Here is a 57,671-nt window from a genome sequence, read left to right on the forward strand (position 1 = left end):
ACCATGTGCACCATGAATTTCAAGACAGTCGAAACCAAGATCTTTCGCTGCTTTTGCTGAAGCAGCAAACTGTGCAATTGTATCCTGAATATCTTCAATCGTCATTGTGGAAGCTTTTTCCATCGGTTTATTTTAAAATCTCATAATGTAAAGCCGGATGACTTTGTTGAAAGTTTTAAGTATTATGTGATTAAAGAAGAAATGGCAGAATGGGTGATTCCGCAGTAGCTAATTCTGAACCGGCACCGGCAACACCGGATACTTCAAAAGCCAAAACCGACAGTTCAAAGGTGAAATAAAATCGCAAATCCACAGAATATCTGTGGACTTGCACTTAAAAAAACTTGACTGAAAAAAAACCGGGCAATCAACCCCGATTATACTGTATAATCATATTCTAATCAGAATATTTTTTGTAAATGAAAATAGGAACCGTGGTTATTTCATGAAAAACGAAATATACACGTGTTCCATATCTAAAGTTTCATGGTTTGTTTTTTGTGGAAGAGTATTATTTTATTTCAAGAAAAAAACAATTCCTTCTAAAATAAAATAGATAAGATGTAATATTGTAGTCATTCCCTTAACACTGTTGCAAAGATAGGATTGCAGCAGTCTTACAAAAAACAATAGGTTATCCATTTTCATGAAAATAGCAAGACAGAATATTAAAAGCTATTTATTTTTAATCGTTTTCACGAAAATGAACATCTTTATCTAACTGGTTTTCAGCATCAAGATGTTTAATATAAGCTGAAGGTGAGAAATCTGTAACGGCTTTAAATACAGCAGCAAATTTACTGTGTGAAGAAAAGCCACACTCGTCAGCAAGAATACTGATTTTGTATTGTCTGTACTTCTCATCATTGATAAGTTTATCTACAATATAGTTGATTCTTAACCTGTTAATATAAGTCTTAAAATCTGCAGTCTTGTGCTGATTAATTACATAAGAAAGATATTTCGTATTGGTATTGAGTTCCCCTGCTAAAAATGAAAGTGACATTCCTTTATTGTTATAGAGATCACCTTTCTCAAACACATCAAGAAGTTCAAGCAGCTTAGTCTCAGTTTCGGAAGTCATTAAAGAGTCATTTCTCTTTCGGGCGGATTCAGAATCTTTCTCGTCTATTTCTTCTACGGATATATTAGAAAATTCAGAATTTATGGGCTGCCTTAATAAAGATGATTTGTAACCGTTGCCCACACTCATTTGAGTCCTAATAATATTTCTCAGCTTTGTAACCTGTCTTTTCTGTCTTGTTCTAAAAAAGATAATTAACCCTACCAAAGAAACCAACAATATAATAATAGCTACATTTTTAGCTACATTCATCGATCCATTTCCTTTGTTCATTTTAGGAACCGCTGAATCTTTAGTTTTTACAGTAAATCCTTGATTCCGGGCTGCAATACTGTCATAGGCTCTCACATATTTAACAGCATATAGAGATGCTTTAAAATTATCTCCTATTCCTTCATAATAATCATTGATATTGGAGTAAACCGCTTTTTTAAGCTTTAGACTTCGGGAGGTATCCGCAATTTTTTCAGCCTTTTTCAGGTATAGCTCTGCATCTTTCCAGTTCTTTTGCTTTACACGAATTCCCCCTAGACCGTTATAAACCAGTCCAAGGGTGCAGCTTCCAGCTTTAAGCAAATCTTCAGCTTTCCTGTAATAATCTTCGGAAACCGCATAGTCATTAAGCTTAAAATAGATATCTCCCAGCAACTGATAAGAAGCGGCCTGAGTTCTGTCTTCACCCTCACCGTCTATTTTTTCAAAATTTTTCAGAGAAAACTCAATGTATTGTATTGCATTTACATAGTTACCTGCTTCCATTTCATAGAAAGCCATCTCCTGATTCAGATGTCCCTCAGCTTCATTACTATTTTGAAAACCGGAAATTTGTCTGGAGGCTCCCAGTCCTTTAATAATGTATTTTTTAGATCTTTCGTATAACCCTACCTGTCTATACTGTCTCGCTAACAATCGGCATACGCGGGCCATCCATTCCGTATCATGAGACTGTTCAATTAAAGAATGGGCATTTTCACTGTAGCATATTGCTTTTTTAAGATCTCCACCATGATGGTAAAGCTCTGAGGACAGCATGAGACTTTTCACTTTCTCTAATGGTTGATGAGCCACCATATAAAGGGAATCGGCTGTTTTGATGGCCTTGGGTAAATCTTTATAGGCTGTGATAGAGGAAGTCCTTTCGCACACCTGATCGAAGTCGTTTTTTTTCTGGGCAGATATAGAGATTGCTGTAGCCAGCAAGAACAAAAGTTTCAATAGATTATTAGACATAAAAAACAAATTATTATTCTTATAATAATTCATCATTTTCTCACGGGTGTCTTTTTGTTTTTTACAAAATTAGTAATATTTTGCTTTTATTAAAATATTCTACTGAAATTTAATCATTTAACTAAAATAATCATTTACATTAATTTTAATAATAAGCTTGAAACAATAGATGTTTTTCTTTCATATAGGGCTATCCCTGTATTAAAAATAAATTTCTTCAATAATTATTTTCAATGTGAATAACTTAAATGTCATCATATTTATTACATTTGCAGGAAACAAAACGTTTTTTATGAAAAAAATAGTGATACTTTCTACTCTATTTATAGGTGCTTTTGCATGGGCGCAGGGCATCAAATTTGAAGATGGCAACTTTGCCTCTATCCTTGCCAAAGCTAAAAAAGAAAACAAACTGATTTTTGTAGACGCTTACGCATCATGGTGCGGCCCCTGTAAACTGATGGTCAAAAATATCTTCCCTTTGAAGAATGTTGGGGATTATTATAACGCTCATTTCATCAATGTTAAAATTGATATGGAAAAAGGAGAAGGAATAGCGTTGGCAAAAAAATACAACGTAAAAGCATTCCCTACCTATTTATTTATTGACGGAAACGGTGAAGCTGTACACAGAACTTTAGGATATGTAGAAGAAAAAGACTTCATCCAATTTGCTACGGATGCTGGAGACCCCAATAAAAGACTTACTTCTTTAAAACAACAATTTGAAAAAGGAGAAAAGGAACCTGGATTTTTAAAAAACCTTGCAGAACTTACCATTTATAATGATGGAGAGTTTGCTGAAAAAGTATTGAATCGTTATTTTCAGGTGAAACCTACAATGGATGAAGAGGATGCCCAACTTCTTATTTCGGGTATACAAACAACAGAAAGTCCTTTATACAAAATCTTTCAGGATAAAAAAGCAGAGATCGTGAAGCTTTTCCCTGACGACAGGTATGAAAGATTTAATCAGAACTTCCAAATGAGTACGATTACTAAAAAGGCTTATAATCCTGATACTAAAACCTGGGATGACCAATACTTTATTACAGAAGTTCAGAAATTCGTAAGCAAAGAAAATGCAGAAAAATTACTAAAGAAACTAAAAGCCAGCAGAGCTTTAAAAAACAAAGATATTGCCCTTTTTGAAAAGCTGACTTTAGAGGTATATCAGGACTATTCTAAGGCAAACGGTTCAGAATTAAATTCTGCAGCCTGGAATTTCTTTGAGAATGTAAGCAATAAAACCTCTTTGGAACAGGCTATTGCATGGGGTCAGGAATCTATAAAAAAAGGACAGAGCTATGCCAATACAGATACACTAGCTAATCTTTACAATAAGATTGGTGATAAAAAAAATGCGAAGATGTGGGCTGAAAAATCCATCGAACTTGCAAAAAGTGAAGGACAGGATTCTTCTGATACCGAGAAACTATTGAAAAGCCTTTAATTTACAGGCAAAAACATAAAAAAACCGCAGAATATTCTGCGGTTTTTATTTTCTATAGGCTTTAATTCCAACAAATTTTCGATTTGTTATAGCCTTTCATTTGATTAATATTCAAAAATAACACTTCCCCAGGTAAACCCACTACCGAAAGCTGAAAGAAGTACTAAATCTCCTCTTTTTATTTTCCCTTGTTCAATGGCTTCACTTAATGCAATAGGAATAGAAGCTGCCGTTGTATTTCCGTATTTCTGAATGTTGTTAAAGATTTTCTCATCCGGTAATCCAAACTTTTGCTGAACAAACTGAGCAATTCTAAGGTTAGCCTGATGAGGGATAAACATATCAAGGTCTTCGATTGTTTTTCCGGCTTTATTCAAGGCCTCCATCATGGTTTCCGGGAATCTTGTTACCGCATGTTTGAATACAAAGTTTCCGTTCATGATAGGATATACTTCCTTATCTGTTACATTTTCCGGTTCTTTTCTCATTCTATCGCTCCATCCGAACTTAGAACCTGGAAACTGCGTACATAATTCATCTGCATATTTCCCTTCAGAATGCATATTTACGGCTAAAATATCTCCTGCATTTTCATCTTCTGTTGCCGAAAGCACAACAGCTCCTGCCCCGTCTCCAAAAATAACAGAAACACCTCTTCCTTCATCAGAAAAATCCAATCCAAAAGAATGAACTTCTGCTCCTACAACAAGGATATTTTTATAAGTACCTGATTTAATAAATGCGTTAGCCACACTCATAGAATATACAAATCCTGAGCACTGATTTCTTACATCTAATGCTCCGATGGTATCACATCCCAGCATATCCTGAAGCAAAACTCCACATCCCGGAAAATAATAATCCGGTGAAAGGGTTGCAAAAACAATATAGTCAATATCTTTAGCTGTTAAACCCGCTTTTTCTATGGCTTTTTCTGATGCTTTGAAGCCCAGATAAGCAGCAGTTTCCTGAGAATCATTTCTGTTTTTTCTGTGTCTTCGTTCCTTGATGCCTGTTCTCTCCGTAATCCATTCATCATTGGTAGTCATTAGTTTGGCTAGATCATCATTGGTAACAACGTTATCTGGAACATAAAATCCCACACCTTTTATTGTACTTTTAATCATATAGTTTTATAATTTTGGCAAAGATAAACTTATTTAAAACATAGTATTTCAAAATATTAGTATTTTTACTTTATGCCAATTGATACAATATACAGAAGTACCCACTGCGAATGGGTAGATGTAGAGGCTCCTACTGCGGAAGACCTGAAATTCCTTCATGAACGATACGAAATCAATAATCTCCTTCTGGAAGATACCATAGACCCCAATCACCTTCCCAAATATGAAGAAGACGGGAATGTAAAGTTCTTTCTTCTCCGTGAAAGTACAGAACTGGAAAGGAAAAACCTGAACACCATCAGCGATATCAGTACAAAAATTGCGATTTTCATTCTGGATAAAACCATTATCACCATCCACAGAATGAAAACAAGAAGTATTTCTGAAACGAAAAAAAAACTTACCCTCACGCAGGAAGAAGTAACTCCGCAGAAAGTAGCTTTAATGATCGCGATATTGATTATGAAAAGCTTCGATGATGAATCCATAAGCTTATTGGAAACGATGGATAATATTGAGAATGAAATTTTCCTTAAAAATACCAACCACACCAGCCAGATCCGAAGACTCTACAAACTGAAAAGAAAATCCGGACTGAATTCACGGGTTTTAGTCATTTCCACAGATGCTATTGATAAGTTTAAGCTGCTGAACCTTCAGGATTCTGAAATTGTGGATTTAAAGGATAAACACAAGGACGTGGTTGCCGATTTTGACCATCTGAACATCCAGATTACCAACCTTATTTCAATGTTCCTGGCCCTTTCGGATCAGAAAGCCAACCAGGTGATGAAGGTTTTGGCTATTTATTCAGTGTATTTCTTACCTATCACCTTTATTGCAGGAGTTTATGGGATGAATTTTGATAATATGCCTGAGCTTCACCATAAATATGGCTATTATTTCACCTTGGGAGGCATGGCATTGGTTGTCATCAGTACGTTCATCTATGTGAGGCGTAGACAGTGGTAATGCTAAGGATGAATTTATGTTTCTCACAGATCATGCAGATGATTATGGAAATCAACTTGAACTGTAAGCATCTCATCTGGTGGAATATCTGATTTTTGTTCTTGCAATACATCTAATATATTATCCATCTTTACTATAAAACAGTCTTATGATTTCCAAATAAATAGTAATTTAGAGATTGCTTCACCGGCGGTTCGTAATGACAGCATATTACGAACCGAAAACCATAGCCTATGAAAACTGAAACCCTTAATAAAATTCTGGAAGATCCTTCTCTATCACAGGCGTCTAAAGATAAGCTTATGGCTCTGCAAGGGAATATTTCTACAAAGGAGTTTTCTGATCTGTTGGATGCAGAAGGAAATCAGTATATAGAATTTGTGCAGGAAGGCGGCGGTGTCTGGGGAAGTGCATTGGTGGGCTATCTTTATGGATTAGAGGTGTTCGGAATCCGCTTTTTGAAAGTTGCAGGAACCAGTGCCGGAGCTATCAATACAATGCTTATTGCAGCCTGTAAAACAAAGGAAGAACCTAAAAGTGAGCTTATCAAAGAAATCCTTTTCAGTTGGGATTTTGCTGATTTCATGGATGGAAAAACGTATGTAAAGACAACCCTTCATGCAATGCTGAACAATAAGAATTTCTTTAAGATTAATGCTATTATTGCAGCTATTTTGTTCATTATTCTTGTCAGTATTCCTTTTGCTGCACCTTCAGAAAGCATTCTAAGTGCCAAACTGATGTTTTTAATTCCTTTGATTCCTGCAGTTATTCTTTTTTTCTGCATCAAAAAATTATACAACAACTTCAGAAAGGAAAACAGCGGGCTTAATCCAGGAAATGTTTTCCTGAACACCATGAAAACTGCTCTGGATAATTTTGGAATAAAAACGGTGGCTAATCTCAATGAGAAGTTTATACAAAAGGAGCACGACCTCAACCTCAACTACCGCTATGGAAACGGACAGGAATATTATAACATTACCTTAGCAAGTATTGATAAAATCAAGGCTAAAAACCTGGAACATATCGATCAGACAAGATATAAGATTTTCTATGACAGTGCTTTTAATAATGATTATTATAAAAACAACCCGTTCTACCTGCTTCGCTCCGAATATGTTGTGATTACTACAGACATCAATGCCAAAATAAAAGTAGAACTGCCTACTATGGCTAATTTATATTGGTCTGAAGAAGAACTGAAACACATTAGTCCGGCAGAGTTTGTAAGAGCATCCATGTCCGTCCCTTTTTTCTTTGAGCCTTTTCAGAAGAGAATTAATAAGGACGAAGATTCTGTGAAATATGCATGGAAATTCTGGATGAATACCAAAAAGGAAGATATTAATCCGGTAGGAGTTTTCATTGATGGAGGCAGTATTTCCAATTTCCCTATTGATCTGTTTCATGCGGATGAAGTGTTTTATCCTAGAATGCCTCTTTTTGCAGTACAACTCACCAGTGACTCTGATCTTCTTTCTGAAAAAGGAAAAACAAGTGAAGAAATCCTGAAAACACCTTTCAGCTATGCCGGAAACATCATCAGTACTTTAAAAGGTTTTAATGACAAGATGTTTCTTACCAAACATAGTTTCTATCGTTTATACAGTATACAATCCGTCAACTGTGGAACCAGCAGCTGGTTGAATTTCTTCATGAAACAGGAAGAAAAGGAGGATCTTTTCAACCGGGGTTTTCAGGCTGCTCTTGATTTTCTGAATCAGTTTGATTGGGAGAAATACAAATATGAACGGATGATGCTCACCATGAAGGAAAAAAAAATACTAAAAGAAGAAGACACCCCAACGGTAGGGTAAGAATTTTTAAGTATTTTAGTTTAAAATTACATCCATGAAATATATCTGTGATTGTTGTGGTGAAGAAAAAGAAGACTGGCCTGCATTAGCTTATAATGCTCCCCATTTTTACTCTTGCCTTTCTGAGGAAGAAATGAAAAACGCAAAGCTCACTTCAGACCTTTGCTTTGTTGAGAGTCCTGAAGAGACCAATAGATTCATTCGGGCTGTTTTGATACAGGAAGTCACTGATGACTGCAGGGATCTTGATTATGGAGTATGGGTTTCATTAAGTGAAAAAAGCTATACTGAATATGTTGAAAATTATGACCATAAAGAATTCAAAGCTGAATATTTCGGATGGCTTAATACCTATCTTCCCGACTATGATTTTTCTGAAAGTATTCCTACAACAGTCGTAGTGGATAATACCATCGGACGCCCGTTTGTTTTTCCACATCAAAGCTATGACCATCCTTTCGTTCATGATTTTTATAATGGAATTACGAAAGAAGAGGCTGAAAAAAGAATTAACAGGGTTTTAAATAGTTAAATATGAACAGGTTTAATAAATACATTTTCCTGATAGGACTTTCAATGATTTTCCTTTCCATCATTATGTTTTTACTATCTGTAGGAATGTTTACTGCAAGAGGAAGCTATCCGGTATTTATAATCAAACTCAGTGAGATCTCTTTTGTGCTATGGCTTCCCTTTTTAATTATAGGAGTATTTTTAACTGTATTAGGAATAGGAATCTATTTAAAGAAGAGCACTAAATAGATTCCCATTATGTTTTTATAGATTATCCAAAAAATTAAGATACATCGGGACACTTCTCTCAATCCACTCATCCGAAGAGTCACGCTCTATGCCATAATAAACAAAAGGTTCTTCATAGTGTCCTTTAACATAATCAAAAGTCAGTTCATAAGGACGAAACAGTTCCTTCATAGTATATTTGTACTCTCCGGTTATACTATAGCCTTCTTCATCAATCCCCGCAGTAACGGCCAATGACATCTTCTTTCCTGCTAACTTGTAGCCACTGTTACTTCCGTAAGCCCAACCGTACAAAACAACTTCATCTAACCATTGTTTTAAAAGTGGTGGACTACTAAACCAGTAAAAAGGGAACTGAAATACAATTTTATCATAAGATTCCATAAGCTCCTGTTCTCTGGCTACATTAATTTTTCCATCAGGATAAGCTTCATATAATTGATGAACGGTATATTTTTCAGGATATTTTTTTAATTCTTCAATCCATCTTTTATTGATGACAGATTTTTCAATTTCAGGATGAGTAACGATTACTAAAGTCTTCATTATGTTTAAATTTCTATTGCAAAATTACAACACACCACTTACATTTCGTACATTAGCAACCTATTGTAGGGTACTATAAAAAATGTAAGTAATGACTAAAATAAAGGAAACCTCAACCAATTTTGCCAATAAAAAAGCTCTTGCAGACGAATGCCCGGAAGTGTACGCATCCAATATCATCGGCGGACAATGGGCATTAGCTATCTGCTGCTACCTCATCAATGGTAAAATGAGATTTGGTGAATTAAAGAAAAAACTTCACAACATTACAGAACGTATGCTTACTCTTCAACTTCGCAGATTGGAGGAAGATAAAATCATCACAAGAACTGTTTATGCTGAAGTTCCGCCAAGAGTAGAATATGAATTAACCGAGATTGGTTATAAGCTAAAACCTATTATTCTGGAATTCGAAAAATGGGGAATAGAACATAAAGAATTAATAAAAAAAGAAATCTACCACAAGGAATGATATTTTAAACCACAAAAGTCACAAAAGCTTTATGCTTAAACACTTCAGTTCACTTAAGAAAGTTTATAATAATACTGCATAAAAGTTCACTTAAGTTTTTGAAAATCTTTGATTTTCGTCTTATATGAACTTATTATACGCGAAACTTCTCCCTTCAAATTACTTAAGTGGTTAGTTCTTTTGTGACTTTTGGAGTTAAATTTTATAGTCCAGAATCATTTAATTCTTTTCCGTTTCTTTCCACAAAGGTTTTTGTACCAACACTTTTGCATGAATCGGGCAGGTTTCATGATGGGCTCCTTTCAGATATCCGGTGCTCATCAGAAATTCATTTACAATTTCTCCGCCTGTAAATTTGAAGGTTTTTTTGAAAAGTTTCATCCATTCCGGTAATGTTTTGGGATGATGATGTTCTATCCATTTTTCAAAGGAACCAAAGTCTTTTTGCAGTTCCATAATGGTCTTTGCATTTTCAATGGCTGCATTTACCTTCAGCTTATTTCTGATAATCCCACTATCATTCAAAAGCCTTTCACGGTCTTCTTCTGTGTAGGCTGCTATTTTCTGGATGTTGAAATTATCATATGCCTTTCTGAAACTGTCTTCTTTCTTTAAAACTGTTTCCCAGCTTAAGCCTGCCTGATTGATCTCCAAAATCAATCGTCCAAACAATTCATTATCATCATGAATAGGAAATCCATAATAGTTGTCGTGATAGTTTTTATGCAGTTCTTTTCTGCTCTCAGGCTGCATTCCCTCTATGGCTAAGCAATAACTCATTGAAGTATATGTTTTAGTTAACGAGATAAAGATAAGACAGGATCGTGACAACTGTTAGTCAGTAGAGAGTTTTTTTTTGAGGAAATGAAGATGGAGACTGGAAAATAGAAGTTCCTTGATTCCAAAAGAACAGGGCTGGCGAAAATTCAGGAAATTTTTGAAGGAATCATTTTATAACATACCTAAAAAACGACCTCAATCAATAACTTTCCACTCTACACCTCAAAAATATTAGCTAGATTCGTAATCTCAAAGTATCAGCCATGAAATCATTATTCTCACTTCTTCTTTGCTTATTCTTAATTTCCACAAATGCTCAAACTATCTATTCAAAAGCTTATGGAAATGCGCGGAATCCTGCTGTTATTTTCATTCACGGCGGTCCTAGTGGTAATGCTACTTTATTTGAAGGAACTACAGCTCAGAAGCTGGCTGGTAAAGGATTTTATGTTATTGTCTATGACAGACGTGGTGAAGGACGTTCTAAAGATGAAAGTGCAACCATGACCTTCAAAGAAAGTTTTGAAGATCTGAATCAGCTTTACCAAACTTATCATATCAAAAAAGCTCATATTCTTGCCCACAGCTTTGGAGGAATCATTGGTACACTATTCACCAATCAGTTTCCTGAAAAAGTAAGAACATTAACCCTGGCAGGTGCACTATTTACCCAACAGCAAACCTACGATCATATTTTAAAACAGGCCAAAGAACGCTTTAAAAATGATTCCGCTCAGTTGCAGGAAATTTCTGAAATAGAAAACCTGGACAAAAGCTCCGCTGCTTACAGAAAAAGATGCTATGAAATTGCCAGTAAACTTGATTTCTTCAATATGCCCAACCCTACTCCGGAAAGTAAAAATCTGAGAAAGGAATATGAAGCTGGTGAATTCTATAAAAATAACATCAGAAACCACAATTCTCCAACTAAATTTTATCAGAATGAGCCTTTAAATAACCTTGACAATACAGCAATTTTAAAAGAGATCAAAAGAAAAAGCATTCCTCTTTTTGCGGTGTATGGAAAGAATGACGGAATATTCTCTGAAAAGCAGCTGAACAGTCTTAAAAATATTGTCGGAAAGAAGAATTTTAAACTTATCGATAACTGTTCACACTATTTATTTGTAGATCAGCAGGATGAATTTTTAAAATTTATTGAGCTGAAATTAAAATAAAGTGTAGTTTTGTAGGAATGTCAGACACCAGAATCCATATGAAGACTTATAAGGCCATCATTACGATGCTTATACTGGTGTTTTCATTATCACCATGTGCTGTCAAAAGAAATGTTCTTGATATTTTTGACATTCAATACATCAGCGGTTTAAACAAAGTAAAGATAACATCCGGGCTTTCTTTACACTGTGATACTTCTACTACTTCATCAAAAATTTCCATTTCAAAAGCTGAAGCAAAATCTAAATACAAAGAAACTTTCTCAGATTTTAATGCCAGTATCAGAATTACAGGGGAACATCTTAGCTTTTTTAATGAATATTCCGGGCATACTACAGGAAACAGCCCACCGAAGTATATTTTATTTAAAAGACTGAAATTGAATCTGGCTTAAAACTTCATTTAAGCCTGAAAACCAGTTTTTTACAATACAATATCAATTTTAATGAAACATACTACCAACAGCCAGTCTTATGACCTGGCCGGATTATACACTTTATCTCTCCGAATGGTCATCGGATGGACTTATTTTTCAGCCTTCTGGCGCAGACTTATCCTCGAAAACAAGCTCATTCCTGATGAAAAGGGATATATCGGGGAGAAATTCAATCATTTTTTACCGAATGCTCTGGGAATTAAACCCATTATAGAGTACCTGGTTACCCATCCGGATGCTTTGCAAAACTCTATGATGATTTTTACAATTATTGAAGCCATCGTAGGATTATTTATCATTTTAGGTCTTTTTACCCGACTGATGAGTATAGGAATTTTCAGCCTTGCTCTTGGAATCTTATTGGGTTCAGGATGGCTGGGAACTACCTGTGTGGATGAATGGCAGATTGGAGTTTTGGGAGTTGCGGGTGGTTTCGTTCTGTTCCTTACAGGGAGTGGTTCTTATTCCATCGATAATTATTTTATAAAGAGAAACAAAAGCTTTACCCTATCCAAATGGTTCCAATGGCTAGGTTCGGGAATTCTTCCTATAGCTCAGCCAAAGGTGTTTGTACTAACGGGTTCACTACTGATTTTCGGACTTACCCTTTATACCAATCAATATTTTCATGGGGGCGTTTGGGGAACTTTACACAATAAATCTGTCAAACCAAAGCTTCAAATTTCCAATATTTCCCGTCGTGATTCAGATTTAACATTTGAAGTTTACAGAACTGAAGGCGCCGATGTATATGGTTCTTTCCTTATAGGAATCCATATTCTGGATAAAAACGGAAATATTTTAAAGGAAATCGATCATAAAGAGCTTTCAGAATTTTCTAAAGACAATATCAAAAATCATTATGTAGCCAAAGTAAAACCGGGAAAACACAGTCTTGTTATTCCATTAGGTGCTAAGGCAGATGTCAATATCGGAATTGATGATATTCTTCAGAAAGATGCTATTCATACCTTGAAACTGATTGATATTAGTGGGATTGAATGGATGGAAATTATAAGATAAAATATTATACCTCATCTGTATTTGCCAGGGAAACATGATTCGGGAGGTGTGTTTTGGCTAAAGCCAAATGAATGGGATTTTAATAATGAGAGCGGGCTAAAGCCCGCTCCTATTAATGTTGATATCCGAATGGATAAAATGAAAAGTCATCTCTTCTCCACAATTACTTCATATATACATGAGCTGTCAAGATTGAGTTTCAGCACTTTCATTTCAAATAAAACATCCAGTCCCATAGTATCGCATACTCCCTGTATAAAAGGTTCTATAACCGGCCACTTCAGCAGTCCTGCGATCTGGAGACTTTGTGTGATTTTGTGGTAACGGTCTACTCCTTTAATCAGTAGTTCAACTCTGTGGTCATTTAATTCTTTGAAATCAAAATTATATTCGGGACTGGATGTAAAAACTGCTCCAATTACGATTTTGGCGACTGCCGGAATTCCTGGCTGCAGATCAGGTTTTGCTTCCAGATTTCTCAAAGCCATTTTTGATCCGAGATCGTACATAAAAGCAGTAGAAAGCTCATTAATGGTCTTTGCACCATAAAGCTTACCTGCCTGCTTCAGTAATCCGCCATAAAATGCTCCTGTAATATCTGAGAGACGTTGGGTAAGTTCTGTAAACGTCCCGGGAAAGAAATCTGAAATAATCAGGTTCTGATCCATTTCTGGCAAATAGACATCATGTTTCCTGAAATCTGATAATGCCGTAAAAGTTTCCGGAAGCTGTATTGGATTCATAGTTAAATTTTATAAAGTAGGTTATTAGCAAATACAAATATTTTTAAATCATAAAAACACGGTATTGATTTAAAAATATCCAGAATGAATAAAATATCTGTTCCTCTATTTCTTTATTCAATTTCAGAAATCAGGAATACCACCCTTTACTTTAGCATCAAAAAATACATGAAAGTAATGGAAAACTATAACACTAAATATTGGATTACAGATAAGCATGTAATATTATACTCCAATCTGGGCCTTTTGAAAAGGTTTTATAGGGATGAGGGAATCTATTCATATTTTTTCATTTGGTAGCGTAAAGCTAAAAAAAATAAATAAATTCTCCAATAAGTGATATTATTTTTATAATAAAAGATTGATATATAATTAGAACGGAAGGAGGAAGATGGAAATCATAATAATTAATGTAATGAATCTTAAGTCATTATCATTTTAAACAAAAAACCTCCGGAATATCCGAAGGTTTTAGTTAAAATTTAGTGCATGGCTTCACTCAAATCTATCTTTTCTTTACTCTTTCTTTCTTTAATAAATAAGATAAACGGAATACATATTAAAAATATTACCCCGAGGTAAAGAAATACATCCATATAAGACAATACTGTTGCCTGCTTGGTGACAGAGAGGTCTAGCATTTTATAAGCAGCATTCATTGCGGCATCAGGAGTCATCCCTTTTGCAATGAAACTGGCTTTCAAAGCTGCCAGCCTTTGCTGGACATCAAAACTGTTTACATCGAGGTGAGAAATCAGATTATTCCTGTAGGTCTGGCCTGCATTGGCAATGAAAGTCGTAATCGCGGCAATCCCGAAAGATCCTCCCAACTGTCTCATCATTCCTGTAAAGGCTGCTCCCTGACCAATTTCTTGTCCTTTAAGAGTACTTAATGACAAGGATGTTATCGGAATAAATAGTAATCCTAATCCTGCACCTCTTACAATCAGCATCCAAAAGAAAGCATCTTTACTGGTGTCCGGAGTCAGAATTTTATATCCCCAGAAACTATAGATAAAGAAGATAAACAATCCGAGAGAGACCAATATCTGTTGTTTTGCACCTTTCGCCAATAATCTACCAATGATAGGCATCATAAAGGCTGTTGTTAATGCAGCCGGAATCATCAATGCTCCTGACTGAAGTGCCGTCCAACCCAAAATACTCTGCGTGTACAGTGGAACAATAAATGTGGACCCATAAAGCCCAAATCCAAGTACAAATGACATCATTGTTCCGATTCTTAAATTACTGTTTTTAAGTACCCTAAGCTCTACAATCGGATATTTAAAGGTAAGTTCCCGCCAAAGAAATAATATAAATCCTAAAACAGCTGCTACTGTAAACGCTACAATCATTCCACTGGCAAACCAGTCTTCCTCATGTCCCCTTTCCAGAATGAATTGTAATGAACCTACTGTTACTGCCAGCAAACCAATACCTATCCAGTCAACATCTGAAATTTTACGTTTTTCAGCATATTTCGGACTTCTCACAAACTGCAGTGTCATCAAAGTTGCTGCAATCCCAATTGGAATATTAATATAAAAAATATAGGGCCAGCTGAAATTATCAACGATATATCCTCCCAATGGTGGGCCTAATGTAGGACCAATAATTACCCCAAGACCATAAATGGCTTGAGCCATACTTCTTTTTTCTATCGGATAAGATTCCGTAATGATCGTTTGTGAAGTTACCAATAAGGCTCCCCCACCGATTCCCTGCATCAATCTGAAGAATACCAGCTCCCAAATATTGGTCGCATTTCCACATAAGAATGAAAATATGGTGAATATAATGATGGATGCCGCAAAGTAATTTCTACGTCCAAACTGCTGGGAAAGCCAACTGGTCATCGGTACGATAATTACGTTTCCGATGGCATAGGCAGTAATTACCCAGCCCACTTCTGAAAGCGTAGCTCCAAGATTCCCCTTCATTTCATTCAAGGCAACATTGACAATCGTGGAGTCTACAATTTCAAGAAGGGCACAAAGAATAGCTGTGATTGTAATAATCACTCTTCGGGCTCCATATTCTACTAATGAGTCTTGCATAATTTTATTTGAATATTTGTATTAATGTAAAATGTTAGGATGTATTAATGATTTTCAATTCATCATGAATACATTTTACGTAAATACATGAATACTATTTCAAAGAAACCTCAGCCTTCACATTCATCCCTGTTCTTAATCTTTTTGCAATATTCTTATCTATATTTACAAAATCAATTTTTACGGGAAGTCTCTGAACTACTTTTACGAAGTTTCCACTTGCATTATCCGGAGGAAGGATAGAGAACGTAGCACCAGTGGCCGGAGAGAATGAGCTTACTACTCCCTCAAATTCCTTATCAGGGAAAGCATCAATCTCAATTTTCACTTTCTGGCCTTCTACCATTTTATCTACCTGCGTTTCTTTAAAGTTCGCCACTACCCATTTCTGGTCATTTTTAACCAAAGCAAATAGCTGAGCTCCTGCCTGAAGATACTGACCTGCCTGAGTGGATACTTTTCCAACATATCCGTCTTCAGGAGCTAAAATTACCGTGTATGATAAGTTTAATTTAGCATTTTCTACATCTACTTCTCTTTGTTTTGCTACTGAATTCGCAACACTGATCTGTTGAGAGCTCGCTGCAGTCTGAGAAGAAGCAATGGTAGTCTGCTGCGCAATTTGGTTTCTTTGCTCTACCAACACCTGAAGTTGTTTATCTGCAGATTGTTTGGCAGCCAAAGCCTGCTCATATTGCTGTTCTGTAATAGAGTGATCCTTTACAAGATTCGCATATCTTTTTAAATCCTGAGAAGTCTTCCAAACATTTACTTTAGCCGCTTCAATCTGTGCATTGGCTGTTGCTACAGCAGCTTCAGAGCTATTGATATTCTTAGAAGTAGCGGTAGTAGTAGCTTCTGCAGTAGAAATATTACTTTTTGCTGTTGTTAAAGCAGCTTGTGACTGTTCAAGAGCCATTTTTTGGTCTCTGTTGTCCAAAATCACAAGAGTGTCCCCTTTTTTTACAAATTGGTTATCTTTTACTTTTACTTCAGCTACATATCCTGATATTTTGGAAATTACCGGTGCCATATTGGAAGCAATCTGAGCATCGTCAGTCTCTTCATGATACTGCCCGTAGCTATATGCTCTGTAACCGTAGATTCCTCCTCCGATTACTACAGCTGCTAAAATGATAGGAAAAACTAAACTTTTTTTCTTTTTAGGTTCAGCTGCCTGTGTATTATTATTTTCCATTTTGGTTTCGATCTGATTATTTAATTGTTAAAGTTCCTGTTGTTTGCAATAGTTTTCTGTAAGCTAGAGCAGCGTCTGCTTTTGCATTGATTACGCCAACGTTAGCAGCAATCTGAGCGGCGTCTGCATCCAATAATTCTGTCATGGTTGCAAGACCGTTGTCATATTTGTTTTTTGTAATTCTGTAGTTTTCATTAGCCTGTTCAGCAGATTTTTCAAAAACAGAAATTCTTTTTTTAGAATAATCTGTATTCTGATATTCTCTGTTTACATCAAGCTTAATGTTATCATTCAGCAATTCGTCAGTAGCTGCCAATTGCTTTTCTCTCGCCTGAGATTGTCTTAATGATGAGTTTTCTTTCCAAATATTGGATAAGTTGTAAGAAATTCCGATTCCTACATTCAATGCATTATATACGGTAAGAAACTTAGGAATATCTGCTGCTATGTAGCCTCCGGTAAATGCTAATGAAGGAAGATTTTCTGCCTTGGCTGCTTTCGTTCCCAATTCTGCTGCTTTTCTCTGTTGAACTAAAGCCTGAAGATCCTTACGGTTTTCTCTTGCTTCGTTCACATAAAAATCAACAGGTTTTACTTCTGAGCCTTCTTCAATATAATTCTGATCTACCTCAAGTGTTGTATTTTCAGGAAGTCCTAATAACAAATCCATATTGATATTGGCAATATTGTAATTATTTTTAGCTTCAAGCAGCTGAAGTTCAATATTAGAAGTCTGAAGATTGGCTTTTAACCTGTCGTTTCTAGCGATCAGTCCATTGTTTTCCATTTTAAGGAAAGTTTCGTCTCTCTTTTGGGATGCCGCCAGATTTTCTTCAAAAACTTTGATAGACTGATTAGCCTTAAACAGATTATTATAGGCCTGAGCCACATTATAAGCAATAGCAGTCTTGTCATTTTCCGTGCTTAGCTTTGATGCCTCTACCAAATATTTTGCTGACTGAATACCATATTTAATTCTTCCGCCACTGTAAATAGGAACACTAAGATTAGCCGAACCGTATAATACCTGATGAATCTCCGGGCCGCCTGCTGCACCTGAAGCTCCTCCAAATTTCATATCTACAGTCGGTTTCATCGGAAGGTACATATAACTTCCTGAAATCTTCAGCTCCGGAAGCTGTCTGTTTTTAGCTTCCAAAAGATCAGCAGTAGCCTCCTCGATCTTGGCTGCATCGATCTTGAGATTCTTGCTGTTCTGGATTCCCAGCTGCACAGCTTCGTCAAGAGAAAGGGTCTTTTTCTCCTGAGCATTTGCATTTGCTATTCCTACGAATAGTGATAATGCAATCACTGAGTTATTTATTCTCTTCATAACCTAAAAGGTCTTTTAGTAAATGTTTTATATGTTTGTTAAGTTCTGTATAGTATTTTTCATCAAAAACACTCTCATCTTCTGTATTATTAAGGAACTCCTTATACATTAGTTTAGCATTAAGTGCATAGAACAAGGTTCCGCTCACCGTGGAATGAAGTAGATAAATAGGAGGATTCTTTGTGAAAATTCCATTTTTCAGACCACGCTCCAGCAATTGAGAGTACATGGAGATGAAGCCTATCTTTGTCTCTTTCAAAAACTCTAAAATCTGAGGATTTTCCGCATGCAACTGCTCTCTCTGCATAATCCTGTAAAAACATTTTTGATTTTTGATTCTGTCTGAGAATTGATCTATTATTTTTACAATTTTCTCCCACTCATTCATGTCAGTTCGCTCCAGGATATCCTTTGAAAAAAATTGTCCTTCCCTCATCCTATATTCCACCAGTTTCTCATAAAGCTTCTCCTTAGAACCAAAATAATATGAGATCATAGAGATATTTACATTAGCCGCTTTTGCAATTTCCCGGGTTGAAGTTCCTTCAAAACCCTTTTCTGCAAAGAGTTTTTCTGCTGCGAATAATATATTTTCTTCTTTTGAAATCATGTTAGTGTTCATTTTCAGGGTGCAAATTTACACAAGTTTTGAAACAAATCAAACGATTGATTGATTTTTTAATATAGATTTAATTTATATTTACAAAAAACAAACTCTATGGGCTTATTCGATTTCTTTTTAAAGATATTTAAGAGAGAGAAAAAAAAACAGACAAATGAAGTAACTTTTAAGAATGATACTCCGCAGGAAGTGCCAATTGCTCCAATCAATGAAGAGATATCCGCTCCATTAGAAGAAACAATTACTCCGTTAACGCAAGAGACGAATACCACATCCATTGAAAACACCCCTACTGTATCAGAAGAAACGGTTGTTCCATTCAATGAAGATGGAAACCGCTTCGACCTTGAAATCATTGAAGCCTTCAAAAGATATCATTCTAATCCTACTCTTGATGTCAATCTTCCGCTTGAAGATGACAGAGGTAATACCTACCTCGCTCATGAAGCTTATGGAACCCTTTTCAAAGAATGGAAAGATATTCAATCAAAATGGGACCGCATGTCTTTATTTTACCGTTTCTGGGACCCATCTCAATTTGAAAAGCTTGAAGACTGGCAGGTGATTGAAAGGTTCGTAAAAGATCGATATTCTAAAAAAGCACTTCAATATTTTGAAGAAAATATGTCGGATAAAAGGCATTTTACTAAGGAAGAGCTTGTTTCTCTTTCAAAACTTCATCGGGTATTATTGAATAACCCTGCAGCAAAGGACTATATTGAAACAGCCTATGAAGATCATCCTGATGATAATGCTGTAAAAGTGGAATATGCAACGGTGCTCCATATTATAGGAAATCACTCTGAAAAAGAACTTTCCCATCAGTTATTTCATGAAGTACTGGATAACAAAATACAACAAAATGATACGGAATCAGTTTTTGATTGTTTCAGGTTCTCCGAAGGCTATACGGATTCTTCTATTTTTGCCATGCTTTATCTGATGAATACGGAAGCTGATAATGATACATGGGATTATGTTGCTGAAGAATATTATTATTGCCCTGTATTCAGATATGAACATGCTGTACAATTGGCTCAGACCGGTAATTCTTTGAGAGCATTGGCAAAACTTACCTCCTTAAGTCAGGAGTTTCCATGGTTCAGGACTGCTCTTGAGAGTACCATTGGTAATATTAAATCGATGCGAAAACAGCTCGATAATCCTGATTTTATGGAAAAAGAGCTTCAGGAATTTCAGACTTCATTAAAAAATATATAGAGTAAACAAAAAAGCATTACATTTAGCCACTTAAAAATTTTAGATCATGAAAAAAATAATCTCAGTTCTTGCCATCGGTTTATTTACATTCAGCTTTGCCCAGGAAAAGCCTAAAGAAGGAGGATGTTGTGCTGGAAAAGACAAAAAAGAATGTTCTGTAAAGGATAAAAAGGCATGTTCAGATGCTCATCACAAAGGTTGTGATAGCAAGGTAAAAACTGCAGAAAACACGGCAAAAGATAAAAAAACTCCTACAAAAGAAAAGAAAACAGCTTAAAAAACAAACTCCGGAAATTGTCCGGAGTTTTATATTATGTACTTTTATGAATATATCTTGATAATTTTATTCCAAGATCTGTCCAGACTATTTTAGGGTTTCCGTTTCGGGTAAGATGCAGATCTGCTGTATTGATTTCCTCCAGAATACTTTCAATATTGGCTCCACTGATGAATTTTGAAAAACCTGCCCAGTTAAAACCATTGGCATCAATTTTTTTATACACCAGATTTTCCGATTGATAATTCTGAAGAAGTGCTAATCTGAAAATCTCAGAACAGTAATTTAAAAAGTTCTTCTGCTTTTCTCTGTTCCAGCCCGCTATTTCTCTTGCCCATAGAATAATGCTTCTCAGATATTCCGGTTTCTTCTTTACCATAAAAGCATCACGAACCCACTGCACAAAAAGTCTTTCAAATTCATTAGTCTTATCTCCTGAATTCAGCAATTTTATCGCTTCATTAAGGTTTCCTTGGGCTTCATGAACAATTTCTCTTACTTTTTCTTCAGTAACAGAGAAATTTTTCTTTAAATAACCTTCAATATCTTCATCATGAATCCTTGGAATTTCCACCACCTGAGTACGGGAAAGTATCGTAGGAAGAATATCGTTGGTACTTTCTGCGGTAAGAAGGATAATAGTTTTGGCCGGTGGTTCTTCAAGAAACTTCAGAAACTTATTTGAAGCAGCAATATTCATTTTATCAGCTCTCCACACGATCAGTATTTTGGTTCCGCCTTCGAAACTTTTTAATGAAAACTTCTGGTTCTGATCATCAACTTCATCTGCAGAAATAAAAAGCTGCTTGTTTTCTGATTCTAAAAAGGCAGTCCAGTCATCATAGCTTGCATACGGAGAAGCCAGAATCATTTCTCTAAACTCTTCAAATTTATTTTTACTTAAAGAATTTTTGTTATCTGTAAACACAGGGAAACTGAAGTGCAGGTCTAAGTGATTAAGATGTTCTACTTTTGAAGCAGCATGCTCATTTTCCTGGCTTAAAATCTCTTTTGCATAGGCCAACACCATCGGTAAAGTCCCATATCCCTCCTTTCCTACGAAAAGCTGGGCATGGCTCACTCTGTTTTCGGCAATGCTTTCTCTAAGAAGTTTTTTCAAATTTTCCTGTCCGGCGATGTTCTCCCAATTCATGTTTCAAAGATAAAAAATCTGAAGAAGATATCAGAGTTAAATTTGTGAATGGTTCATTTTTGCTTTGCAAAGTCAAGAGTGAATGGATGGTAAAAGAAATTACAGTGTAAAACAGATTCCCATTTTATCATTCACATGATACAAATAGTGAATTATGGCAATAAATTATACAATTAGATAAATAAAGTAAAGTCATGATTCACAATTGACAGCAATAATCTCTAAAGATTAAAAATTCCCCATTATACAGCCCTTAACAAACTTTAACCACATATAATTTTTACAATTCATTAATATTTAAGATATTTGCGCATTATTTTAAAAATAAAGAATGAAAAAAATCTTTGTAGTATCATTCATATCAGTTGGATATTTTCTAAATGCACAGAGTCTAAGTAACTCTCCGTATGCAAAGTATGGAATTGGAGATGTAAAATATGATAATACGATCGAAACTGTTTCCATGGGAGGTATCTCTACTGCTTTTATAAGTGATTTTACCAGTAATTTCAACTTTGCCAACCCTGCAAACAATGCTAATTTCGAACTTACAAGTATAAAACTTGAAGCTACTAACGAAAACAACTATTTCAAATCGAATTTTAACGATATGAAATCTACAAAGCATTCTACGTATCTTTCTAATATTTCATTAGCATTTCCTATTTCCTCAAAGGTGAAAATGGGAATCAGCTACCAGCCGTACAGTTCAAAAAGCTATGATATCCTTAGTCAGCGTAAGGCAGATAATGGGACTATTATTGACCAAAACCAATTTAGAGGTAGTGGTACTTTAAACACAGCTGCTGTGGCTTTATCTTACAAGATCAACCAGGAATTCTCTGTGGGAGCAAGGGCTAATTTATATTTTGGGGATCTGTCTGATCTTACTGAGTTCAGCTCTGCAGGTTCAGAATATATTGCCGGGTATGAAACGAAAAACAGAATCAGAAACTTCAACTTTACCTTAGGAACAAGCTATCAGAAGCTGAATAGTCGTACTGATAAGAAATTAACGATCGGAGCTACCGCAACTTTCGGAAATATTGGTAATATGACTACTGAGTTTACCAACAGTACTTACAGATATGCTGATGCAGCTGGTACAAAAACAGATATCAATCCGATTGATTACAAAGAAGATAAATCTAAAAACCTTCTTCCGCTTCAGGCATCCGTAGGGGTTGGATATGGAAGTGAGAACCATTGGTTCCTTTCCGGACAGGTTGATTATAAAAAAGGGGAAGATATTGCTTATTTCGGACAGTCTTTCAACTTACAGGATACTTACAGGATTTCTGCCGGTGGATGGTACTTACCTAATTATAACAACTTCAGAAGCTACTTCTCAAGAGTAATCTATAGATATGGAGCTTTCTATGAAAGAGGAAACCTTAAGCTGGAAGGTAACAGCATCAATAAATTCGGTATTTCTGCCGGAGTAATGCTTCCATTCAAAAACAGCAGTATAACAAGAATGAGTGGTTTAGAGATTGGTGTAGAACTAGGTAAGAGAGGTACTCTTCAAAATAATCTTATCAACCAGAACTTTATTAACCTGAAAGTCGGCTTCAATTTTGCTGATAAATGGTTCAGAAAGTCTCTTTATAACTAGAATGAATTTTTCAAAAAAAATAGTATATAAAAATATAGCATACCTTTTTAGTTGTGCTATATTTTTTATATTGACATCCTGTGAAGAGGATCTTACTAAAAAGAACGGAAATAACAGCAAAAATTTTCCTTCACAGATCATTAATAATGCGAATATCATACAGCGTGATTCCGGATTTGTAATTCTGAAAGCCAAAGCTCCTATTATTGAAAAATATGAACTGATTGACAGTCCTTATACGGTAGCCAGAAAAGGAATTGATATAGAATTTTTCGATAAGAAAAAGCCCAAAATGCCGGGAACAATCAAAGCCAAATATGCCAAGTTTTTTGATTACAAAAAGTTTTACGAAGCGAAAGGCAATGTAAGAATTACAACCAACGAGGGCCAAAAATTTGCCATGCAGAGTGTGTATTGGGATCAGATCAAAAAAAGGATCTATACCAAGGATACCGTGTATGTAACGATGGAAGACGGTTCTACATTGGTAGGTGCCAACGGGATGACTGCTAAGGATGACTTTTCGGAATATACTTTCTATAATAATTCAGGAGACTTTAATTCTAAAAGACTTTCTGAGAATAAAAAATAGCTTCTGTTATTATGAAAACGCTTGCCATTGGACTGATGTCCGGAACAAGTTTAGACGGTTTGGATATCTGTCTTGCTGAATTTGAAAAAAAAGACAAATGGCATTTTCAGATCCTGAAAGCTGAAACGCTCCCCTATCCTGCTGATTGGGAAAATAAACTCAGAAATTCCATCCATCTTTCGGTAACAGACCTGCTGGAACTACATTCTGATTACGGATTCTATCTGGGGCAAAAAACTAAAGAATTTATTGAAAAGCATCAACTTGAGCATATTGATCTGATAGCCTCTCACGGACATACGGTTTTCCATCAACCCCAAAAAAAATTTACGCTTCAGATTGGAGACGGCAGAGCTGTTAAAATAGAAACAGGAATACCGGTACTTTATGATTTCAGAAGTCAGGATGTTCTGATGAAAGGAAATGGAGCTCCGCTGGTTCCTATAGGTGATGAGCTTCTTTTTTCACAATATGACGCCTGCCTTAACCTGGGTGGGTTCTCAAATATCTCTCTGACATCACTAGGTAAAAGAATCGCCTTTGATATTGCTCCTGTCAATATTGTCCTTAATCATCTGGCTCAACAGTTGAATGAAAGCTTTGATAAAAATGGAGACATGGCGAGAAAAGGACAAATAAATGAAACGTTACTTGCTGAACTTAATTCTCTAGACTTCTATCAGCAGCTTCATCCCAAATCATTAGGGATAGAATGGTGCCATCAATATATATTTCCAAAACTTGAAGGTATAGTTCCTCTGGAGGCCCTGGCTACGTTTACTGAACATATTGCCCAACAAGTTTCTACGGTCATCAACGAAAATGACATAAAGAATATACTGATAACCGGAGGAGGTGCTTATAATACCTTTTTAATAGAGAAAATAAAAGCAAAAACAGAATCCAAGATCATTATTCCGGAAAAGGAAATTATAGAATATAAGGAAGCTTTAATCTTTGCGTTCATGGGCGTATTAAAAATGAACAATGAGGTTAATATCCTGTCGTCTGCTACAGGAAGTATAGCTGACCATTGTTCGGGGATAATCGCTTAATCTACCACCTTTTTTCATAGCACTAAGGTATTTCTTCTTCATAACAGCATTGATATTCTGCTAAACAAATCAATTGGTACCATCAATATCATAGGTTGGTTGAAAATTAGTATTTTTAACACATTTCTAAAGCAAAAAGAAATTGTAAAAAGAAATGGCATCAGTCACAAAAATTAAAACTTATCATTTTCTCCCCTGCAAGTATGGACTGGAGCTGCTATTGGATATCGGACGCATCGAAAGTCTGAATCATTATGTATTAGACAGCACATTACATCAGCTTAGCTTCTACGAAATCATCTTTATTGAAGAAGGAAGGGGAACATTTACATTGGATGAAAATAAGATGCCAGTAGCTCCAAAAACTGTTATTTTCACAAGTCCGGGACAGATACGTTGTTGGGAAATTGAAGAACAAGTTAAGGGCTATACATTACTCTTTGAAAAAGACTTTCTTCATCTTTTCTTCTCGGATGAATTATTTCTGTATCGTTTTCAATACTTCCATCAATACTCAAGCCCTACACAAATGCAGGTGTCAGAGGTCTCATTTGGGAAATGCCTTGATCTTTTATATGGAATAGAACAGGAATTCGGGCAGCTTCAGAATGACAGCAATCATTTGATCAGATCACTTCTCTATCAATTATTGGTGATTCTCAATCGATATTACGCAAGTGTTTACAACGTTCAGAGGGACACTTCTGTTCATTCTGATTTTTATAGATTCCGATCTTTATTGGAAAAGAAATTTGTGGATGACCGAAGTGTTGAAGTTTATTCAAGAATGCTGAATATCAGCCCTGGATTCCTTAATAAAATCTGCAAACAGTTTAGTGGGTTATCAGCTCAGCAAATGATCCATTACAAGGTAATTTCAGAAATAAAAAAACAGCTTTATCAAAATAAATCCGCCAAAGAGATTTCCTATGAATTTGGGTTCTCAGATCCATCTAATTTCAACCGCTTCTTTAAAAAACTTACTGGTATTACCCCACAACAATACAGAAAGAATATATAAATGACCTTTTTAAGGATAAAATGACCTTGTTATAAAGTAAGAGTGTTCCTATTTTTACAAAAAAAAGGAATATGATAAAATATACATTTAGTTTTCTGCTGTTCGTAATCAGTATATCCTTATTACAGGCAGAGCAATTATACGTTAATCCTCTAATCGGCAATGATGCCAATGCAGGAACAAAGATACAACCCTTAAAAACTATTCTGGAGGCTGCAAAACGAGTCAACTTGAACAAAGAACAGGAAGCTACTACAATTATTCTTTCAGAAGGGATACACTTATTAACTCAACCCGTTCTATTCACCAATGATAAATATACCCTTAAAAACCGGCTTGTCATTCGTGCCGATGTCATGCCTGATGATGCAGGCTGGTCTCCTCAAAAAATGCCGGTTATAGTAACGGCCACTCCATTGGAACCAGGTGTAGGCGGACAAGAAGCAAGAGGTATACAGCCAGAGGTTAGCCATGTAACTATTGAAGGACTTCGTTTTAGTGGCAGCCCGGATTACTCTTATATGGATGGCACCAATCTGCGCCGTTCTTATCCTATATGGCGTGACGGGAAAAACCTGGATGATCTGCTCGTAACACAATGCCTGTTTGCCGGAAATGCAGATGTATTACCTTTGCATGTGGGAATTATAGCCAATGGTTATGGCCTGGTAATCGATCATTGTGTCTTCTTCAACTGTAAAATTCCTGTTGTTTTTTGGAAAAACGATGGTGGAACAGGAAGCCGCAGTGCTATGCGTTATTCGCTGGTATATGGTGGCTATTTCTGTGGCGTTTGGACTACACAAGGAACCAATGGGGACGAATTCGACTTTCATCATAATATTATAGCCAATACGAATACGATATGGATCAGAGAAAAAGGTAGTAAACGCCGATACAAAGCTTCTGATAGTATTTTTGCCGATTATACCCAACTGGCAGGATATGGAAGCGGTCCGTTAAGCGACAGTGATGCAACATCAACAGACTTTCTGGAAATGAAAAATGTACTGACTACCGGAAGCGTAATCATTGAAAAGGATCAAAGTAAACGTAATTATCTACAATTGGCAGAAGGCTCAATAGGGTTAAATTTAAAGACCGGACTTTTTAAAAGGAATCAGTAACAAAAAAACCTTCAAAAATGAAGGTTTTTATTTATTATTTGTAGGCTTCGATCTTATCTGTCAATGTATTGATAAAGTTCTGTAACGGCTTTTCTACCATCATTTTGATGAACGGGTTGAATTTACCTTCAAACAACATCTGAACTTCTGTCTGGTTCTCGCTGATTGGGTTTAAAGTAGCAGTTAATGAAAAATCTAAACTTGAACTTGCAGATTTAAGCACTGCTTTCTGATCGTCTACCTCATCAATTTTAAGCGCAATTTCCGGCATTCCCTGTAATCCGAATTTAAAACCATTATCTCTGGTTTCAAATTTCTGAAGACCATCCGGCATGAAATCTTTGTAATTTTCAGGAGTTTTCAACAGCTCAGATAACTCTTTAGATGATTTATTGACAATAATTTTTCGTCCTTCTAAATTCATTTTTTTATTTTGTATTTAAATTCTTATAAAGATAAGGTTCTTTACATTTACGATAACAACAAAATTATAAAAAAAATCTACAAAGACGTTATCCAAAGCATACTTTTGAAGGCAGAAGATTAAACTAGAAAAAAAAACTTACGGTGCATGAAGCTTATATAAATATAATATTTTGAAACAAGAACAAAAACAATTTCTAAAAGAGCATCATCCTATTGGTACTTATTTTTATAAAATCTATAAGCAAAGTCCTGATACACTATTTCATCGGCGCCTTCTTTTATATTATAAGGAGAATTCTTGGGAAAATAATCTTCATATATAATACTGTCTTTTTTAAAAAGAATACCCTGAACACCATTCTTACCTTGCATAATAATCGTTTTATCTACAGCAATATCAGGATAAGAAAAAGATAGAACCTTTCCATCTCTTTTCAAAAAATAACAAGGGGGCTTAATCTTTATTTTCCCTGAAACCTTATATTGGTCTGAATAAATTTTTAATACTCCTACATCCACACTATCTGCTAGTTCTAATAAAATATTGTTGACTAAAGTAGTATCTGTAAGTATGATCCTGCTATCAGATTTTGTTAATGATTTTTTTTTGACTCCTTTGAACAAGAAAATACAAACATCCATACAATTATGACATATACTATTTTTTTCATAATACAATCATTTTAAATAAGAACCCAAAACCATATTTTTTTCCTTTTTCAAAATAATCAGGTACTTCTATCTCATCAAGCCATTTGCCCATAATAAATACAACATCTTCATGTCTAAAGCTTTTTGTACCATATCGAAATAATTTCTCATTTAAATTAATAAATATTTTTTTAATCTCTATCACGGGAATATTTGATTAGTAAAATCTATATTAATGAGGACATGTCCACTCAGGATAACTCTCCCTAAGAAAGAATACCATTTTAAACCAAACAATTGTTCACACTGAGAAAATAAAGCGTATCAAATGGTTTATTTTGTTGCTATAATTTGATATATTTGCGTATCAATTGTGGTAAAAAGCGGGATAAAAACAACCTGTTTTCCCGTCTTTTAAAATCGCTAGCCTCTAAGGATCAATACTAACTATAACTATCTGAGATGTATAAAGTTTTTGTGAACGAAAAAAAATTATTGATATCTAAGCATCCCGAAGAACTTGAAAAAAAACTTGGGTATGAAAGTTTCACGACTTTAGAGATTGCATTGGATCTTTTAGAAAATACCTCTGTGAACGAACTGAATGTTTACGGTGAGAATATTGATGAAATCTGGCAGGAGTTTCAAAAGCTATTCAGAATTATAGAAGCAGCCGGAGGACTTGTTATTAAACCTGAAGGTGAAATGCTTTTTATCAGGAGATTAGGGAAATGGGATCTTCCAAAAGGGAAAATGGAAAAAGGAGAATCCAGGGAAGAGTCTGCGGTAAGAGAAATTGAAGAAGAAACCGGTTTAAGAGATGTAGAACTGGTACAATTTATCAATACTACTTATCATATTTATATTGAAAGAAACGGCGAAAAAATCCTGAAATGCACCCATTGGTTTGAAATGAACTTCAATGGTGAAGATACTTCAAAACCGCAGATAGAGGAAGGAATTACTGAAGTTGCCTGGAAAAACGTTCCTCAGATTGAAGATGAAGTTTTCCCAAGCACATTCAAGAATATTAAGCTTATTGTAAAAGAATACTGGGCTTTAAAGGCTAAATAAAATCAATTACCTTTTCCAGCGCTATTCCTCTTGATCCTTTCAAGAGTATATTTTCTGTCTGAATTTTATGATGTTGTAAATATTCAATCAGTTCAATAGTGTTTTCAAAAGCAAGATTTGATGAATTCACTCCTTTAAAGTGTTTTCCAACAGTAATGATGGTATCAAATCCAAGTGTATGGGCTAATTCTAAGATGTTTTGATGCTCTTTTTCACTTTCTGCCCCCAATTCCAGCATATCACCAATGATGATGGTTTTACTGCCTTCAAAAGTGATAAAGTTATTTAATGAAGCGGTCATTGAACTTGGGTTGGCATTATAAGTATCCAGTACCAATGTTCTGTCTTCTTTTTTCACGACCTGTGAACGCATATTGGTCGGAGTATATTGCTCCACTGCATATTTTATTTTGTCAAAGCTGATTCCAAAGTGCAGTCCAAGGCTTGCAGCAGCACAAAGATTGGTAAAATTATATTCTCCAGTCAGTTTAGATACGGTCTTTTCTCCCTGATACATTAATCCTACAAAATGATCTTCTGAGAAAGCCTCGAAATTATAATCCGACCCTACTGTTCCAAAAGTAATCTTAGGTGAATAATTTTCCGTTTTTTCAACCTGAATGGGATCATTTTCGTTAACAATGATTGTCTGGTGATTTTCTTTAAGATAATCGTACAACTCAGACTTTCCTTTAATCACTCCTTCAAAGCCTCCGAACCCTTCCAGGTGTGCTTTTCCAAAATTGGTAATATATCCGAAATCCGGCTGTGAAAGGGTACAAAGAAGTTCTATTTCTTTCTGATGATTGGCTCCCATTTCTATCACGGCCATTTCATGCTCAGGTTTGATAGAAAGAATTGTCAACGGAACCCCGATGTGATTATTAAGGTTTCCATAGGTATACTGAACGTTAAACTTTTCTGAAAGCACAGCATGAATCAGCTCCTTCGTTGTTGTTTTCCCATTACTTCCTGTAAGGCCTATAAAAGGAATGGTAAGTTGGCTTCTATGATAAACGGCCAATTGCTGCAGGAATTCCAGAGTAGATGGAACATAGAAAATATTCTTATCCTTATTTTCAAATTCAGGCTGTTCAACAATCACAGCCAAAGCCCCTTCTTCTATGGCTTTTTCGGCCAGTGTTGCTGCATTAAAATTATCACCGGAAAAGGCAAAAAAGATATCATTTCTGGCTATTTTTCGGCTATCGATCGTTACTTTATCAGCCTGTAAAAATAAAGGATAAAATTGTTCTATATTCATGTGGAAATATATATTTTTTCAAATAGAAATCGCTACATCTGCATCAATATTTTTGAGTTTTTTAAGTTCAGCGATTTCATCATTCAAAAATAAAAAACCTTCCGAAAATCCGGAAGGTTTTTTAAAAGTATTTTTTGATAAATATTATCTTCTAGTTCTGCTCTTATCATTAGTTCTGGCATCCTGTGCAACACGGAAACCAATCCAACCATAAGCTTTACCTTGATTTTTATATCTTCTTTGTCCCGGATCAAGCCAGTACGCAGTATCTTGCCAAGAACCTCCTTTTACCACTCTAACATCATTAGAAATTGCGGATGTTCTATCCTTAGAATCTTTCTGCATTTTAACTCTACCGTTTGCATCTACAATAAAGTTCTTTCTAGGTGCATTGTACATATCGAATCCTGCAGCTGAATCTGATTCTCTTCTGTATTCTAGAGAAGACATTTTATCACCGTCTCTATAGTTTCTGTAATCAGCAATCGTTTCTCTTTCGAATTGTCCAGGAAGTCCTTTGTATACTAATCTACCATCAGCTAGAGTATCATACTTGATATTTCCCTCATCAACCATTTTATAAGTTCCGTCACCGTTTCTTACAATGGCCTGAGGCATATTTCCTCTGTAGTAGTTAAAGTCGTTGTAATCTTCATCAATGATAGGTCTGTAAACATCAGCCGTCCATTCTGCAACGTTACCATACATACCATAGATTCCAAGATCGTTAGATGGATATTGTCTTACATCTGAAGTTTGTGCAGATCCATCATTTTTCCATCCTGCGATACCAGAATAATCTCCTTTACCCATTTTAAAGTTTTCAAGGAACATTCCTCTTTCTTTTCCTTTGGTACCTCTTAATCTTTCGATCTCAGGTTTTTTACCTAGGTATTGGTTATATTCTCTGTTTTTCGCCATTCCTAAAGCTGCATATTCCCATTCAACTTCTGTAGGAAGTCTGAATTTCTGAACCATTGCACCATTAGGAGCTCTGTTTGCTGCCAGCAATCTTTGGTTGGTAGTTTTCATACCAGCTTTCTGCTGCATTCTTTTTTCGTTGATATATCCTTGCATTTCAGGATCATTCGCTTTGAATTTATCCATGTTAAATGCTGTTCCACCCTGGTTATTGGATTCGTTGATATACATATCCTTAGCAATAATACCTGCCTGCATCAAAGCTTTTTCATTCGCTCTGTCTGTCAACCATTCACAGTATCTGTTTGCCTGTGTCCAGGAAACCCCTACTACCGGATAGTAATCGAATTCCGGAGAACGCAGATAGGTTTCATTATAATCGTTTCTAGATAATTTGTTGTCCCATAATAAGGTATCCGGCAAAGCACCGTTATAGATTTCCTTAAAACTAGGGTCACTTGGAGGGAATACATACTTCAACCATGTCAGGTATTCGCGGTATTCGTAGTTAGTAATTTCTGTTTCTCCGATAAAGAATGAACTCACCTGCATTCTGCGTGGTGTATTATTCCAATCGTGCATAACATCATCTTTCACTAATCCCATTGTAAAAGTTCCACCTTCTACATATACCATTCCCGGCCAACCCTTCTGCTTCTGTTGCTTTCCTGCAAAAAACCAACCCTGTTTTTCGTTTGGTTTCCAACCTGTTTTACTGACAAATTTTTTGGTACCGCCACCTTTGCTGGTCCCTGATCCGCCACAGCTGGTTAATGCAAGTGTAGAACTTAATGCTATTAATGAAAACAACTTTAGTTTTTTCATAGTCGATATAAATATTTTCAAGAGTACAAAGAAAAAATAAATTATTCAATAAATCAAATAAAGATTTGATTTTTTTGAACAACGATAACAAATTAATTTTATTGTATTACAATTTAATTCTAAAATTTTCATTTATTTTGTAATTTAGCAATTTCAATAATAAACATGAAACGAAAAGTCACGCTTTTATCTTTAATCGCTTTTGCATCAACACTTTACGCACAAAGAAACACTATAGAATGGAATGGATCTAAAATTCAGGACTTTGGTGACACAAAAATAAATCTTCCAAATTTTAAAAATGAAGGTTTTTCTTTTAACCAAAATAACGTTTTTATAGTAACAAAGCAAAAAATCGGAGAAAAGGAGCTAAAAGTTTCTGACCTTGCCTGGGATGGTGTTTCCAACCAGGATTTATTCGAATTAGACAAAGGAGGACTTCCTGAACGTGATATTGCAGAAGTTACTTATTATACATTAGATGGGGAGAGATATGCCAGCATCAGTGTAGCTTTGTTCAAAAAAACAAAAGGAGGTGTTCAAAGATTATCTTCGTTTAATGTTTCTGAAGCCTCTACTCCAATTAACACTTTTGGAAGTGTCAATAAAATAGGAACTACCGGCAACCCTCTTGCCAGTGGTAACTTTTACAAAATAAAGGTTGACAAATCCGGAGTATTTAAAATTACAGCACAATTTTTAAGAGATAATGGCATCAACCCTGCTTCTGTAAATCCAAAAAATATGAGAATTTATGGAAACGGAGGTATTATGCTGCCTGAGTTCAATCAGGACCCACGATATAATTCCTTACAGGAAAATGCCATTCAGGTAGTGGGTGAAGATGATGGAGTATGGAATGATAATGACTATGCCTTATTCTATGCACAAGGCCCCAATGGATACAACCTTTATGATACCAATAATGGGCAGGGGTTCAAAAGAAAAGAGACAAGATCAGATTCTAGTAATAACCTCAAAAATATATATGATGACTTTTCCTATTATTATATCAATTTTGATAAAGGAGCAGGAAAAAGAGTGGCTACTATAGACGGGAACTTACCCGCTCAAATGATTACCCGGTATGATAACTACCAGGTCATCAACAATGATCAGAATAATTTATTGAAAGTAGGAAGAATATGGGTAGAAGACCCTCCTTTCACGACAGAAAAGACGATCACTCTTACTACTAATTCTCCTATTCAGTCTACAGATGTTATAAAATACAGATCACAGATAATAGGATACAGATCTCAACAGAATTCTATTGACATTAAAATTAACGGTCAGAATCCATATCAGAATAGTGTTCCTACTGATGAACCAACGTATTCGTATATTTTCTATCCTATGAGATATAACGGAAGTATTACCAATCAGACAGGAAATCAGATTACCTTGAAATACACTCCGGATATCTCTAAAAACCCAAATGGCACCTTCTACTTTGACTACCTTGAAGTTCAGTACAAAGAGAATCTTGCCTTCAATGGTTCTCAGATGAATTTCAGAGACTACTCTATTGTAAGTGGAAGCAATACGGATTATGGATTCAGTATTTCTAATACGTCCGGCCTGGAACAGGTATGGGATGTTACCGATATTACGAATGCAAACAGAAGAGTGAATAAGGCAGGAGCTGGTTCTTTCAATTTTGCTTATACTGCTTCCGATCAGAATTTCAACAATGAATTTGTAGCATTCCGTGCTGATGCCGCTTTTACACCACAGTTTGTAGGAAGAATTGCCAATCAGAATCTTTCTGCGATCAGCAATATCGATTACCTGATCCTTACTGTACCTGAACTGATGGGACAGGCACAAAGACTGGCGAACTATCATCAGACAAAAAATAATTACAAAGTAGAAATTGTAGATGTTAATAAGGTCTATGAAGAATTTGGAAACGGAAGTAAGGACCTTACCGCAGTAAGAGATTTTGTTACCAAATTAAACACTCCGGAAGGAAGGCTTAAATATGTATTTATTCTTGGAGATGCTTCTTATGATTATAAAAACAGAATTTCCAATAATAACAATATTGTCTCGGCTTATCAAAGTGAACATTCTTCAGATTACGTACAGTCCTTCGTTACAGATGACTATATCGTAATGACCCAGCCTCAGACAGCAAATAACATAATATACAATCTCCCTAACCTTCCTGTAGGAAGAATTCCGGCAGCCAATAATACTGAGGCAGCTAACATGATTGATAAAACGCTGGCTTATTACAATGCCCTTCCAGGGCAATCCAGTCCTTTTGGTGATTGGAGAATGAGACTTGATTTTGTGGTGGATGATAACGAGGAAGGCGGAGGTCCTTTCCATAATGTGATGAACAGTGCATTGGTGAATGTATTTGAACAACCAGGAGTACAGCCACTAAAAGAATATAATGTAAAAAAACTATATCAGGATGCTTTTACAGTACAAAGTACTGCGGGAGGACCGAGATATCCACAGGTGAACCAGGCCATCTCCAACAGTATAGGAAACAGTTTATACCTGTTCTATTTTGGCCACGGAGGAATTAATGGCTGGGCTCAGGAAAGAGTTTTAACAAGTACTGAGATTCAAAATTCTAATAACTTCTCTAATGTATACAGCAGATTTCCTTTCGTATCTACTATAACCTGCGAATTTACATTATGGGATGAGCCTGCTACCAATTCTGCAGGAGAGCAGTTTATAAAACTTAAACAGGGAGGTCCTGCTACAATGATTACTTCCAGCCGTGCTATCGGAATTGATTATGGACGTGACTTCACAGATATTTTCACCAGAAATATATTTAAATTAACAAATGACGACTTTAATACGTTAGGTTACGCTCATTTAAATGCAAAAAAAGAAAAAGGGGTCAACGCTAATCATTTAAGAGTAAATCTACTGGGCGATCCGGCTATGAAACTGAGCAGACCTCAAAGGTTATTAGCCATTGATGATATTGAAACTCCGGTTCCCGGATTGATCAGAGGGCTTGACTTCGTTAAAATAAAAGGCCATATCAACAATCCTAACGGAACTTTAAACAATACCTTCAACGGAAGAGTTTCTATTAATATTTTTGATAAAAGACTGAATAAAAAAACCCTGAATAACAATAACTGGCCATACCCTGTATTAAATTATACAGAAGAAGGAAGTGCTATTGTAAAGGCTTCCGGAATAGCTGTAAACGGTGTTTTCACTGCAGAATTTTATGTTCCTAAAGATATCAACTATACTGTTGGTGAAGGAAGAATATTAGGATATGCTGATAATAAGGTAACCGATGTATTCAATAATCAGGCTGTTCAGGTTGGAGATATCAATCCTAACGGAATTAATGACAATCAGCCGCCAAAAGTAAAACTGTATATGAATAACTCCAACTTTGCAGATGGTGGAATTACCAATCAGAATCCAATGCTTCTGGCTTGTCTTACTGATGATACGGGAATTAATTCTACAGGATCAGGTGTAGGTCATGATATTACGGTATATTTAGACGGTCAGGTTATCAATACCGTTATTCTTAATGATTTCTACTCACCGGGAGAAGGAAACGGATGCTTAAATCCAAGCCTTGCAGAATACCAAAAAGGAAATGTAAGCTACCCATTCAGAAATCTGCCAGTCGGACAACACCAATTAACATTTAAAGTTTGGGATATAAACAATAATTCGACAACAACCACGTTAAATTTTGAGGTTAAAGATGAAGCTGACCAGCATCTGACGATCAACCGTCCACTGAACTGGCCAAATCCATTCACCAATAAAACGTATATTCAGTTTGAACACAATTGTGATGATATTCTGGATGTGAATGTACAGATTTATACCATAACGGGTAGATTGGTAAAAACTTTATCTCAGCCGGTAGTTGCAGAACCTTTCCTACAGGGCTTTAGAACCCCTCGTCAGGCCATAGAATGGGATGGAAAAGATGATTTTGGGGCTACCGTTGCAAAAGGTACATATATTTTTAAGATATTTGCAAAAAGTCAAAACCAAGAAAAATGCAAAGGAAGTGCCACAGCTGTAGAAAAAATGGTACTTTTGAAATAATTAAGTAATACATAGACAATAAAAATTATAAAAAACTGATAATATATAAAAGACAACATATGAATTTAACTACTAAACTGCTTTTAGGACTTGGGTTAAGTGCTGGTTTTCTAGGCTATTCACAGATAAACCCCGTACTTACCGGAGCTCCCTTCCTGAGAATTGCGCCAGATGCAAGAGCGGGAGGTATGGGAGATCAAGGGGTAGTAACCTCTCCTGATGCATTCTCACAATTCTGGAATGCAGCTAAATATCCTTTCAGCAGAACAAGTTCTTCCGTAGGTCTTAGCTATACACCTTATATGGGAAAGCTAACCAATGATGTATTCTTATTATACGGAGCATTCCATAAATTCCTTGGGCAGGATGAAAGATCTACCATTTCCGCGAGTATCTATTATTTCAATATGGGGGAAGTAGACCTTACTCAATTAGTAGGTAATGATGTTACTTCAAACGGGGTATCAAAGCCTAATGAATTTTCCATTGATGTAGCTTATGGTTTGAAACTTTCTGACTCCTACTCCATGGCTGTAACGGGTAGATTTATCCGTTCAGACTTAGCCGGAGGATTCAATACAGATAATACACTTAAAGCAGCAAACTCTTTTGCCGTAGATATTTCAGCATACTATACTTCTGAAAGATTTTCAAGTTTCGGAGGATATGACGGTAAATTTAATGCAGGTTTGGCCATCCAAAACCTGGGTCCAAAGCTTGACTATACCGGAAATGAAGAATCAAGATCTTATCTTCCAACAATGGCAAGATTAGGGATTGGGTATGATATGTATATGGATGACCTGAACAGACTCGGGATTTCCTTTGAAGGTTCAAAACTTTTGGTACCGGGATCCGAATATGTAGGAGTAGATGCCTACAGAAGGCCTAAATATGAAATTCCAAATGTAGGTCCAATAGCCGGTATCGGAAAATCATTCAAAAACCCAAACAGTATCATGTATAGTGGTGCTTTAGAATATTCCTATGACAATGCTTTCTCAGTAAGAGGAGGTTACTTCCATGAAAGTGAAGAACAGGGAGCAAGACAGTTCGCTACTGCAGGTATCGGATTGAAATACCGTTCTTTCGGATTGGATCTTTCTTATCTGATCAATATGTCTAAAGTGAATACAGCATTGGATAACACTCTTCGTTTCGGGCTTACCTGGAACATTGGTGAAGAAACGTCCAACAACGATCGCTAATATATTCCACAATTATACAAAGCCTCATCCATATGGTATGAGGCTTTTTTTATTCCCTTGACTCTGCTCATCAATCCGCTACATCCGGTAAATTCTATTCCCTGCTGGTCACTTGGCGAACCAAAAATTCATTATTGACAAGAACCTAGTTTTCTTTATTAAAAAAATATAACATTTAAGTTTATAAAAGTCTATCCTTTATGGCGATTTTTCTAAATTCAATAGCTATTTTTGTAATATGAACTATTCGGCGGAGCTAAAAAAATTTGTAACCAGTCAATATCTGTATTCTGCTATCAGAATTACACTGGCTACTGTTCTCCCATGTTTAGTTCTTGCTCACTTTGGAATTTTAAAAGAATACTTTCTCTTTCCTCTCGGAACCAGTTTTGTAGCCCTTACGGATCAGCCCGGACCTTTTATCAGAAGAAGAAATGCATTGGCATTTGCCATTTGCTGTTTTGTCTTTGTAGCTTTGATTGCCAGTCTGGTGATGAATTTTAAGATCTTGGTATTATTCGAGATCATAGTCTTCGGGATGTTTTTCTCCTTAATTGGAGTCTATGGCCAGCGCCTCGCTGCGGTGGGTTCATTATCATTGGTAGTACTGGCCATCTTTATCGATGGGCATCTTACAGGAGCGGATATTTTTAAAAGCCTCCTTATTTTTGCCTGTGGATGTATCTGGTTTTTGTTGATATTTCTTGTCGTAACGACAATTCGTCCTTATAAATTGGCGGGTCAGATGATTGGTGAAAACTATCTTCAATTGGCCGAATTTTTAAAAATCAAAGCCAGTTATTATCAGAAGAATCCTGATTTTGACAAACTTACCACTCAGGTGATTGCCAAACAGATTGAAATAAAAAACCTTCAGGAAGATACCAGGGAAACTGTTTTTAAAACAAGAACCATCGTTAACGAATCTACCACGACCAGTCGTTTATTGATGCTGATGTTCCTGAATTCAATGGACCTTCATGAAAAGCTGATGACTTCTGAAAGTGACTATCAGAAGCTGCAGCAAAGCTTTGAAGACAGCATGATCCTGGTCAATATTCATGATTATCTTAATCTGCTGGCTGAAGAGATTACCAATATCGGAATTGCTCTCCAAAGCGGAACACGGGCAAAACCAATGTTTAACCTTGAACTGGAATTAAAAAACCTCAACTATAATTATTTCGAACTTAGAAACAAACAACTCTCTCCTGACAGTCTGGAAAACTTCATGGTTCTGCGTCAGATCCTGATGCGTATCAACGAAATTACCAAGGAGATCAATGAGATTTACAAAGTGTTTTCACAGGACGTAAAGTTGGCAAAAAGTCTATCCACAGGGTTAGACTTAAAGAAGTTCATGCCTAATGAACCCAAACTGAACTCTAAGGTTTTAAGGAATAATATTTCATTATCCTCTTCCCATTTCCGCCATGCCATAAGAATTACAACAGCCCTGCTGGTTGGATATCTTTTTTCCATGTTTGATTTTCTGGGATTGGGACATACCTATTGGATATTAATTACCATTACAGCCATTCTAAAGCCGGCCTACTCCATCACCAAGCAAAGAAACCTACTGCGTCTCTACGGAACGGTTACCGGAGCCACCATTGCTTATATCATCTTGCATTTCATACATATCAATAGTGTTTTGTTTGCGATTCTGCTGATCAGCATGATTATGTGCTTCAGCTTTTTGAAGGGACGATATTTTTGGGCAGTACTTTTCATGACCATCTATGTTTTTCTGAGTTTTAATTTTTTAAATCCCGGAAAAGTAAATATTATTTTCAAAGACAGAGTTGTAGATACGGCCATTGCAGGAATTATAGCATTTGCAGTATCTTATATTGTATTGCCTGTTTGGGAGCATACCCAAAATCTGGATCTGATGAAAAAATCTGCAGCTGATAACCTCATCTATTTCCAAAGCGTAATGTCTAAATTCTTACAGGGAAATTTTGATATTGAAGACTATAAAGTAAAGCGAAAAAATGCCATCATTTCATTAGCCAATCTTTCTGATAATTTCCAGAGAATGATTTCGGATCCTAAAAATCAGCAGAAAAAGTTGGAAGTGGTTCACCAGTTTGTAGCTACCTCGCATCTTGTCACCGCTTATACTGCTTCTTTGTCTCAATACTCTAAAAGCAATGAGCAATATCCAGAAATAGACGCAGAAAGCTGGAGCCGAAAAATAGAGGCTGAAATGCAGCAAACCTCAACTTTATTAAATGGAGATGATATTACTGAGACTCTTAGAATGGAAAGCCGCCTGGAACCGGAAGACTCTTCCATTGAAGATATGCTGCTGAAAAGAAAGACAGAGATTGAGGAAAATGAGATTGTTGACCGAAGAGATCCTGATAAAATATCCCACTTAACAGAACTTAAGAATATCCATGATATTCTGGAATTGATTTATGATGTGGCTAAAGAGCAACGAAAAGTAATCGAAAAATACAGAGCTGAAAAAGTGGAAGAATCCTAACATTACATCTTTGAGGTTTCTTGTCTTACGGCAACCAGATTTTTAACGAATTGTAATATCTTAGTTAAAAATCAACCATGGAAAATTTGCCACTTCCTATTTCATTCCTGTTTGGAATCATCACCCTTGTCACCCTCCTCCTATTTTGTTGGACAGTCAAAAATTCTGATTCAAAGGTTGTAAAATCCAGGACCGGAATGATCTTCCTTATCCTGATTTCTTGGCTGATGATTCAAGCTGCTTTATCTCTGAATGGTATCTATAATAGCAATTTAAATTCACTGCCACCAAAAATTGTACTGTTTGGAATCCTTCCGCCGATTTTAGGTATTCTACTTATTTTTAACCTTGAAAAGGGAAAACTCTTTATCGACAGCCTGTCACTGTTACATATTACTTACCTTAATATAATAAGGATCTTTGTTGAAATAACCCTGCATAAATTATTCCTCTATAAAATGGTACCGGAGATGATGACATTTAAAGGGATCAACTTTGATATTCTGATAGGTATTTCTGCTCCATTTATTGCTTACTATGGAATCAGGATGTCAAAAATAAGCAGGAATATGATTTTATGCTGGAATATTGTAGGACTTGCGTTGCTGTTCAATATCGTTATCATAGCGTTTCTTTCAGCTCCATCACCATTACAGAAGATCGCCTTTTATCAGCCAAATATTGCCATATTATATTTTCCATTTAGCTGGCTTCCTACTTTTATTGTTCCAGTCGTTTTTTTTGGGCATTTGGTTTCAATACGACAGCTATTAAAACAGAAACAGGTTACTCCTCCACAATCGTAAAACAATAGTCATCAAAAAATTCCACTCTGGCTTTAAATTCATCTGAAAACTGCTCATCATACACCCGGCAGCTGATTTTATGAAGGTGTTTCAACTCAAAAGGTTTTACTTCATAATTTTTCTTCAATGACCAATATTTAGAATGATGGATCTTATACATACTTTCCTTTACGCTCCAGATAATGGTGTAAAAAGTATCGGCTTTATCTTCAGGAATAAACCCTCTTTCATTTTCATAGGTGAATTTATCAATCACTCTTAAAATCTTGGGATTGAACTTTTCAACATCTATTCCTATTTTATTGTTAGAAATAGCAATAGCTGCAAACGGGAAAGAATGGGTGATGGAGATTTCTGCATCCTTGGGAGAAAGAAAAGGTTCTCTTTCATTGTAAAGAATTTTGGAGCCAGGTTTTAATCCTTTCAGAAGCTTACGGACCATCAATACTTCTAAGAGTTTTTTAGGATGGTAATCCTTTACTTTTTCAGCATTTTCCGGTTCCAGAAGTTCGTTGATATCAAGTTCTTCACTTTCATCGTACTTCCAAACTAAAATCGTGGCATTATCATCTGAAAAATCTCGGTAAAGGGGCATTCTTTTTTTATTCGGTAAAAATAGTGAAAAGAAGCGGAAAGAGAAAATAGGGCAAGGATGGAAGATGGGAGCCGGAAGATGGAAGTAAGCAGGGTTGATAAAACAAACGTCAACTTATTTAGAAAATCCCTAAAAAAGCAGACTTTTAATGAGTTTAAAAACCTATAACTTCCTGCTTCCCTCTTCCAGCTTCCCTTCTTATTTATTTAGACTGATGATTCACATCATTTCTATGTTCTAGAATTTCCAGATTGGCATCCACAAAGTAAGCACTTCCGAATCCGTTCACATAAGAACCTTTTGTTGGCTGTAATGCAATTAAAATAAAATCACCCATTCCAGAAATGACATCCACTACTTTCCCATGAGTTTCTTTTAATTTTACCACTACATTATTCCATGTTTCTGAATCTCTTTCAATCTGGGAAGTGCTAGCTTCTATTGTTAAACGCTCTCTTGCATATATTTGTTTGGTAGCAGATTCATCTTCGATAAACATGATTGAGGTTTTTCTTCCTTCAGAAAGATTTTTGGTATGTTTTGCCATAAAGGAAACCAGAATATAAAACGTATTATCAACCTGAACAAACGGTGCATAACTTGAATTAGGAGTTCCTTCTGCGTCAACAGTAGCAAGAATTACACTTTTCGATCTTTCAATGAGCTCCTTTACTTTAGGAGCGACAGGCTTTGCCTTTTTCTCTGTATGGGTAGTATTCATAATATAGTATTTGTCAGATAAAAGTAGTTATTTATATTAAGACTAAATAATTTTAAATCATGTTTAATCTCATGAAACTGAAATTGAACTGCCGTTTTTTTATCTTAATTATAAATTGTAATTTTGCCTTTCGTTATCAATTGAATTTAAATTTATTCATTACATATGAGTACAACAACACAATACGTTCCTTATAAAGTTAAGGATATCTCCCTTGCAGAATGGGGAAGAAAAGAAATCACCCTTGCAGAAGCAGAAATGCCAGGTTTGATGGCTATCCGTGAAGAGTACGGACCGTCTCAACCGCTTAAAGGAGCAAGAATCGCTGGATGTCTTCACATGACGATCCAAACGGCTGTGCTTATCGAGACATTGGTAGCTTTAGGAGCTGAAGTTACTTGGTCATCTTGTAATATTTTCTCTACACAGGACCACGCTGCTGCTGCTATTGCTGCTGCAGGAATTCCGGTTTATGCTTGGAAAGGTTTAAATGAAGAAGACTTTGACTGGTGTATTGAGCAGACCTTATTCTTTGGTGAAGACAGAAAGCCATTGAACATGATCCTTGATGATGGTGGAGATTTAACCAACATGGTTTTTGATAAATACCCAGAGTTTACAAAAGATATCAAAGGACTTTCTGAAGAAACAACTACCGGAGTACACAGATTGTACGAAAGAATGAAGAACGGAACTTTGGTAATGCCGGCTATCAACGTAAACGACTCTGTAACTAAATCTAAATTCGACAACAAATACGGATGTAAAGAATCTGCAGTAGATGCTGTAAGAAGAGCTACTGACGTCATGTTAGCTGGAAAAAGAGTGGTAGTTTGCGGATACGGAGACGTAGGTAAAGGGACTGCTGCTTCTTTCAGAGGAGCTGGTTCTATCGTTACTGTTACTGAAATTGATCCAATCTGTGCGCTTCAAGCTGCAATGGATGGGTATGAAGTAAAAAGATTAGATACTGTGGTAGATAACGCAGATATTGTCATCACTACAACAGGTAACTTCAACATCGTAAGAGGAGAACACTTCCTTAAGATGAAAGATAAGGCTATCGTTTGTAACATCGGTCACTTCGATAACGAAATCGATATGGCTTGGTTAAATGAAAACTACGGTTCTACTAAATCTGAAGTGAAGCCTCAGGTAGATATCTATACCATCGAAGGAAAAGAAGTAATCATCCTTGCAGAAGGAAGATTGGTAAACCTTGGATGTGCTACAGGTCACCCAAGTTTCGTAATGTCTAACTCTTTCTCTAACCAGACTTTGGCACAGATCGAGCTATGGAACAATTCTGCGGCTTATGGAAACGAAGTATACATGCTGCCTAAGCACTTAGATGAAAAAGTTGCCGCTTTACACCTTAAGAAATTAAGCGTAGAGCTTGAAACACTTTCTCCTGAGCAGGCTGAGTATATCGGAGTAGACGTAAAAGGGCCGTTCAAGCCTGAGTACTACAGATACTAAGATTCATAATAATATGATATTATCCCACTATTTTGAAATAGTGGGATTTTTTATTTTCTACCCTCTGAACATTTTCTATTTTTGAGTGCAAAAAATATACTATGAAAACTTACTTATTTCTGGGAGCCCTGAGCTCAGTCTTATTCTTTAGCAGCTGCAGCGGTGATGATGACACCCCCAATAATCCTGAAGCTCAAATATTCTTAAGTAAAGTCACAACTGTTAATTACGCTAACCCTTCTACCCCTAATACAAGTGTAGTATCATTTGATTATAACAACAAAAAACAATTAATCAAAGTTTCATCACAAGGCAGAGCAACAAGCTTTGAATATGATACTACCGGAAAACTTTCAAAAACAAATTACCATAATACGGATGGAACAATTGCTTATTATACATCCTGGATTTATAACGAAAATCAGCTAACTACAATTAAATCAATCTATCCAGACTCTAATAATAATACAACAAAGGTCTATACCTATAACAACGATAAAGTCACTGGTACTTCCCTTTGTTTTTCATTAAATTGTGTCATTCCATCTACTTCATCATATACTTACAGTGGTGATAATGTTTCAACAGAAATCTCATTCAGTGATAATATAGGAGGCTCATCTACTTTTAAAAGAGAGTTTTCCTACGATAACAAGATAAATCCTTATTCTCTTACCAATACATACTTTAGAACTTATTTAGCTGGCACACAATTTTTAAGTCAAAATAATTATACGTCAGAAAAAATAAGCCGTAAGGATAGTGAAGGGAATTGGATTCAGATTCAAAATATGACCTATGAAATTCAATATAATAGTTCTCAATTACCTTCTAAGGTCATAGGAAAAGAGGCTAATGGTAAGACCATGATAGAGTATAGTTACGAATATACCACTTTACAAAAACAATATACAACCTTTCCAGGCTAGAGACATTTTGCTTTTTCAAAAGCAGATTACCGACTTACATATAATAAAAACGGAGGATGAAGGTCATAGGCTTATCACTCCGTATTTTACCCATATTTTCTCGTAATAGTGATAATGTTAACAAAAAATGAATATATTTAGCTCTTTAAACAAAACATTAAATTCATGAAAAAACAAAGAGTATCAAATGCATTTGTCGCAGCCTCTTGGGTCGCATTGGGAGCAGGAATGATTGGTTATATCGTAGGTCTTGCAAGAGCAGAAATGCAGCTGAATGAGAAAGGTTACTATTTTACGATCTTATTATATGGTCTATTTGCTGTTGTTTCTTTACAGAAAGCTGTACGTGATAAATTAGAAAACATCCAGGTAACGGATATTTATTATGGAATCTGCTGGTTTGCTACCCTGTCCTCCATCGTATTATTGGCTATCGGGCTTTGGAATGCTACCATACTCCCAAGTGAAAAAGGATTTTATGCCTTCGCTTTCCTTCTGGCACTTTTTGGCGCTATTGCCGTTCAGAAGAATACCAGAGACAATATGCTTCAGGAATAATTCAAAAACTCTCCCTATGCCGGAGAGTTTTTTATTTTACACCAATTTCATACTATTCAAAGTATAAAAATACATCACCTGCTTACGGAGTATTAAAAAAATAAAGATTTATTTTATTTTAGCTATATTCATTTCACAAAATATTAATATGCATAAAAAATTTTTACCATTTCTGCTTTTTATTGCATTCTTTCAGATGATAAAAGCTCAAAATGAGTTTATCACAGTCTGGAAGCCAAGCCTTCCGCCATCTTCTTCTATAGGAATTCCGTATAATTCTAATGAAAATCAGATCTGGATGCCCGGGAAAGGAACCGATTACAACATCTATTGGGAAGAAATAGATTATCCAGCCCACAATGCTACAATATCGAATGTATCTTCCGATTATCAAATACTTATCGATTTTGGACACCCATTAAATCCTATTCCTTCGGATGCCACTTACCGGGTAAAAATAAGTAACGGGAATGGAAGTTTCAATCAAATACAATTTATGAATTCTCAGGCAGTCACCGGAAATCAACCTCTTGATATCGTAGGAGATTTATTTAAAATAATAAACGTTGAACAATGGGGAAGTATAAAATGGGCTTCCATGCAACAGGCATTTTATCGTTGTCAGAATCTCGATATTACGGCAACTGATACTCCTGATCTTTCTGAGGTAACCAATATGTCTCTCATGTTTTATTCCTGTCATAATCTGGTGGGAAACCCTACCATCAATAACTGGGATATCTCCCATGTTACCTCCTTGGCAGGAACCTTCAATGCATGCTACCTATTTAACCAGCCTATAGGAAACTGGAATACCTCAAATGTGACCTCAATGGGAACCACATTTCTAATGGCACAAAAATTCAATCAACCCATAGGAAACTGGGATACCTCTAAAGTGGCAACTACAACTTCCATGTTTTTATATGCTTCTGAATTTAATCAGCCTATTGGGAATTGGAATATGTCCAATAACCTTCAAATGGAACTGATGTTTGTCAATGCTGCAAAATTTAATCAACCCATAGGAAACTGGAATACCTCAAATGTTACTGATATGCACGCCATGTTCCAATTTGCCACAGATTTTAACCAGGACATCAATACCTGGAATACGGGTAATGTGAAATTGATGAGAGATATGTTTTTTATGGCTGAACAATTCAACAGTAATCTTTCAAACTGGAATGTAAGCAATGTAAAAGACATGTCCAATATGTTTAGCGGAGCAAAAAAATTCAATCAAAATATTGGCGGATGGGACGTAAGCTCTGTGAGAAACATGGTTGGTATGTTTAGTGATGCAGAAACTTTTAATCAAAATTTAGGGAACTGGAAACTCAATTCTTTACAAATAGCAACCAGCCTTATCAAAAATACGGCTATTAGCTGCCAGAACTACAACAGTACTCTTTATGGATGGAGTCAAAATCAATCAATATCTAATACTGTTAATATTTCACCTGTTTCACCTCTTGTTTATTCAACCCCACAAGCTGTTACAGCAAGAGACTATCTGATAAACTACAAAGGCTGGACGATCACGGGAGATACTTATAATCCGGAATGTGCATCTCAACTTGGAACTTCTGATATAAAAACAGATAATAAAACAGGTGTCTACCCTAATCCTGCAACAGATATCATTTATACGAAAAACACTCATGCCGATCGTTATACCATCCTGGATCCGGCTGGCAGAATTATTATTAAAGGAAGTCTGGTGAATGAACAAATCAATATTCAAGACTTAGCTCCTGGAAACTATATCTTACAGCTTCAATTGAAAGACAATACTCAATCTTTAAAATTCATTAAAAAATAGAAATAAGAAAGCCTCGCTGGGAAGTGAGGCTTTTTATATACTGAGTTCAGAGGTCAACTATTGATCAAAATGATTAGGATGCTGGGCTTTGATGTCTTCCACAGTCCCCAATACTTTATCTTTCAAAGAATCTTGATATTTTTGAAGTTTAGCAGCTACTTCTTCATTACCGCTTCCAATAATTTTAGCAGCTAAAATTCCGGCATTCAATGCTCCGTTTAACGCTACGGTTGCCACCGGAATTCCACCCGGCATCTGAAGAATTGAAAGTACAGAATCCCACCCGTCAATAGAATTGCTTGACAAAATTGGTACCCCAATTACAGGAAGTGTTGTACAGCTTGCCACCATTCCCGGAAGATGAGCTGCTCCTCCAGCTCCGGCAACAATCACTTTCAGTCCTCTTTCCTGAGCTGTTTTTGCATAATCAAACATCCTTTCCGGTGTTCTGTGCGCTGAAACTACAGTCAATTCATAAGGAATATCCAAACTTTTAAGGAAATTTGCAGCCTGTTCCATGATCGGCAGATCACTCTGACTGCCCATAATAATACCTACCATCTTCAATTTTTATTAGATGCTCAAAGATAAAAAATTAAATTTTAAAGCTGGAAGTTAGCAGACTGGAAAGCTGGAAATTTATTTCCGAACAATATAATACCTATTCATTCATACTGCAATTTCTAAAAAACTGCTATAACTTCCATCTTCCGGACCTCCTCCCCTTTCATCTGTATCACAGAAAATCATCTCAACTGTACCCATCAGTATCATAAAAAAACAGCTACATTTGTTTGTTACACTTCATTTACTTTGAAAGATTATAAACTTATTTTCGCTGTTCTCACCGTTGCTTTTGTCTGGGGAACTACATTTTTAGCCATTCGTGTGGCTGTAGAAACCATCCCGGCATGGTTTGTAGCAGGAATCCGTCAGTTTTTAGCCTCCATCATTATGCTTATTGTTCTTCTTTCAAGAAAGGAATTCAAATGGATTGGCTGGAAAAGTTTGGGTTACCAGATTGTATTTGCCACCTTGATGTTAGTTATCGCTAACGGAATGACTACTGTTGCGGAAGAAACCGTATCAAGCAGTCTGGCATCACTTATTAGTGCCTGCTCTCCCATTCTCGTATTTTTGGGAAGTGTGGCCGTTGGGTTACAAAAATTCAGCATCCGGGCCTTTCTCGGTGTTCTATTATGCTTCAGTGGAATTCTTTTTATTTTCTGGGACGGCCTGCAGGATCTCGCCAACCCCGATTACAGAATGGGAATGATCTTCCTTTTTTGTGCCATTTCCGGATGGGCATCTGGAACAATTTTCACCAAGAAACTGAATATCCAAAGCGGAAATATCACCCTTAATCTGTTTTACCAGTTCCTGTTTGCAGGAATTGTTCAGATCATCCTGGCTTTCCTATTTTCAGAGAACTATAACTTCGGAAACTGGACCTTAAAAAGTATTTCAGCAATGTTATACCTATCTATTTTTGGTTCTGTAGCAGCTTTTTTTGCATTCCATTATGCTTTGACCAAAATCTCTCCGGTACAGGTTTCCATATTGGCTTATATCAATACCATTATTGCCATATTCCTGGGTTGGCTGATTATGGATGAACAGATCTCTTTCAAATTTATTCTGGCTGCTGCCTTAATTATTTGCGGAGTATTCATCATTAATTATAAACCGGAAATGTTTAAAAGGCAAAAGGTGACTGCATAAGATAATCAATGAGTATGAGAAAATGAATTCTTCTTTTTTCAATGGTCTTCAGTAAGGGTTCTATAATTGTTCAAACTATACATTATTTGTAGATTCCATTGATCTTTAACCAGTTTAAAAACAAATTTGTCCATTCACCCGTATTGGTATCTTTTTTACCCAATCCCCAGCCATGCCCTCCGGATTGAAACAAGTGTAATTCCGCAGAAACTTTATGGTCCTTCAAGGCCTGATACATAAGGATACTGTTTTCGACTGATGAAATAGGATCATCTTCAGACTGTGCCAGAAAGGTGATTGGAGTTTGTACTGTTACCTGCTTCTCAACAGAATATTTTATCTGATCTTTTGTCTCTGATGATTTTCCCAATAATGATTTAAAAGAATGGGTCTTATTATTAGGCGGAAGCATAGATACAACAGGATAAATCATTGCTGTAAAGTCTGGTCTGGCTGAAACTTGATCGATGGCATCCTGTAATGGATAGTATATTTTGTCAAAAGTAGAAGAAATATAACCCGCGAGGTGACCCCCTGCAGAAAAGCCCAAAACACCTAGCTTATCAGGATCAATTTTATATTTCTCTGCATTACTTCTGATGATTCGTAAGGCACGTTGAGCATCCTGAAAAGGGACTGATTCAGTTTCCCAACCTTCACCAGGCAGTCTGTATATCAATTCAAAAGCTGTAATCCCCTGTGATTTCAGCCACTCTCCTGTAGGATTGCCTTCGGAACCGGATTCAATATGGGCATATCCACCTCCACTTATTACCAAAACTGCAATTCCATTAGGGTCAGCAGGCTGATGAATAATCAATTTAGAGGTACTAATATTGGTAAAAGAACCTTTTGATGAAATAATTTCTCCTCCTTTTGGGCCGGGTCCATCCGGTATTTTTGTCCAAAGAGTAATGGTCGGCAAAACACCTGAAACTTCAGCGTTGTTCTGTGCGAAAGATAAATTTGAAAAAAGAAAGATAATCCAAAATGTATTTTTCATTTCCTTGAGCTTTACTTAACAATACCATAAGATGGATAGAATTCATGTCATCCTACCACCAAATTGTAACATTAAAAATAATACATATTGAGAAAAAAATCAAGAGATAAACAGAAGATTATTACCAATTTACAAAAAATATAGGATTCAGATTCCAACCTAAAAAATGAAAAAACACGGAAAGATCGATTTTCATATTCTTTGCATTTTTCTTATATTGTATACTCAACCTATACAACATGCTAAAAAACACATTTTTCATCCTTCTTGCTGCTTCTTTTATGCTGGTAAGCTGTGATTACAAGGAAAAAGAGAAGAACCTGACGGACAGGGAAAAACAATTATTGGAAAAAGAAAAAACGTTCGCCAAAAAAGAGTCTGAATACCAGTCGCTTTTAAAAATGAGAGATAGTATTTTTGCTAAAAAAGATTCTGTGGTCATTGCCACATGGCCTGCAGAAATCTCCGGCCCATGGAACGGAAAAGTAATCTGTACAGAATCCAATTGCAGTGATTATGCTGTAGGAGACCAGCGTACAGATCTTTGGGAGTTCGATAATGATTCTACCCAACCTGTTACCAAAATCATCAATAATAATAATCTGGTAAGACTTTATTCCGGTAAATTTGAGAATAATGAGATCAGGCTTTCTTTCAAAACAGATTCCACCGCTAAAAAGAATGTAGAAATGAGCGTTCTGCTTAATGATATTTCTGACAGCAAGATCAAGGGAACAAGAACCATTACTTCTGATGGCTGTACCGCTAAGTTCTCTGTTGAATTAGTACGTTCCACCAAATAAACACCTATGACTTTACTGAGTATACACAATCTAAGCCTTCCCATAGAGGATCCGGTACTGAAGTTCCTATTAGTACTGATTATCATCCTTGCGGCTCCCTTATTACTGAATAAAATTAAGGTTCCCCACCTTTTGGGCCTTATCATCGCCGGAGCTATTATTGGTCCTAATGGATTTAATGTATTATCCAGAGACAGCAGTATTGTAGTGACCGGAACTACCGGACTTCTTTACATTATGTTTTTAGCAGGATTGGAAATCGATATGGGAGATTTCAAAAAAAACAAATGGAAAAGTCTGGGGTATGGAGGATATGCATTTATCTTTCCATTTATCTTAGGATATCTGGGCGCTTATTATCTGCTGGATTTTTCAATGTTAACCTCTGTTTTGTTTGCCAGCCTGTTTTCTTCGCAGACTCTTATTACTTATCCTCTTATCAGTAAACTGGGAATTGCAAAAAACCAGGCGGTTAATATTACTGTGGGAGGAACGATGATTACAGACATTGCTACATTATTGGTATTGGCTGTAGTGGTTGGAATGGTTCAGGGAGATGTCGGCACCTCATTTTGGGTTAAATTATCTGTTTCTTTCATTCTTTTTGCCTTGATTGTCTTGATTCTATTTCCCATTATAGGACGTTGGTTTTTCAAAAAGGTAGAGGATAAAATTTCACAATATATTTTTGTATTGGTGATGATCTATCTGGCAGCTATGCTTGCTGAACTTGCCGGTGTAGAAGCTATTATCGGGGCTTTCTTTGCCGGATTGGCATTAAACAGGTTAATTCCTCACACTTCTTCTTTGATGAACAGGGTAGAATTTGTGGGAAATGCTATATTCATTCCTTTCTTTTTGATCAGCGTCGGAATGCTGATTGATTTTACCGTATTTTTCAAAAGTTTTGAAACCTTAAAAGTAGCTGCCATTATGTTGGTTGCATCCATCGGTGGTAAATATATCTCTGCAGTAATCACTCAAAAAACGTTTAAATTCACGAAGGAAGAGGGAAGACTTATTTTCGGGTTAAGTTCTGCTTCTGCCGCTGCAACGCTAGCCACAGTGATGGTAGGTTATAATATTATTCTTTCCGAAACTGAAACTGGAGAACCCATAAGATTATTGAATGAACATGTATTGAACGGAAGTATCTTATTGATTCTGATTTCGTGTACGATTTCATCATTTATTTCCATGTCCAGTGCTCAAAAAATTGCTGAAACAGATAATGAAGATACTGTTTCCGGAGACAGTCATGAGGAAGAAAATATCCTATTGGCTATTAACCATGAAGAAACTGTGGAGAGAATGGTGAACCTGGGAATCCTGATTAAGGCACATTCCAATACGGAAGATCTTTTTGCTTTAAATGTCATCAATGAAGATAAAAATGAATCATCTGTAAAAAATGCTGAAAAACTCCTTCATAAAGCCACCGATACGGCCGCTGCTGCAGACGTTAAATTACAGGCTCTTAAAAGATATGACAATGATGTTATCAATGGGGTAAACAACGTTATCAAGGAACAGAAAATTACTGATTTGATTATCGGATTAGAGGATGAGAAAGGATTCTCTCCTTCCTTTGTCTACAACCTTTATAACGGTTACCTTCAGAATGATGATGTTAACGTCTTGGTGTACCATGCTGCCCAGCCACTTTCTACAATTAAGAAATATGCTGTAATGATACCTGAGAATGCCCATAAAGAGGCAGGATTCTTCCATGCACTTTTAAGAGTTTGGAATATCGCCAGAAATTCCGGAGCTTCCGTTGTCTTTTATGCCCCTGAAAACATTCTGGATATCCTTCAAAAGATCATTAAAAAGGCTAATATAGAAGCTGAATTCATCATTATGAATACCTGGCAGGATGGTGAAAAAACAGCAGCTCAGCTGAAAGCTGATGAAGCCCTCATCATTCTGATGGCCAAACGGGGAATGCAATCTTATATTCCACGTATGAGGCTTATTCCAGAATTATTGAACAAATACTTGAATGATAATAATTATCTCTTGATTTTCCCATTCTCAGAATATGATAAAAACAATCTTGAAATACGTTCTGTAGGTAATCATGGAGATTTTGTGGAAATCGGAAATGTGATACAGAAAATATTTAAGTAAGAAAATTTTGAAGCTGCGGGCTGGAAGTTATTGAGTATTATAAACGATTAAGAGCTAATGCATTAATTATCTTAAGGATGTTAAGAAGCAATTACTCATCTGTCAGTAACTTCCAACTCCCAAGCTTTTTACCTATTTTTGTTCAAAATTAAAATTCATTGAAAACAAAGAAGATATTCCTTTTAACAGCCGCTTTAAGTGTACAATTATCATTTGCCCAGTTTGCAAAGGTTGTAGATAAAGAAGGCTATGTTAATGTAAGGGAAAATGCAGATGCAAAAAGTAATATCGTAGGAAAGGTGAATTCGGATGAGATCGTCTATATATTTGAGTCTGACCCGACGAATAAGAATTGGGCTAATGTAAGTAATGGTTACATCCATAGTTCAAGACTGAAATATATACAAACTTATCAGGCTGTTCCCCCCACTCTACGTGATGGAAATAAAGCAATTTTTAAATCAGGAAATATTAAAGTAAATATTGTTTCCGGAAAATTTAATTTTAAGGAAAATGAAAAAGACTTCACCTCAACATTATATGGTGATTTCTATAAAGAACAGCAAGTCTGGGGGCTGGATGGAATAATTCCTAAGACTCATTATCTTTCCATTACTGCGCAGGTTGGAGACAAGACCGTTCAAATTCCTGCCAAGGATATCGAAAACCTTTTCCAAGTCAATAATAAATCTACAAAATGTTATTATGATCGTGAGAATGATACTTTATATATTTCAATGCTCAATTCTGATGGTGCCGGTACTTATGTTGCCCTTTTTACCATAGAAAAAGGTGAATATAAAGGAAGAACATTGGAAATTCCTTTTTAAAGTTACCTCTCGCTGATCCAGTAGAGTTTGCATATTATTATGGAAAATCCGCGTGTAAAATATATAAAAATAAAAAGCAACTGTTTCAATACACAGTTGCTTTTTTATATTTTTAGAAGGTGATTATTCTGAAATCACTCTCACCATTCCCTTCACCATCACAAGCTTTTCCATAAGTTCTTCTCTGGAGTCTGCCAACACATTAATGTGTCCCATTTTTCTTCCCGGTTTGGTTTCTGTTTTTCCGTATAAATGAATGTAAGTTTCTGGTAATTTAAGAACCTCTTCCATTCCTTCATAGACCACCTTTCCAGCGTAGCCTTCTGCTCCTACCAGATTCAGCATTCCACTGTAGGTAATGGCATCCGTATCTGCCAAAGGAAGATTCTTCACTACACGGTACATCTGTTCAAACTGTGAATTCGTATTTCCTTCCTGGCTTTGATGTCCTGAATTGTGCAGTCTTGGAGCTGTTTCATTAACCCATACTTTCCCTTCTTTATCAAGGAATAGCTCAATGGCAAAAAGTCCCGGAGAGTTTACTGCGTTCAAAAACTTCTCAGTAATCGTATCAATCTGCTGTTGAACATCTTCAGTCAGAAGAACCGGACATACGTTGAAGTCCAAAAGATTAAGCTTTGGATCAGCCACCATTTCCGTTACCGGGAAAATATTTGTATCTCCTTTTTCATTGATAGCAACGATTACAGAAAGTTCTTTATCAATATCTACCAGGCTTTCAATCACTGAAGCTTCTTTCCACAGATGCTGATAATCATCTTCTGTTTTAATAACCTGTACTCCTTTTCCATCATATCCGCCTGTATTCATTTTCTGAACAAAAGGTAATGGCATCATGATCTTTTCATCACTGTTCCACACTACCTGAAATTCCGGGCTTGGAATATCGTGAGTTTTATAAAATTCCTTTTGGAGGATCTTTTGCTGTATGGTTTTGATGATACTGGCATTAGGAACCACTCTGATTCCCTGCTTTTCAAGTTCAGCCAACGCATCAGCATTTACGTGTTCTATTTCAATAGTTACCACCTCCTTATCTTTTCCAAAGTTCAGAACAGTATCGTAATCATTGAAATTTCCTTGCGTAAAATATGAGATATTGTGGCATGGTGCATCAGAAGCCGGATCCAGAGTATAAAACTCATCATCATACTTCAAAGCACTTTGTATCAACATTCTTCCCAGCTGTCCGCCTCCCAGAATTCCTATTTTCATTTTTTATTTTTATTAGATTTACGCTTATTGAATTTTATCAATTTTTAAATATCCCAGTCCCATAGAGTTCTCCTGATTTTCAGCATCCGATTTTGTAAGAACAATAGAATATTTTTCTTTCATAGCTTCCGGAAGAATATCACTCACATTAAAAATATCATCAATATCTACCCCATGCTTATCATCAATATGGCTTACTGCTCCTTCAAATCCCATAGTCTTATAGAATTCCGTTGCCTTTGCTCTTTTCACGATCTCTCCCATCGATTGTCCTACCATCAGGTGTTGTTCATGAAATTCTTCAAAAAAACCGGGCTTATATCCTCCCAAATTAAGAAAGAACAGTTGGTCTTCTGATGAAGATTCTCCTTTTTCAACGATCTTCACTTCATAGCCATCAGCAAATCTTACTTCCTGATAACAATCAAGGTGAATCTTTCCTTCCGCCTCCTTCCAAAAGGCTTTCATATCTGGAATCAAGTCCTTCAGACTTTCAGCAATTCCAAAAAACACGTCATGCTGCTCTATGTTTCTTCCTTTAGGAGTTGCCCCAAGGATCACATAAAATAATTTCATTTCATTTTTCATGCATACAAAAATACGTTAAATTTATCTTTTTCAAATGTTTGGCAGACTACTACAATAATTTTATATTTGTAACATTAATTGTAGTATGTCAGAAATCATCATACTCTTCTTTGGCGCCATTTCTGCGGGCCTATTAGGCTCACTTACAGGGCTTGGAGGAGGGGTTATCATTATTCCTTTATTAACGCTGGGATTCGGTGTTCCAATGCATTATGCTATCGGTGCATCACTCATTTCTGTGATCGGAACATCTTCCGGTGCAGCAGTTGCTTTTGTAAAAGAAGGCTTTACGAATATGAGAATCGGTATGTTTCTCGAAATTGCCACTACGGCTGGAGCTATTGTAGGGGCTTTAGTTTCTGGGATGCTTAATCCGAATACCATTGGAATTATTTTCGCAAGTATTCTTCTTTTAACGGTTATTTTAAACCTTAAAGGAAAACCTGACCATCAGGAACCTTTGATCCATGGAAGTCTGGAAGAGAAACTAAAACTTTACGGAACTTTTCCGGATAAAGGGATATTAAAAAATTACTCTGCAAGAAATACAGTTCCTGGATTTCTAATGATGATGTTTGCCGGAGCAATGTCCGGGCTTTTAGGTATTGGGTCTGGTGCATTAAAGGTATTGGCTATGGACAATATGATGAAACTGCCATTCAAAGTTTCTACAACCACCAGTAATTTTATGATTGGGGTAACGGCTGTTGCCAGTGCACTGATTTATTTCCAGCGAGGTGAAATTATTCCTGTAATTGCAGCTCCTGTACTGATAGGAGTAGTGATTGGAAGTTTTATAGGATCTAAAACCTTGATGGTATCCAAAACTAAAAAACTAAAGGTATTCTTTGCCATTGTGATTACAATCCTTTCGGTCTATATGATGTATAACGGTATCAACAAAAGCTTCAGATAATGAAAAAGAATTTTACAGATGTCGATCTGAACCGCTCCGTAGGAAATCTCCTGAGACTGGGTGTCATTCTGTCTGTGGCTACCTCACTCATCGGTTTTATCAAACTTTTTACCGAAGGTTTTGAAATGCCTAAAAAATATACCAGCCTTGTAGTGGGAACTTCTTCTGAGAAGGTCTGGAGCCATTTTTGGGACTCTTTATGCAAAGGGGAAGGAATGGCTATTATTCAACTGGGAATTCTTTTATTGATCGTCACTCCGCTGATGAGAATTATCTTCGCTCTAATAGGCTATTTAAAGGAAAAAGATTACATATATGTATTCATTTCCTCCATTGTTTTAGCGATTATGGCGGTTAGTTTTTTTGCAGGTTACGCCCACTAATTACATTTCATAAAACTCCAACGGCAGCTGGTCCGGGTCCTGGGTAAAGAAAAATTCTTTTCCTGTGAACTCATCAATACGGATCTCCTCACAGTTGAGTCCTTTCTCTATCAATTCATTTCGTTTTTCCGTTACATTTTCTACAGAAAAAGCAAGATGTCTCAACCCACAGGCTTCAGGACGTGAAGGACGTGCAGGTGGATTCGGAAAAGAGAACAGCTCAATGACATAATGCTCTCCAATAGCCAAATCAAGTTTATAAGATTGTCTTTCTTCACGATAGACTTCACGGACAACCTGTAATCCTAAAACCTCCGTATAAAATTGCTTTGATGTTTTGTAGTCTGAGCCAATAATGGCAATATGATGGATTTTCATTTTTTTTCCTGAATAATTAAAATTCTATTATTTTATTTCTTTACACTGATCCTTTCTTCTGGTATCAATAACATATTGAATTTTCCATTCACCATTTTGTTTCACCAATTGAAAACTATTGGCCCCGCAATGGGATAATTTCCCTTTCAGATAAAAGCTATAAGGCGTAAATACACTTGCCAGATGCCCATCTGTATGCACAGCTTCTATCGTAATTCTTTCATCCAGATCACCCTTTGTAAACTTAGAAACACTTGCTATGAAGTCCTGTAGATTATCACTTTTCACCATACCCTCTTTTGTAATGGTCTGCATCATGGCATTGTCAGCAAAGGCTGTTTTTACAAGCTCAGAATCAGCATTTTTCATGCCAAGAAACAGACTGCGGATAGGTTTCTCAATTTCCTGATACTGTTGTCCGAAACAGAAGCTGCTGAATACGAAAAGAATTGCTGCTATTTTATTCATAAGAAACAGGTTTAGATAACTAAAATAGGTAAAATAAAATTTAGTGGCTATATACAATTTTACATCACTGTCATTGACTACGTCGAATCTTCGATTTCTGACGAAGGAAGAATCTCATAATATCGCTTAGATTCTTCATTTCACTTCTGAACTACGTTCGCAGATCTTCAATCTGTATTCAGAATGATAGAGTCATAGTAATAATAAGATAACCGCATTAGTGTAAAATTGTATATAATTACCTAAAATTTAAATTGGTTATGAGAATTTAAAATTCATTTTTCTTAAATTGTAACAAAATTATTTCAGCCAAAGAATTTTTATATGTGGATTATTTATATGATTCTGACCATACTTTTATTGGTCTTCACTATACTGCCCAAAATTCAGCATTCTCACTGGATATTCCGGGTTCCCGAATTTGCTAAAATACAGGTCACTTATCTTATATTTTTTACTTTTCTATTAGGGTTTA

Annotated in this window: 55 protein-coding genes (1 of these 55 running past the window's edge); 32 read left to right on the forward strand and 23 right to left on the reverse strand. The window is 36.0% G+C overall.

Annotated features, from left to right (window positions below; all coding sequences use genetic code 11):
- Both NBX25_RS24725 and NBX25_RS16080 read right to left on the reverse strand, forming a co-directional pair.
- Positions 1 to 123 (reverse strand): oxidoreductase (locus NBX25_RS24725; RefSeq protein ID WP_502799775.1); only part of this gene is annotated, 123 nt, incomplete at its 3' end.
- Positions 124 to 685: 562 nt separating this feature from the next.
- Entirely contained in the window at positions 686 to 2,314 is a 1,629-nt protein-coding gene (locus NBX25_RS16080; protein ID WP_250254367.1) for a tetratricopeptide repeat protein, read from the reverse strand.
- A gap of 292 nt (positions 2,315 to 2,606) precedes the next feature.
- On the opposite strand from NBX25_RS16080, the gene NBX25_RS16085 reads away from it, so the two are divergent.
- On the forward strand, positions 2,607 to 3,767 hold the full coding sequence (locus NBX25_RS16085; RefSeq protein WP_250254368.1) for a thioredoxin family protein: 1,161 nt from the start codon (positions 2,607 to 2,609) through the stop codon (positions 3,765 to 3,767).
- A gap of 104 nt (positions 3,768 to 3,871) precedes the next feature.
- On the opposite strand, the gene NBX25_RS16090 is transcribed toward NBX25_RS16085, so the two are convergent.
- Complete coding sequence (locus NBX25_RS16090) at positions 3,872 to 4,894, reverse strand: 3-oxoacyl-ACP synthase III family protein (RefSeq protein WP_250254369.1); 1,023 nt, start codon at positions 4,892 to 4,894, stop codon at positions 3,872 to 3,874.
- 72 nt (positions 4,895 to 4,966) lie between these two features.
- Between NBX25_RS16090 and NBX25_RS16095 the strand changes: the two genes are divergently transcribed.
- The 4 genes from NBX25_RS16095 to NBX25_RS16110 all read left to right on the forward strand — a co-directional run bounded on the left by NBX25_RS16095 (position 4,967) and on the right by NBX25_RS16110 (position 8,448).
- On the forward strand, positions 4,967 to 5,866 hold the full coding sequence (locus NBX25_RS16095) for a magnesium transporter CorA family protein (RefSeq protein ID WP_123910743.1): 900 nt from the start codon (positions 4,967 to 4,969) through the stop codon (positions 5,864 to 5,866).
- Positions 5,867 to 6,099: 233 nt separating this feature from the next.
- On the forward strand, positions 6,100 to 7,686 hold the full coding sequence (locus NBX25_RS16100; RefSeq protein WP_250254370.1) for a patatin-like phospholipase family protein: 1,587 nt from the start codon (positions 6,100 to 6,102) through the stop codon (positions 7,684 to 7,686).
- 34 nt (positions 7,687 to 7,720) lie between these two features.
- Positions 7,721 to 8,218: a DUF2199 domain-containing protein gene (locus tag NBX25_RS16105; RefSeq protein ID WP_250254371.1), complete on the forward strand. Its 498-nt coding sequence runs from the start codon at positions 7,721 to 7,723 to the stop codon at positions 8,216 to 8,218.
- Between the two features lie 2 nt (positions 8,219 to 8,220).
- Positions 8,221 to 8,448, forward strand: a complete 228-nt coding sequence (locus NBX25_RS16110) for a hypothetical protein (protein WP_123910740.1) — start codon at positions 8,221 to 8,223, stop codon at positions 8,446 to 8,448.
- A gap of 15 nt (positions 8,449 to 8,463) precedes the next feature.
- On the opposite strand, the gene NBX25_RS16115 is transcribed toward NBX25_RS16110, so the two are convergent.
- Positions 8,464 to 8,994, reverse strand: coding sequence for an NAD(P)H-dependent oxidoreductase (locus NBX25_RS16115; RefSeq protein ID WP_250254372.1), 531 nt, complete (start codon positions 8,992 to 8,994; stop codon positions 8,464 to 8,466).
- A gap of 91 nt (positions 8,995 to 9,085) precedes the next feature.
- Here NBX25_RS16115 and NBX25_RS16120 point away from each other — a divergent pair, with 91 nt between their 5' ends.
- Complete coding sequence (locus tag NBX25_RS16120) at positions 9,086 to 9,466, forward strand: winged helix-turn-helix transcriptional regulator (RefSeq protein ID WP_123910738.1); 381 nt, start codon at positions 9,086 to 9,088, stop codon at positions 9,464 to 9,466.
- Positions 9,467 to 9,685: 219 nt separating this feature from the next.
- Here NBX25_RS16120 and NBX25_RS16125 read toward each other — a convergent pair whose 3' ends face one another.
- Positions 9,686 to 10,246, reverse strand: coding sequence for a DNA-3-methyladenine glycosylase I (locus NBX25_RS16125; protein ID WP_250254373.1), 561 nt, complete (start codon positions 10,244 to 10,246; stop codon positions 9,686 to 9,688).
- Positions 10,247 to 10,509: 263 nt separating this feature from the next.
- Here NBX25_RS16125 and NBX25_RS16130 point away from each other — a divergent pair, with 263 nt between their 5' ends.
- The 3 genes from NBX25_RS16130 to NBX25_RS16140 are packed head-to-tail and all read left to right on the forward strand — an operon-like array spanning position 10,510 to position 12,884.
- Complete coding sequence (locus tag NBX25_RS16130) at positions 10,510 to 11,424, forward strand: alpha/beta fold hydrolase (protein WP_250254374.1); 915 nt, start codon at positions 10,510 to 10,512, stop codon at positions 11,422 to 11,424.
- Between the two features lie 38 nt (positions 11,425 to 11,462).
- Positions 11,463 to 11,819: a hypothetical protein gene (locus tag NBX25_RS16135; protein ID WP_250254375.1), complete on the forward strand. Its 357-nt coding sequence runs from the start codon at positions 11,463 to 11,465 to the stop codon at positions 11,817 to 11,819.
- Positions 11,820 to 11,870: 51 nt separating this feature from the next.
- Positions 11,871 to 12,884: a TQO small subunit DoxD gene (locus NBX25_RS16140; protein WP_250254376.1), complete on the forward strand. Its 1,014-nt coding sequence runs from the start codon at positions 11,871 to 11,873 to the stop codon at positions 12,882 to 12,884.
- Between the two features lie 146 nt (positions 12,885 to 13,030).
- Here NBX25_RS16140 and NBX25_RS16145 read toward each other — a convergent pair whose 3' ends face one another.
- The 5 genes from NBX25_RS16145 to NBX25_RS16165 all read right to left on the reverse strand — a co-directional run bounded on the left by NBX25_RS16145 (position 13,031) and on the right by NBX25_RS16165 (position 18,828).
- Positions 13,031 to 13,627, reverse strand: a complete 597-nt coding sequence (locus tag NBX25_RS16145; protein WP_250254377.1) for a hypothetical protein — start codon at positions 13,625 to 13,627, stop codon at positions 13,031 to 13,033.
- A 482-nt stretch (positions 13,628 to 14,109) separates the two neighbouring features.
- Positions 14,110 to 15,687, reverse strand: a complete 1,578-nt coding sequence (locus tag NBX25_RS16150) for a DHA2 family efflux MFS transporter permease subunit (RefSeq protein WP_123910732.1) — start codon at positions 15,685 to 15,687, stop codon at positions 14,110 to 14,112.
- 94 nt (positions 15,688 to 15,781) lie between these two features.
- Complete coding sequence (locus tag NBX25_RS16155; protein ID WP_123910731.1) at positions 15,782 to 16,885, reverse strand: HlyD family secretion protein; 1,104 nt, start codon at positions 16,883 to 16,885, stop codon at positions 15,782 to 15,784.
- A gap of 16 nt (positions 16,886 to 16,901) precedes the next feature.
- Entirely contained in the window at positions 16,902 to 18,218 is a 1,317-nt protein-coding gene (locus NBX25_RS16160) for a TolC family protein (RefSeq protein WP_250254378.1), read from the reverse strand.
- Positions 18,202 to 18,828, reverse strand: a complete 627-nt coding sequence (locus NBX25_RS16165) for a TetR/AcrR family transcriptional regulator (protein ID WP_228412757.1) — start codon at positions 18,826 to 18,828, stop codon at positions 18,202 to 18,204. Before NBX25_RS16165 ends, NBX25_RS16160 begins: the two co-directional genes overlap by 17 nt.
- 108 nt (positions 18,829 to 18,936) lie before the next feature.
- Here NBX25_RS16165 and NBX25_RS16170 point away from each other — a divergent pair, with 108 nt between their 5' ends.
- Both NBX25_RS16170 and NBX25_RS16175 read left to right on the forward strand, forming a co-directional pair.
- Positions 18,937 to 20,061 (forward strand): hypothetical protein, encoded by a 1,125-nt coding sequence (locus tag NBX25_RS16170; protein ID WP_250254379.1) that lies wholly within the window; start codon positions 18,937 to 18,939, stop codon positions 20,059 to 20,061.
- 46 nt (positions 20,062 to 20,107) lie between these two features.
- Positions 20,108 to 20,338 (forward strand): hypothetical protein, encoded by a 231-nt coding sequence (locus NBX25_RS16175; protein ID WP_250254380.1) that lies wholly within the window; start codon positions 20,108 to 20,110, stop codon positions 20,336 to 20,338.
- 34 nt (positions 20,339 to 20,372) lie between these two features.
- Here NBX25_RS16175 and NBX25_RS16180 read toward each other — a convergent pair whose 3' ends face one another.
- On the reverse strand, positions 20,373 to 21,491 hold the full coding sequence (locus NBX25_RS16180; protein WP_123910726.1) for a DNA polymerase III subunit: 1,119 nt from the start codon (positions 21,489 to 21,491) through the stop codon (positions 20,373 to 20,375).
- A gap of 331 nt (positions 21,492 to 21,822) precedes the next feature.
- Between NBX25_RS16180 and bamG the strand changes: the two genes are divergently transcribed.
- From bamG to NBX25_RS16205, 5 genes are all read left to right on the forward strand, one after another.
- Positions 21,823 to 23,106 (forward strand): BamG family beta-barrel-assembly machinery protein, encoded by a 1,284-nt coding sequence (gene bamG, locus NBX25_RS16185; RefSeq protein ID WP_123910725.1) that lies wholly within the window; start codon positions 21,823 to 21,825, stop codon positions 23,104 to 23,106.
- A gap of 1 nt (position 23,107) precedes the next feature.
- A complete protein-coding gene (lptC, locus tag NBX25_RS16190; RefSeq protein ID WP_123910724.1) occupies positions 23,108 to 23,698 on the forward strand; it encodes an LPS export ABC transporter periplasmic protein LptC in 591 nt (196 codons plus the stop codon).
- 11 nt (positions 23,699 to 23,709) lie between these two features.
- A complete protein-coding gene (locus NBX25_RS16195; protein ID WP_250254381.1) occupies positions 23,710 to 24,753 on the forward strand; it encodes an anhydro-N-acetylmuramic acid kinase in 1,044 nt (347 codons plus the stop codon).
- 154 nt (positions 24,754 to 24,907) lie between these two features.
- Positions 24,908 to 25,774: an AraC family transcriptional regulator gene (locus NBX25_RS16200; protein WP_250254382.1), complete on the forward strand. Its 867-nt coding sequence runs from the start codon at positions 24,908 to 24,910 to the stop codon at positions 25,772 to 25,774.
- Between the two features lie 71 nt (positions 25,775 to 25,845).
- Positions 25,846 to 26,901 (forward strand): hypothetical protein, encoded by a 1,056-nt coding sequence (locus tag NBX25_RS16205; protein ID WP_250254383.1) that lies wholly within the window; start codon positions 25,846 to 25,848, stop codon positions 26,899 to 26,901.
- A gap of 34 nt (positions 26,902 to 26,935) precedes the next feature.
- Here the strand turns inward: NBX25_RS16205 and NBX25_RS16210 are convergent, their stop codons facing one another.
- Positions 26,936 to 27,325 (reverse strand): SRPBCC family protein, encoded by a 390-nt coding sequence (locus NBX25_RS16210; protein WP_123910720.1) that lies wholly within the window; start codon positions 27,323 to 27,325, stop codon positions 26,936 to 26,938.
- 212 nt (positions 27,326 to 27,537) lie between these two features.
- Entirely contained in the window at positions 27,538 to 28,005 is a 468-nt protein-coding gene (locus NBX25_RS16215; protein WP_250254384.1) for a hypothetical protein, read from the reverse strand.
- Between the two features lie 435 nt (positions 28,006 to 28,440).
- On the opposite strand from NBX25_RS16215, the gene NBX25_RS16220 reads away from it, so the two are divergent.
- Positions 28,441 to 29,052, forward strand: a complete 612-nt coding sequence (locus NBX25_RS16220) for an NUDIX hydrolase (RefSeq protein WP_123910718.1) — start codon at positions 28,441 to 28,443, stop codon at positions 29,050 to 29,052.
- On the opposite strand, the gene NBX25_RS16225 is transcribed toward NBX25_RS16220, so the two are convergent.
- Together NBX25_RS16225 and gldJ are read right to left on the reverse strand one after the other, a co-directional pair.
- Positions 29,045 to 30,316: a UDP-N-acetylmuramoyl-tripeptide--D-alanyl-D-alanine ligase gene (locus NBX25_RS16225; protein ID WP_250254385.1), complete on the reverse strand. Its 1,272-nt coding sequence runs from the start codon at positions 30,314 to 30,316 to the stop codon at positions 29,045 to 29,047. The two genes, NBX25_RS16220 and NBX25_RS16225, sit on opposite strands and share 8 nt — an antisense overlap.
- A 144-nt stretch (positions 30,317 to 30,460) precedes the next feature.
- Positions 30,461 to 32,062 carry a gliding motility lipoprotein GldJ gene (gene gldJ, locus NBX25_RS16230; protein WP_123910716.1) on the reverse strand — a complete coding sequence of 534 codons (1,602 nt, stop codon included), beginning with the start codon at positions 32,060 to 32,062 and terminating at the stop codon, positions 30,461 to 30,463.
- A 165-nt stretch (positions 32,063 to 32,227) separates the two neighbouring features.
- On the opposite strand from gldJ, the gene porU reads away from it, so the two are divergent.
- From porU to NBX25_RS16250, 4 genes are all read left to right on the forward strand, one after another.
- Positions 32,228 to 36,124, forward strand: coding sequence for a type IX secretion system sortase PorU (gene porU, locus NBX25_RS16235; protein WP_250254386.1), 3,897 nt, complete (start codon positions 32,228 to 32,230; stop codon positions 36,122 to 36,124).
- Between the two features lie 59 nt (positions 36,125 to 36,183).
- The gene (porV, locus tag NBX25_RS16240; RefSeq protein WP_123910714.1) at positions 36,184 to 37,332 is read left to right on the forward strand and encodes a type IX secretion system outer membrane channel protein PorV; all 1,149 of its coding nucleotides are present in this window, start codon (positions 36,184 to 36,186) and stop codon (positions 37,330 to 37,332) included.
- A 238-nt stretch (positions 37,333 to 37,570) separates the two neighbouring features.
- Positions 37,571 to 39,826: an FUSC family protein gene (locus tag NBX25_RS16245; protein ID WP_123910713.1), complete on the forward strand. Its 2,256-nt coding sequence runs from the start codon at positions 37,571 to 37,573 to the stop codon at positions 39,824 to 39,826.
- 77 nt (positions 39,827 to 39,903) lie between these two features.
- Positions 39,904 to 40,632: a DUF8737 domain-containing protein gene (locus NBX25_RS16250; RefSeq protein ID WP_250254387.1), complete on the forward strand. Its 729-nt coding sequence runs from the start codon at positions 39,904 to 39,906 to the stop codon at positions 40,630 to 40,632.
- Here NBX25_RS16250 and NBX25_RS16255 read toward each other — a convergent pair.
- Both NBX25_RS16255 and NBX25_RS16260 read right to left on the reverse strand, forming a co-directional pair.
- Positions 40,613 to 41,227 (reverse strand): 4'-phosphopantetheinyl transferase family protein, encoded by a 615-nt coding sequence (locus tag NBX25_RS16255; protein WP_123910711.1) that lies wholly within the window; start codon positions 41,225 to 41,227, stop codon positions 40,613 to 40,615. The genes NBX25_RS16250 and NBX25_RS16255 overlap by 20 nt on opposite strands.
- Before the next feature lie 202 nt (positions 41,228 to 41,429).
- Positions 41,430 to 41,948 (reverse strand): HugZ family pyridoxamine 5'-phosphate oxidase, encoded by a 519-nt coding sequence (locus NBX25_RS16260; protein WP_250254388.1) that lies wholly within the window; start codon positions 41,946 to 41,948, stop codon positions 41,430 to 41,432.
- 165 nt (positions 41,949 to 42,113) lie between these two features.
- On the opposite strand from NBX25_RS16260, the gene ahcY reads away from it, so the two are divergent.
- From ahcY to NBX25_RS16280, 4 genes are all read left to right on the forward strand, one after another.
- Entirely contained in the window at positions 42,114 to 43,427 is a 1,314-nt protein-coding gene (gene ahcY / locus NBX25_RS16265; RefSeq protein WP_123857086.1) for an adenosylhomocysteinase, read from the forward strand.
- 101 nt (positions 43,428 to 43,528) lie between these two features.
- Positions 43,529 to 44,356, forward strand: coding sequence for a hypothetical protein (locus tag NBX25_RS16270; RefSeq protein WP_250254389.1), 828 nt, complete (start codon positions 43,529 to 43,531; stop codon positions 44,354 to 44,356).
- Positions 44,357 to 44,521: 165 nt separating this feature from the next.
- Complete coding sequence (yiaA, locus tag NBX25_RS16275; protein ID WP_065392731.1) at positions 44,522 to 44,914, forward strand: inner membrane protein YiaA; 393 nt, start codon at positions 44,522 to 44,524, stop codon at positions 44,912 to 44,914.
- Positions 44,915 to 45,062: 148 nt separating this feature from the next.
- Complete coding sequence (locus tag NBX25_RS16280; protein WP_250254390.1) at positions 45,063 to 46,739, forward strand: BspA family leucine-rich repeat surface protein; 1,677 nt, start codon at positions 45,063 to 45,065, stop codon at positions 46,737 to 46,739.
- 57 nt (positions 46,740 to 46,796) lie between these two features.
- Here NBX25_RS16280 and purE read toward each other — a convergent pair whose 3' ends face one another.
- A complete protein-coding gene (gene purE, locus NBX25_RS16285; RefSeq protein WP_123910708.1) occupies positions 46,797 to 47,300 on the reverse strand; it encodes a 5-(carboxyamino)imidazole ribonucleotide mutase in 504 nt (167 codons plus the stop codon).
- A gap of 252 nt (positions 47,301 to 47,552) precedes the next feature.
- On the opposite strand from purE, the gene NBX25_RS16290 reads away from it, so the two are divergent.
- On the forward strand, positions 47,553 to 48,461 hold the full coding sequence (locus NBX25_RS16290; protein ID WP_123910707.1) for a DMT family transporter: 909 nt from the start codon (positions 47,553 to 47,555) through the stop codon (positions 48,459 to 48,461).
- Positions 48,462 to 48,543: 82 nt separating this feature from the next.
- Here the strand turns inward: NBX25_RS16290 and NBX25_RS16295 are convergent, their stop codons facing one another.
- On the reverse strand, positions 48,544 to 49,464 hold the full coding sequence (locus NBX25_RS16295) for an alpha/beta hydrolase (RefSeq protein ID WP_250254391.1): 921 nt from the start codon (positions 49,462 to 49,464) through the stop codon (positions 48,544 to 48,546).
- A gap of 239 nt (positions 49,465 to 49,703) precedes the next feature.
- On the opposite strand from NBX25_RS16295, the gene NBX25_RS16300 reads away from it, so the two are divergent.
- From NBX25_RS16300 to NBX25_RS16310, 3 genes are all read left to right on the forward strand, one after another.
- Positions 49,704 to 50,267, forward strand: a complete 564-nt coding sequence (locus NBX25_RS16300) for a hypothetical protein (protein WP_123910705.1) — start codon at positions 49,704 to 49,706, stop codon at positions 50,265 to 50,267.
- 6 nt (positions 50,268 to 50,273) lie between these two features.
- Positions 50,274 to 52,397, forward strand: coding sequence for a cation:proton antiporter (locus NBX25_RS16305; RefSeq protein ID WP_123910704.1), 2,124 nt, complete (start codon positions 50,274 to 50,276; stop codon positions 52,395 to 52,397).
- A 158-nt stretch (positions 52,398 to 52,555) separates the two neighbouring features.
- Positions 52,556 to 53,227 carry an SH3 domain-containing protein gene (locus tag NBX25_RS16310; RefSeq protein WP_250254392.1) on the forward strand — a complete coding sequence of 224 codons (672 nt, stop codon included), beginning with the start codon at positions 52,556 to 52,558 and terminating at the stop codon, positions 53,225 to 53,227.
- A gap of 123 nt (positions 53,228 to 53,350) precedes the next feature.
- Here the strand turns inward: NBX25_RS16310 and NBX25_RS16315 are convergent, their stop codons facing one another.
- Both NBX25_RS16315 and NBX25_RS16320 read right to left on the reverse strand, forming a co-directional pair.
- Positions 53,351 to 54,463, reverse strand: coding sequence for a 5-(carboxyamino)imidazole ribonucleotide synthase (locus NBX25_RS16315; protein ID WP_123910702.1), 1,113 nt, complete (start codon positions 54,461 to 54,463; stop codon positions 53,351 to 53,353).
- A gap of 24 nt (positions 54,464 to 54,487) precedes the next feature.
- Positions 54,488 to 55,039: a DUF1543 domain-containing protein gene (locus tag NBX25_RS16320; RefSeq protein WP_123910701.1), complete on the reverse strand. Its 552-nt coding sequence runs from the start codon at positions 55,037 to 55,039 to the stop codon at positions 54,488 to 54,490.
- A gap of 97 nt (positions 55,040 to 55,136) precedes the next feature.
- Between NBX25_RS16320 and NBX25_RS16325 the strand changes: the two genes are divergently transcribed.
- Positions 55,137 to 55,967: a sulfite exporter TauE/SafE family protein gene (locus NBX25_RS16325; protein WP_123318315.1), complete on the forward strand. Its 831-nt coding sequence runs from the start codon at positions 55,137 to 55,139 to the stop codon at positions 55,965 to 55,967.
- Complete coding sequence (locus NBX25_RS16330) at positions 55,967 to 56,350, forward strand: DUF1634 domain-containing protein (RefSeq protein ID WP_123910700.1); 384 nt, start codon at positions 55,967 to 55,969, stop codon at positions 56,348 to 56,350. Before NBX25_RS16325 ends, NBX25_RS16330 begins: the two co-directional genes overlap by 1 nt.
- On the opposite strand, the gene gloA2 is transcribed toward NBX25_RS16330, so the two are convergent.
- A complete protein-coding gene (gene gloA2 / locus NBX25_RS16335) occupies positions 56,351 to 56,728 on the reverse strand; it encodes an SMU1112c/YaeR family gloxylase I-like metalloprotein (protein WP_250254393.1) in 378 nt (125 codons plus the stop codon).
- A gap of 27 nt (positions 56,729 to 56,755) precedes the next feature.
- Positions 56,756 to 57,196, reverse strand: coding sequence for a nuclear transport factor 2 family protein (locus NBX25_RS16340; RefSeq protein ID WP_250254394.1), 441 nt, complete (start codon positions 57,194 to 57,196; stop codon positions 56,756 to 56,758).
- A 324-nt stretch (positions 57,197 to 57,520) separates the two neighbouring features.
- On the opposite strand from NBX25_RS16340, the gene NBX25_RS16345 reads away from it, so the two are divergent.
- Positions 57,521 to 57,671: the 5' portion of an endonuclease/exonuclease/phosphatase family protein gene (locus NBX25_RS16345; RefSeq protein ID WP_250254395.1), read on the forward strand. Its footprint extends 932 nt past the window's final position; only the first 151 of its 1,083 coding nucleotides appear in the window; its start codon is at positions 57,521 to 57,523; its stop codon lies off the right edge, out of view.

The organism is Chryseobacterium sp. Marseille-Q3244 (genome assembly GCF_940807095.1).
In the GTDB taxonomy this organism is placed as follows: domain Bacteria; phylum Bacteroidota; class Bacteroidia; order Flavobacteriales; family Weeksellaceae; genus Chryseobacterium.

What these genes read in the sequence shown, in the direction of transcription:
- NBX25_RS16195 (WP_250254381.1), top strand. Translation starts at nt 23,710, where the DNA reads ATGAAAACGCTTGCCATTGGACTGATGTCCGGAACAAGTTTAGACGGT.
- NBX25_RS16295 (WP_250254391.1), bottom strand. Translation starts at nt 49,464, where the DNA reads ATGAAAAATACATTTTGGATTATCTTTCTTTTTTCAAATTTATCTTTC.
- NBX25_RS16130 (WP_250254374.1), top strand. Translation starts at nt 10,510, where the DNA reads ATGAAATCATTATTCTCACTTCTTCTTTGCTTATTCTTAATTTCCACA.
- NBX25_RS16320 (WP_123910701.1), bottom strand. Translation starts at nt 55,039, where the DNA reads ATGAAATTATTTTATGTGATCCTTGGGGCAACTCCTAAAGGAAGAAAC.
- NBX25_RS16080 (WP_250254367.1), bottom strand. Translation starts at nt 2,314, where the DNA reads ATGTCTAATAATCTATTGAAACTTTTGTTCTTGCTGGCTACAGCAATC.
- NBX25_RS16145 (WP_250254377.1), bottom strand. Translation starts at nt 13,627, where the DNA reads ATGAATCCAATACAGCTTCCGGAAACTTTTACGGCATTATCAGATTTC.
- NBX25_RS16140 (WP_250254376.1), top strand. Translation starts at nt 11,871, where the DNA reads ATGAAACATACTACCAACAGCCAGTCTTATGACCTGGCCGGATTATAC.
- purE (WP_123910708.1), bottom strand. Translation starts at nt 47,300, where the DNA reads ATGGTAGGTATTATTATGGGCAGTCAGAGTGATCTGCCGATCATGGAA.
- NBX25_RS16090 (WP_250254369.1), bottom strand. Translation starts at nt 4,894, where the DNA reads ATGATTAAAAGTACAATAAAAGGTGTGGGATTTTATGTTCCAGATAAC.
- NBX25_RS16245 (WP_123910713.1), top strand. Translation starts at nt 37,571, where the DNA reads ATGAACTATTCGGCGGAGCTAAAAAAATTTGTAACCAGTCAATATCTG.
- NBX25_RS16315 (WP_123910702.1), bottom strand. Translation starts at nt 54,463, where the DNA reads ATGAAAATAGGAATTCTGGGAGGCGGACAGCTGGGAAGAATGTTGATA.
- porV (WP_123910714.1), top strand. Translation starts at nt 36,184, where the DNA reads ATGAATTTAACTACTAAACTGCTTTTAGGACTTGGGTTAAGTGCTGGT.
- NBX25_RS16170 (WP_250254379.1), top strand. Translation starts at nt 18,937, where the DNA reads ATGGGCTTATTCGATTTCTTTTTAAAGATATTTAAGAGAGAGAAAAAA.
- NBX25_RS16110 (WP_123910740.1), top strand. Translation starts at nt 8,221, where the DNA reads ATGAACAGGTTTAATAAATACATTTTCCTGATAGGACTTTCAATGATT.
- NBX25_RS16155 (WP_123910731.1), bottom strand. Translation starts at nt 16,885, where the DNA reads ATGGAAAATAATAATACACAGGCAGCTGAACCTAAAAAGAAAAAAAGT.
- NBX25_RS16330 (WP_123910700.1), top strand. Translation starts at nt 55,967, where the DNA reads ATGAAAAAGAATTTTACAGATGTCGATCTGAACCGCTCCGTAGGAAAT.
- NBX25_RS16160 (WP_250254378.1), bottom strand. Translation starts at nt 18,218, where the DNA reads ATGAAGAGAATAAATAACTCAGTGATTGCATTATCACTATTCGTAGGA.
- NBX25_RS16205 (WP_250254383.1), top strand. Translation starts at nt 25,846, where the DNA reads ATGATAAAATATACATTTAGTTTTCTGCTGTTCGTAATCAGTATATCC.
- gloA2 (WP_250254393.1), bottom strand. Translation starts at nt 56,728, where the DNA reads ATGAAAATCCATCATATTGCCATTATTGGCTCAGACTACAAAACATCA.
- NBX25_RS16280 (WP_250254390.1), top strand. Translation starts at nt 45,063, where the DNA reads ATGCATAAAAAATTTTTACCATTTCTGCTTTTTATTGCATTCTTTCAG.
- NBX25_RS16175 (WP_250254380.1), top strand. Translation starts at nt 20,108, where the DNA reads ATGAAAAAAATAATCTCAGTTCTTGCCATCGGTTTATTTACATTCAGC.
- NBX25_RS16260 (WP_250254388.1), bottom strand. Translation starts at nt 41,948, where the DNA reads ATGAATACTACCCATACAGAGAAAAAGGCAAAGCCTGTCGCTCCTAAA.
- porU (WP_250254386.1), top strand. Translation starts at nt 32,228, where the DNA reads ATGAAACGAAAAGTCACGCTTTTATCTTTAATCGCTTTTGCATCAACA.
- bamG (WP_123910725.1), top strand. Translation starts at nt 21,823, where the DNA reads ATGAAAAAAATCTTTGTAGTATCATTCATATCAGTTGGATATTTTCTA.
- NBX25_RS16100 (WP_250254370.1), top strand. Translation starts at nt 6,100, where the DNA reads ATGAAAACTGAAACCCTTAATAAAATTCTGGAAGATCCTTCTCTATCA.
- NBX25_RS16150 (WP_123910732.1), bottom strand. Translation starts at nt 15,687, where the DNA reads ATGCAAGACTCATTAGTAGAATATGGAGCCCGAAGAGTGATTATTACA.
- NBX25_RS16340 (WP_250254394.1), bottom strand. Translation starts at nt 57,196, where the DNA reads ATGAATAAAATAGCAGCAATTCTTTTCGTATTCAGCAGCTTCTGTTTC.
- ahcY (WP_123857086.1), top strand. Translation starts at nt 42,114, where the DNA reads ATGAGTACAACAACACAATACGTTCCTTATAAAGTTAAGGATATCTCC.
- NBX25_RS16105 (WP_250254371.1), top strand. Translation starts at nt 7,721, where the DNA reads ATGAAATATATCTGTGATTGTTGTGGTGAAGAAAAAGAAGACTGGCCT.
- NBX25_RS16095 (WP_123910743.1), top strand. Translation starts at nt 4,967, where the DNA reads ATGCCAATTGATACAATATACAGAAGTACCCACTGCGAATGGGTAGAT.
- NBX25_RS16120 (WP_123910738.1), top strand. Translation starts at nt 9,086, where the DNA reads ATGACTAAAATAAAGGAAACCTCAACCAATTTTGCCAATAAAAAAGCT.
- lptC (WP_123910724.1), top strand. Translation starts at nt 23,108, where the DNA reads ATGAATTTTTCAAAAAAAATAGTATATAAAAATATAGCATACCTTTTT.
- NBX25_RS16305 (WP_123910704.1), top strand. Translation starts at nt 50,274, where the DNA reads ATGACTTTACTGAGTATACACAATCTAAGCCTTCCCATAGAGGATCCG.
- NBX25_RS16225 (WP_250254385.1), bottom strand. Translation starts at nt 30,316, where the DNA reads ATGAATATAGAACAATTTTATCCTTTATTTTTACAGGCTGATAAAGTA.
- NBX25_RS16325 (WP_123318315.1), top strand. Translation starts at nt 55,137, where the DNA reads ATGTCAGAAATCATCATACTCTTCTTTGGCGCCATTTCTGCGGGCCTA.
- NBX25_RS16220 (WP_123910718.1), top strand. Translation starts at nt 28,441, where the DNA reads ATGTATAAAGTTTTTGTGAACGAAAAAAAATTATTGATATCTAAGCAT.
- NBX25_RS16135 (WP_250254375.1), top strand. Translation starts at nt 11,463, where the DNA reads ATGAAGACTTATAAGGCCATCATTACGATGCTTATACTGGTGTTTTCA.
- NBX25_RS16115 (WP_250254372.1), bottom strand. Translation starts at nt 8,994, where the DNA reads ATGAAGACTTTAGTAATCGTTACTCATCCTGAAATTGAAAAATCTGTC.
- NBX25_RS16125 (WP_250254373.1), bottom strand. Translation starts at nt 10,246, where the DNA reads ATGAGTTATTGCTTAGCCATAGAGGGAATGCAGCCTGAGAGCAGAAAA.
- NBX25_RS16180 (WP_123910726.1), bottom strand. Translation starts at nt 21,491, where the DNA reads ATGAATTGGGAGAACATCGCCGGACAGGAAAATTTGAAAAAACTTCTT.
- NBX25_RS16255 (WP_123910711.1), bottom strand. Translation starts at nt 41,227, where the DNA reads ATGCCCCTTTACCGAGATTTTTCAGATGATAATGCCACGATTTTAGTT.
- NBX25_RS16165 (WP_228412757.1), bottom strand. Translation starts at nt 18,828, where the DNA reads ATGATTTCAAAAGAAGAAAATATATTATTCGCAGCAGAAAAACTCTTT.
- NBX25_RS16270 (WP_250254389.1), top strand. Translation starts at nt 43,529, where the DNA reads ATGAAAACTTACTTATTTCTGGGAGCCCTGAGCTCAGTCTTATTCTTT.
- NBX25_RS16085 (WP_250254368.1), top strand. Translation starts at nt 2,607, where the DNA reads ATGAAAAAAATAGTGATACTTTCTACTCTATTTATAGGTGCTTTTGCA.
- NBX25_RS16250 (WP_250254387.1), top strand. Translation starts at nt 39,904, where the DNA reads ATGGAAAATTTGCCACTTCCTATTTCATTCCTGTTTGGAATCATCACC.
- yiaA (WP_065392731.1), top strand. Translation starts at nt 44,522, where the DNA reads ATGAAAAAACAAAGAGTATCAAATGCATTTGTCGCAGCCTCTTGGGTC.
- NBX25_RS16210 (WP_123910720.1), bottom strand. Translation starts at nt 27,325, where the DNA reads ATGAATTTAGAAGGACGAAAAATTATTGTCAATAAATCATCTAAAGAG.
- NBX25_RS16300 (WP_123910705.1), top strand. Translation starts at nt 49,704, where the DNA reads ATGCTAAAAAACACATTTTTCATCCTTCTTGCTGCTTCTTTTATGCTG.
- NBX25_RS16200 (WP_250254382.1), top strand. Translation starts at nt 24,908, where the DNA reads ATGGCATCAGTCACAAAAATTAAAACTTATCATTTTCTCCCCTGCAAG.
- gldJ (WP_123910716.1), bottom strand. Translation starts at nt 32,062, where the DNA reads ATGAAAAAACTAAAGTTGTTTTCATTAATAGCATTAAGTTCTACACTT.